Annotated in this window: 27 protein-coding genes and 1 pseudogene; 12 read left to right on the forward strand and 16 right to left on the reverse strand. The window is 62.0% G+C overall.

From position 1 onward, the window contains the following. Positions 1-69 precede the first annotated feature (69 nt). Both Q0C28_RS00140 and Q0C28_RS00145 read right to left on the reverse strand, forming a co-directional pair. On the reverse strand, positions 70-891 hold the full coding sequence (locus Q0C28_RS00140; RefSeq protein ID WP_293572622.1) for a hypothetical protein: 822 nt from the start codon (positions 889-891) through the stop codon (positions 70-72). Between the two features lie 378 nt (positions 892-1,269). Then, the gene (locus tag Q0C28_RS00145) at positions 1,270-2,382 is read right to left on the reverse strand and encodes a Xaa-Pro peptidase family protein (protein ID WP_293572623.1); all 1,113 of its coding nucleotides are present in this window, start codon (positions 2,380-2,382) and stop codon (positions 1,270-1,272) included. A 547-nt stretch (positions 2,383-2,929) separates the two neighbouring features. Here Q0C28_RS00145 and Q0C28_RS00150 point away from each other — a divergent pair. After that, positions 2,930-3,580, forward strand: coding sequence for a gamma-glutamyl-gamma-aminobutyrate hydrolase family protein (locus tag Q0C28_RS00150; RefSeq protein WP_293572624.1), 651 nt, complete (start codon positions 2,930-2,932; stop codon positions 3,578-3,580). Between the two features lie 101 nt (positions 3,581-3,681). Here Q0C28_RS00150 and Q0C28_RS00155 read toward each other — a convergent pair whose 3' ends face one another. After that, entirely contained in the window at positions 3,682-5,898 is a 2,217-nt protein-coding gene (locus Q0C28_RS00155) for an NADP-dependent isocitrate dehydrogenase (RefSeq protein ID WP_293572625.1), read from the reverse strand. A gap of 516 nt (positions 5,899-6,414) precedes the next feature. Here Q0C28_RS00155 and Q0C28_RS00160 point away from each other — a divergent pair. Both Q0C28_RS00160 and Q0C28_RS00165 read left to right on the forward strand, forming a co-directional pair. After that, positions 6,415-7,545: a metallophosphoesterase gene (locus tag Q0C28_RS00160; RefSeq protein ID WP_293572626.1), complete on the forward strand. Its 1,131-nt coding sequence runs from the start codon at positions 6,415-6,417 to the stop codon at positions 7,543-7,545. After that, positions 7,542-10,229 (forward strand): AAA family ATPase, encoded by a 2,688-nt coding sequence (locus tag Q0C28_RS00165; RefSeq protein ID WP_293572627.1) that lies wholly within the window; start codon positions 7,542-7,544, stop codon positions 10,227-10,229. Before Q0C28_RS00160 ends, Q0C28_RS00165 begins: the two co-directional genes overlap by 4 nt. A gap of 82 nt (positions 10,230-10,311) precedes the next feature. Here the strand turns inward: Q0C28_RS00165 and Q0C28_RS00170 are convergent, their stop codons facing one another. Further along, on the reverse strand, positions 10,312-10,794 hold the full coding sequence (locus Q0C28_RS00170) for an SH3 domain-containing protein (RefSeq protein ID WP_293572647.1): 483 nt from the start codon (positions 10,792-10,794) through the stop codon (positions 10,312-10,314). Positions 10,795-11,106: 312 nt separating this feature from the next. Between Q0C28_RS00170 and Q0C28_RS00175 the strand changes: the two genes are divergently transcribed. From Q0C28_RS00175 to Q0C28_RS00200, 6 genes are all read left to right on the forward strand, one after another. Next, entirely contained in the window at positions 11,107-12,093 is a 987-nt protein-coding gene (locus tag Q0C28_RS00175; RefSeq protein ID WP_293572628.1) for a D-glycerate dehydrogenase, read from the forward strand. Between the two features lie 167 nt (positions 12,094-12,260). After that, positions 12,261-14,051, forward strand: coding sequence for a gamma-glutamyltransferase (ggt, locus tag Q0C28_RS00180; protein WP_293572629.1), 1,791 nt, complete (start codon positions 12,261-12,263; stop codon positions 14,049-14,051). A 282-nt stretch (positions 14,052-14,333) separates the two neighbouring features. Continuing rightward, entirely contained in the window at positions 14,334-15,737 is a 1,404-nt protein-coding gene (locus Q0C28_RS00185) for an FAD-linked oxidase C-terminal domain-containing protein (protein WP_293572630.1), read from the forward strand. Positions 15,738-15,876: 139 nt separating this feature from the next. Further along, positions 15,877-16,482 carry a hypothetical protein gene (locus tag Q0C28_RS00190; protein ID WP_293572631.1) on the forward strand — a complete coding sequence of 202 codons (606 nt, stop codon included), beginning with the start codon at positions 15,877-15,879 and terminating at the stop codon, positions 16,480-16,482. Positions 16,483-16,670: 188 nt separating this feature from the next. Beyond that, positions 16,671-17,756 (forward strand): VOC family protein, encoded by a 1,086-nt coding sequence (locus Q0C28_RS00195; protein WP_293572632.1) that lies wholly within the window; start codon positions 16,671-16,673, stop codon positions 17,754-17,756. A gap of 755 nt (positions 17,757-18,511) precedes the next feature. Beyond that, positions 18,512-21,019 carry an FAD-dependent oxidoreductase gene (locus Q0C28_RS00200; RefSeq protein WP_293572633.1) on the forward strand — a complete coding sequence of 836 codons (2,508 nt, stop codon included), beginning with the start codon at positions 18,512-18,514 and terminating at the stop codon, positions 21,017-21,019. 112 nt (positions 21,020-21,131) lie between these two features. Here the strand turns inward: Q0C28_RS00200 and Q0C28_RS00205 are convergent, their stop codons facing one another. The 4 genes from Q0C28_RS00205 to Q0C28_RS00220 all read right to left on the reverse strand — a co-directional run bounded on the left by Q0C28_RS00205 (position 21,132) and on the right by Q0C28_RS00220 (position 25,459). Further along, complete coding sequence (locus Q0C28_RS00205; protein ID WP_293572634.1) at positions 21,132-22,424, reverse strand: 50S ribosomal protein L11 methyltransferase; 1,293 nt, start codon at positions 22,422-22,424, stop codon at positions 21,132-21,134. 175 nt (positions 22,425-22,599) lie between these two features. After that, a complete protein-coding gene (locus Q0C28_RS00210; protein ID WP_293572635.1) occupies positions 22,600-23,289 on the reverse strand; it encodes a DUF938 domain-containing protein in 690 nt (229 codons plus the stop codon). Beyond that, complete coding sequence (locus tag Q0C28_RS00215) at positions 23,289-24,473, reverse strand: FAD-binding oxidoreductase (protein WP_293572636.1); 1,185 nt, start codon at positions 24,471-24,473, stop codon at positions 23,289-23,291. The genes Q0C28_RS00210 and Q0C28_RS00215 overlap by 1 nt, the downstream gene beginning before the upstream one ends. After that, on the reverse strand, positions 24,470-25,459 hold the full coding sequence (locus Q0C28_RS00220) for an aldo/keto reductase (protein ID WP_293572648.1): 990 nt from the start codon (positions 25,457-25,459) through the stop codon (positions 24,470-24,472). The genes Q0C28_RS00215 and Q0C28_RS00220 overlap by 4 nt, the downstream gene beginning before the upstream one ends. A 141-nt stretch (positions 25,460-25,600) precedes the next feature. Here Q0C28_RS00220 and Q0C28_RS00225 point away from each other — a divergent pair, with 141 nt between their 5' ends. Next, complete coding sequence (locus tag Q0C28_RS00225; protein WP_293572637.1) at positions 25,601-26,212, forward strand: CDP-alcohol phosphatidyltransferase family protein; 612 nt, start codon at positions 25,601-25,603, stop codon at positions 26,210-26,212. A gap of 225 nt (positions 26,213-26,437) precedes the next feature. Here Q0C28_RS00225 and Q0C28_RS00230 read toward each other — a convergent pair whose 3' ends face one another. The 7 genes from Q0C28_RS00230 to xdhA all read right to left on the reverse strand — a co-directional run bounded on the left by Q0C28_RS00230 (position 26,438) and on the right by xdhA (position 36,155). Continuing rightward, positions 26,438-27,514: a BMP family ABC transporter substrate-binding protein gene (locus Q0C28_RS00230; RefSeq protein WP_293572638.1), complete on the reverse strand. Its 1,077-nt coding sequence runs from the start codon at positions 27,512-27,514 to the stop codon at positions 26,438-26,440. A 70-nt stretch (positions 27,515-27,584) separates the two neighbouring features. Then, entirely contained in the window at positions 27,585-28,505 is a 921-nt protein-coding gene (locus Q0C28_RS00235) for an ABC transporter permease (protein ID WP_293572639.1), read from the reverse strand. 1 nt (position 28,506) lies between these two features. Continuing rightward, entirely contained in the window at positions 28,507-29,589 is a 1,083-nt protein-coding gene (locus Q0C28_RS00240; RefSeq protein ID WP_293572640.1) for an ABC transporter permease, read from the reverse strand. A 120-nt stretch (positions 29,590-29,709) separates the two neighbouring features. Further along, positions 29,710-31,227 carry an ABC transporter ATP-binding protein gene (locus tag Q0C28_RS00245; RefSeq protein ID WP_293572641.1) on the reverse strand — a complete coding sequence of 506 codons (1,518 nt, stop codon included), beginning with the start codon at positions 31,225-31,227 and terminating at the stop codon, positions 29,710-29,712. Next, positions 31,224-32,219, reverse strand: a complete 996-nt coding sequence (xdhC, locus tag Q0C28_RS00250; protein WP_293572642.1) for a xanthine dehydrogenase accessory protein XdhC — start codon at positions 32,217-32,219, stop codon at positions 31,224-31,226. Before xdhC ends, Q0C28_RS00245 begins: the two co-directional genes overlap by 4 nt. After that, positions 32,209-34,617 (reverse strand): xanthine dehydrogenase molybdopterin binding subunit, encoded by a 2,409-nt coding sequence (gene xdhB / locus Q0C28_RS00255; RefSeq protein WP_293572643.1) that lies wholly within the window; start codon positions 34,615-34,617, stop codon positions 32,209-32,211. Before xdhB ends, xdhC begins: the two co-directional genes overlap by 11 nt. Continuing rightward, positions 34,617-36,155, reverse strand: a complete 1,539-nt coding sequence (gene xdhA / locus Q0C28_RS00260; protein WP_293572644.1) for a xanthine dehydrogenase small subunit — start codon at positions 36,153-36,155, stop codon at positions 34,617-34,619. Before xdhA ends, xdhB begins: the two co-directional genes overlap by 1 nt. Positions 36,156-36,585: 430 nt before the next feature. On the opposite strand from xdhA, the gene dnaE reads away from it, so the two are divergent. Both dnaE and Q0C28_RS00270 read left to right on the forward strand, forming a co-directional pair. After that, the gene (gene dnaE, locus Q0C28_RS00265; RefSeq protein ID WP_293572645.1) at positions 36,586-40,113 is read left to right on the forward strand and encodes a DNA polymerase III subunit alpha; all 3,528 of its coding nucleotides are present in this window, start codon (positions 36,586-36,588) and stop codon (positions 40,111-40,113) included. A gap of 98 nt (positions 40,114-40,211) precedes the next feature. Beyond that, a complete protein-coding gene (locus Q0C28_RS00270; RefSeq protein ID WP_293572646.1) occupies positions 40,212-40,709 on the forward strand; it encodes an N-acetyltransferase in 498 nt (165 codons plus the stop codon). Here Q0C28_RS00270 and Q0C28_RS00275 read toward each other — a convergent pair. Then, positions 40,689-40,828, reverse strand: a pseudogene (locus tag Q0C28_RS00275) (IS481 family transposase); the annotation flags it as partial. The gene Q0C28_RS00270 and the pseudogene Q0C28_RS00275 overlap by 21 nt on opposite strands.

A 40,828-nucleotide genomic window follows, 5' to 3' on the forward strand; every position in this document is an offset into this window, starting at 1 on the left:
GGAAACATTGTGGGAGTTTAGAAAGCCCCGCCCCAACGCGGGCGCTTTCCGATCAGATAGCGACCGAGATCATCGCTCATAAAACGGTAGCAGGCTTCCGTCCTCGTGAGCGGCATACAGCTGTCCGTCTTTTACTTCGGCTAACTTACCGTACCGAGAGGAAACGATTTCAAAATCTGCCAGGCTGACACCGCCATCTTCGTCCCATATCAAAACGTCTTCTTTTCCAATCCCGAAGCTACGTGCCAGGTCAGCAACAGCAACATTTACGTCCATTCTGGTGACAGCGATATCATGGGCTCTTTTTGTATGAGCCATCTGCTGCTCCTGTTCTGAAAGCTGCGACAATGCAACTTTCCCAGTTTCTTGAGTGTAGTTGTTCCAAGCATAGGCTGTTCCATATTGCGGGTTGCCTTCCCGCGGAACTGACACAAAATCCACAGTTAAGTTCCGTGCTCTCATGCTTGTGCGGATCGACGCCATACGGTTACTGAGTTGGCCCAGAGCGTCCTGGCGGGTGTCAAAAGCAGCCTCGCCAGGTTTCTGTCGAGAGGCCATTGAATCGGCTATCATAAGGCCTTTGTCCAGTCGGTGCTTGTACCCGTATTGAGCGTAAAATCTCAGGCCAGCGTCATGGCGCGCTTGTGACTCTGCCTGCAATTTGGCGCGACGTGCGGTGTCCGTGTAGCGCTCTGCTCTGTCCAGCATTTCGCGCTGTTCCGGAGACACGTCAGACTTGTTGTTGGGGGCCGTTTTTTCAACGGGCCTAGCCTCCGGAACCGTTATTTGGGCCATATCAGCGACCAGACGCATAGTTGTATTTGGCGCTGTCTGAGGTTTGTCCAAGAAAAGCGACAGCGTGTGTTGGCCTAAAGATTGATTTACAAGCATGCTTTCACCTTATCCCATTTCTTATAGGGTGCACTCTTGGGGTGAACTCAACCTTAACGATAGTCTGTTCTTGGCTACATTTTTAGACAATCGGGAAGGGGTCCACGGCCCTCAACGTCAGCTGCAACTGCAGGTCGATAAAGGCGATGCACGATCTGCGCTGGCGGGTTGAAGCAAGGCGATGGGGCTGCTCAACATACGTAATGCATGGAGCAGCCTGCAGCTAGAGACCAGATGTTTGAGCGCGCCGTTCGGACGTGGGCGCAGGGGTGAGACGAAAGGCGTCTATGCAAACACGTGGGTTGGAGAGGAGCGCAGGCCCTGGCCAAGACTGCAGCTCATACCAACGGATCGCTGGCAGGCCCCCCTGCCACAGGCTCAGCCTGAAACGATTGCGATATCGCGTGACAGCTCTGAGAGGATTTCAGCACCGTCTTGGCGCAGGATGACGATCTCCTCCAACCGCACGCCGAAATGACCGGGCAGGTAGATCCCGGGTTCGATGGAAAACACATTGCCCTCTTCCAGCACAACGTTGGAGGTTGCGGTGATATAAGGGGGTTCGTGGACGTCAACGCCAAGCCCATGGCCGGTGCGGTGCAGAAAGTGCTCGCCATAGCCCGCTGCGGTGATCACCTCGCGGGCTGCACGGTCGACATCGGCGGCGACTGCGCCGGGGCGTGCGGCGGCTAGGGCGGCTTGCACCGCTTGTTCCACCACCTGAGCGACATCAAGATAGGCCGGATCCGGCGCGCCGAACCAGCCGCAGCGTGTCATGTCGGAGGGATAGCCCTGCACCCGGCATCCGGTGTCGATCAGAACAGCCATTCCCGGCGACAGGGTGCTGTCTCCGGTGTGGTGGTGCGGGAAGGCCCCGTTGGCACCAAAGCCAACGATGGTGAATTCCGGCTTGGCCCCATTGGCTTTGTAGTGGCTGTGCAGGATCGCCTGTACGTCACGCTCGCTCATCCCGGTTTCGAGGCTGGCAAAAGCCTGTTTCACCGCCGCATCATTAAACAGATGTGCGGCTTTCAAGCTTTGATATTCGCTGTCTTCTTTCACGGCGCGCAGAGCGCCCACCGTGTCGTCGGTGAAGCGATGCTGTGGCGCGTCCAGAGCGCCGAGAAGGCGCAGCGCAAAATCGGCGCGCATGGTTTCATCCAAAACCACCTGCAGACCGGGGCGTTGGGCATCGCAGGCCGCCAGCAGATCTGACAGCGCCTGATCGGGGCCGACATCATCGGACCAGCAGTGGAAGGGCAGATTGGTAGCGCTGCGGGCAGAATCGGCATTCAATTTCGGCATCAGGAAGCCCGCATGGCTTTGGCTGATGATCAGCAATACCGGGCGTTCGTCGCCGTGTGGATTAACGCCGGTGAGCCACATCATATGGCTGGAGGGGCCAAGCACCACCAGATCGGTGTGGGACCGTGTCATCCTTTGGCGCAATCGGGTCAGGCGGGCGTCATAGGGGCTCGGGGATGCGGTCATCTGTTTGGTCCTCCTGATGCGGGTCTCTTGTCCCTTGGCCGAGCCTTGTGGGTCTGGCTGGAATCTATGGTACAGCCTGTGGATGTGCCGCCGACTGGTGCAGAGTTTGTGGCGGCTCCGCGGCGGGAGGTCAACCGTCTGGAAATGACTGCGGTTTTTCTGTCTGCCCCCGTTGGTGGGGCGCGCGTTGATCTGGCGTGCCACAGCTGGGTTTCGGGGGCATCTGCAGCCTGTGATTCATGAGTTGGAAACCATTTATTCACCCATGGGTTGTTTAAATGTGTTGGGTAGAGGAGGTTCTCTGCATGAAAACGGACCTGGGAATAGGCGATGTTTCTGGTCACGGGCGATTGCCTGCATCTGTGCCGGACCAAATGCGGCGCAGGTCACGGCGCGCGTGCGACCAACGGGCCCCGCGCGGTGAGAAGTCGGCAGGTGCAGTTACCTGCGCTGGGTGCCACTGCACTGACAGGCGCGGGTGTTGGTGCCTATGAGACCCTGCATCCAGATACTTGCCGCTGTCGGTGCCCCCCTTGGTCTGTTGCCCTTGTTCCTGCGTTTATGCGGTGCCCATGTCCGGGTGCAGCATGTGGGTTTTGCCGCCGGATCGATGCCTGCGGCACAGTCGGGCCCGTTGCTGCAGGATGTCGACGGGTTGATTGTTTGTGGCGACACCACGGCAGGGGCCTGCGAACCGGGCCGAGACCCCGACAGTTGGCTTGCGGCACTGCGAGAGGCTGCGAAGGGGCGGATGCCGGTTTTGGCGCTGGACGGCGGTGGCCAATGGTTGACGCTGGCGCGCGGTGGCACGCTTCATCCCGATGCGGCTGCCCACTATGGCGTTGATCCGCGCCAGCGCAGTCAGACGCGCGCAGCGGTGCAGAGATCGGGTCATGCGGTGAAAATCGCGGCGGATAGCGGGTTGCACCGGCTGACCGAGGTCGAGGAGCTGATGATCCGGGTGCGCAACAATCAGGCGATTGCCACACCCGGCGAGGGGTTACAGAGCGTTGCACAGGATTGGCGTGGCCGGATTTTTGCGGTTGAGGATCCGCATCATCCCTTTTGTTTGGGGGTGGACTGGGCGCCGCATCTGGCCCTGCATCAGCGATCGCAGCGCCGTCTCCTGCAGGCTTTTGTTCGGGCTGCATCAGCCGTGGATCCGGACGCCGATATAGCGATGCGCGAACGCGCCTGATCTGCGAGACAAATCCGGGGCTAAAACACACCAGCACAGGCGCAAAATGCAAAACGCCCGGGACTGCCCCGGGCGTTTTTTGTTGTCTGCTGGATCAAAGATCAGCCAATGATCGCGTTCAATGTGCTGCTGGGGCGCATGACAGCAGCGGTTTTGGCCGGATCCGTGTGGAAGTACCCTCCGAGATCCGCAGCCTGGCCTTGAACAGCGGCCAGTTCGGACAGGATCGCCTCTTCCTGCGCGGCCAGATCCGCTGCGATCGGGGCAAAATGTGCTGCCAATTCGGCATCATCACCCTGAGCAGCCAGCGCTTCGGCCCAGTAGCGCGCGAACCAGTAGTGGCTGGCACGGTTGTCGGGCTCACCCACTTTGCGCGAGGGGGAGCGGTTGTGGTCCAGAATGCCCTGTGTTGCGGCCTCTGCGGCGGCACCCAGAACGCCCGCTTTGGCGTTGCCCTTGCTGTCGGCGAGGAAGTTCAGCGATTCCCCCAGGGCGCAGAATTCACCCATGGAGTCCCAGCGCAGGTGGTTTTCTTCAACCAACTGCTGGACGTGCTTGGGCGCGGATCCACCGGCACCGGTTTCAAACAGACCACCGCCGTTCATCAGTTTCACAATCGACAACATCTTGGCCGAGGTGCCCAGTTCCAAGATAGGGAACAGGTCGGTCAGATAGTCGCGCAGCACGTTGCCGGTGATGGCGATGCTGTCCTTGCCTGCGGTGATGGTTTTCAGCGACTGGGCTGTTGCCTCACGCGGGGCCAGGATCTGGAACAGGTCGGCCTTGCGTGCCGCTTCCAGCGCTGGGGTTACATATTTGATCAGCTCGGCGTCATGGGCGCGGTTTGCATCCAGCCAGAAGATCGCCTCAGAGCCGGTCAGACGCTGACGGTCCATCGCCAGTTCGATCCAGTTTTCGATCGGGGCCTTCTTCACGGTGCAGGACCGCCAGATGTCACCTGCCTCGACCTCATGGGCGTGCAGCGTTTCGCCGTTGGCCAGCACGATGCGGATGGTGCCATCCGCAGGCGCCTCGAATGTGGTGGGGTGGGAGCCGTATTCCTCGGCCTTTTGTGCCATCAGGCCAACGTTTGCAACGGACCCTGCAGTGGTCACATCCAGCGCGCCGTTGGCTTTGAAGAAGTTGATGGTTTCGTCATAGACGGTGGAATAGCAGCGGTCGGGGATCACGCAGTTGGTGTCGCCCTTGGCGCCGGTTTCATCCCAGCCTTTGCCGCCCGCACGGATCACCGCAGGCATGGAGGCGTCGATGATCACATCGGATGGCACGTGCAGGTTGGTGATACCTTTGTCGCTGTCGACCATATACATGGACGGACGGTCCAGTGCAGCGATCTCTGCTTTGATGGCATCGGCGTTGTCCATGCCGTCAATGGTTGCCAGAACCGCACCCAGACCGGAGTTTGCCGAGCCGCCAGCCGCTTCGATGGCAGCGCCGTGCTGATCCCAGACTGGGCCCAGCCATGCCTTCACTGCGTGGCCAAAGATGATCGGGTCAGAGACCTTCATCATGGTGGCCTTCATGTGCAGCGAGAACATGGTGCCGTCTGCTTTGGTGTCTTCAATCGCAGCAGCAAGGAAGGCACCCAGCGCTTTGGCCGACATGAAGGTTGCATCGGCAACTGTGCCGTCTTCCAGCGGCCAGCTGTCTTTCAGAACGGTGACTGCGCCATCTTTGCCAACGAATTCGATCTTCGCGTTACCGGCCTGGGCTGCAGAAATGGTGGCAGAGACTTCATTGGCATAGAAATCATTGCCTGGCATCGACGACACTTTGGTTTTGCTGTCGGCAGACCATGCGCCCATCGAATGGGGATTGTTCTGGGCGAAGTTCTTCACCGCCTTGGCAGACCGACGGTCGGAGTTGCCTTCGCGCAGCACCGGGTTCACGGCGGACCCTTTGATGCCATCATACCGTGCGCGGATCTCTTTTTCCGCATCAGTTGCCGGATCTGCCGGATAGTCCGGAACCGCAAAACCCTGCGCCTGCAGCTCTGCAATCGCCGCGGTCAGCTGTGGCACAGAGGCGGAGATGTTTGGCAGTTTGATTACATTGGCTTCTGGGGTTTTCACCAGTTGCCCCAGCTCCGCCAGATCGTCGCTCTGCTGCTGCTCGGTGCTCAGCGCATCGGCAAAGGTCGCGAGGATGCGGCCCGCCAGCGAAATATCCTTGGTGCCGACAGACACACCAGCCGCCGATGCGAAGGAACGGATGATCGGCAGGAGCGAGGCGCTGGCCAGTTCTGGCGCTTCGTCTACAATGGTATACAAAATGTCTGGGGTCGAATTTTCTGCCATAGTTCACAACCTTTTTTCAGCGATATTGGAAACTGGGGTAAGCGGTCAAGCGCCGCACCGGATGGATGGGGGGCCGCATCCCGGCCCTGTCGGGCGACATGAACGAAACGCGCAGCAGATCCCGTGGGACAAACGCTGGCAGATCCGCAGGGAGCAGCCATGTGTATGGTCCCCCGTGTAAAACAGCTGACGCGCTGACGCAATTGGCTGCTGCGGCATATTGGGATGCATATTGCCGCGGTTTTGAGTTTTTTGGCGCATTTCCGTGCCGATTGGCTCCAATTGGCAGCTCTCACATGGTCATAACAGGCACATCGCAGCAGGAGACCACACGACTCAGTGCCCCGTTGCCAGTGTCCCGTTGCCAGTGTCTCGTGCCTGTGTGGCGCAGCCACCGCCGCAGGATACGTTGACGCCAATGGGCGGCTCTGTCACTTCTGCAACTCAATCCCTTGGTGTGGCCAGCCTGGCCGCACTCTGCGATCTTCCTGTGATGTTCAAAGGACGGCCTGTCATATGACTTTGCGTTTTCTTCATTGCTCTGATCTGCACCTTGGCAAAAGGTTCGGGCAGTTCGACGAAGACACCCGCGCCGCCCTGCAATTGGCGCGGCAGGCCAGCCTGGATCAGATTGCAAACATCGCACAGCGCGAAACGGTCAGCCATGTGCTGGTCGCAGGCGATACTTTTGACACTGAAACGCCGTCCTCTCGGGTGATCCGGCAGGCCCTGGCCAGCATGGCCAGTGTAGTGGACGTGCAGTGGTGGATCATTCCCGGCAATCACGACAGTGGCGCGGCAGAGCCGCTTTGGGCGGAAATGGCACGGCACAAATCAGCCAACGTACATCTGCTGTTATCGGCCGAGCCGGTGCATATGGCGGCAGGTGCCACGCTGCTGCCTGCGCCTTGCATGCGCCGCTTTGCTGGTCATGACAGGACCGCGTGGATGGATCAGGCGCCCAGCCCCGATGGGGATCTGCGCATTGGTCTGGCCCATGGAGCGGTGTTGGATTTTGATCGCGACCAGAGTGGTGCGGAAACCATTGCGTCGGACCGGGCCAAGACCGCGCGGCTCGACTATCTGGCGCTTGGCGACTGGCATGGGGAGTTCGAGCTTGATGCGCGCAGCCGCTATTGCGGCACGCCAGAACGCGACCGGTTCAAACACGCAGGTCGTGGGGGCTGTTTGCTGGTGGAACTGGACGCGCCAGGCCGGCCGCCACGGGTGCGTCGCATCGAAACGGGCCAGTTTGATTGGTGTGATCTGACGCTAGAGTTGACATCGCTTTCGGATGTCGCGGCAGAGGTGCAGCGGATCTTGCCTGCCGAGCGCGCCGAGTGGACCCGAACGCTGATCCGCCTGCAGGCCCGCGGTTGGGTCAGTGCGGCGCAGCATGCAGCCCTGATGGATCTGGCGGCAGAGGTTGCCCCGGCGTTTCACCATCTCAGCCTCGATACATCGGCCCTGCAGATCGAACACAGGGCCGAGGATCTGGACCAGATCGCCCGCAGCGGCGCCTTGCGGGTCGCGGCAGAGCAGCTGCTGGCCGACAGTCAGAACACTGTCGCCGCAGAGCCAGAACGGGCCGTGGCTGCAGCGGCTTTGAACCGGCTCTATGCCTTCGTGCGAAAGGACGCGGAATGAAGCTGACGTCGATCAGGCTGCAGAATGTCCGCCGGTTCAGCGACCCGGTTGAAATCGCGGGGATCAGCCCGGGGCTCAATCTGCTCAGTGCGCCGAACGAACAGGGCAAATCCACCATCTTTGATGCGCTGCATGCGCTGTTTTTCAAAGACGCCAAATCCTGGGACAAGGATATTCGCGCACTGGCGCCGCATGCCGGTGGTGACCCGGACATCTCGGTTACGCTCATGCATAATGAGGCAGAGTACCGGGTGGCGAAGACCTTTACCAAATCCGCAGGCAAAGGCAGCGCCAAGATCTGGCAGGATGGCACGTTGATCCATCAGGCCGACGCGGCAGAGGCCTGGCTGCGCGATCTCATCACCGCTCCCAAAGATGACGGTCCCGCCGCCATGCTGTGGGTGCGTCAGGGGTTGACCGATTTCGCCGATGCCAAAGACACGCTTGGCGCGCGGCGCGATTTGATGTCCTCGCTCAGCGGTGAAATCGGCACGATCACTGGCGGGCAGCAAATGGAACGGCTGCGGCGGCAGGTGAAAGCGGATCTGGATCGCCAGATCACCACCCGTGGCAGCGCGCGCAAAGGCGGCAGCCTGGCCGAGGCCGAGGCGCGTTTGGCGGACCTGGTCGATCAGGAAATGCAATTGGACCATCAGGTGCGGGATCTGCGCGATCTGCTGGATCAACGCAGCCGATTGCGCCGTGAACAGGCCGATTTGCAGGACCCTGACGAGATTGCGGCCCGCCGCCACCGCCTGCAGGAGGCCGAAGAGGCCCTCGCCACGGCCGAGCAGCATCGCGAGAGCTGCGATCGCGCCGCCCATGCGCTGGAGCTGGCACAATTGCGCGCCGATCAGCAAAAAGGCCAGATTGACACGCTGGCTGCGCAACTCACCGAACATCACCGCGCCCGCGCAGCGGTGGCCGAAACCGTGCAACTGCTCGCGACGGCTGACGCCAAGGCCAAGGACTGGGCTGACAAGCTGCAAACCGCAGAGCAGGCGGTGACGCAGACCCGGCAGGATGTGGCGATTGCCCGCCAAGCGGTGGCCGCCGCGATGCAATGGGAAACCGCCCGAATGGCTGCGGCGCGCCGGCGCGAACTAACCCAGCGACTGACAGAGTATGACCGGCAGCAGGCGGCGCTGACGACAGATCGCCAGCAGGCGGGGCAGGGGCCTGATGCGGCGACCATGGCACAGCTTGACGAACTGGCGTCCACCCTGCGCCTGGCGCGCCAGTCCCGCGATGCGGCGGCAGCGACCCTGTCGGTGCGCTATCATCCGGGTGCTGCGCTGCAATTGCAGCTGAACGGGGTGCCGCTGGCGGATGGGGCAGAGAGGGCGCTGGCAGATCGAGCCACGTTGGAAGTGCCGGGGATCGCCACCGTGACGCTGCAACCCGCGCGGTCCGCAGACGCTGATGCGGTGCCAGGTGCGGCGGCTGCACTGAATGCAGCCCTGTCCGACGCGGGATACGACAGTGTCGAGGCTGCGCGCGCCGCTCACCAGGACCGGCAGCAGGCTGCGCGACGATTGCAGGATGGCGAAACCACGCTTGCCCTCTTGGCCCCGAAGGGGCGTGAGGCGCTGCTGGCAGAGCGCGACGCGTTGCCCCTGCCACCCTCCGGGGGCGGTATGTCCGGGGCCGCTGCGCCCGATGTTGGTGACGCAGATAGCGTTGAGGCTGATAACGCCGAGGCTGATAGCGGTGGTGGACCTGGGCCCGACCGCTCCGCTCTGGAGGCGCAATTGGCGCAGACAGAACAGGCACAAAGCACGGCAGAGGCCACGCAACTCGCCACACGCAGCCAATATGACAGGGCCCGCGACGCGGGCCAAACCGCCCGCGCCAAAGCCGAAGCCGCCGCCGCCGACCTGACCCGTGCGGAGGCGGGCCTCCCTGATGTTGCAGCGGCAGAGCAGCAACTGGCCGATCTGCAGAACGAATTGCCCACGCGTCAGGCCGCTGTGGCTGCGGCAGATCAACAGCTGGCGGCATTGCGGGCTGCGGCACCGGACCTTGAGCAGGCGCAGGCCACCGCACAGCGGGCGCGCTCAATCCAGCAGTCGGCGCATCAGCGATTGCAGGCGCTGACCCAGGATCTGGCGGTTCTGGACACCAAAATCGAACATCACGCCAGCCATGCGGTGGAAGAACAACTGGCCGAAATCCGCGATCAGCGGGCGGCGCAGGAAACCGCTCTGGCCGCCATCCGGTTTGAGATTGCAACCCTGCAGCGTCTGGATCAGGCGTTGGATCAGGCGCAGGCCGGAGCCCAGGCGCAGTATCTTGGCCCGTTGATGCACGAGCTGAAACCCTTGGTGCGCAGGCTCTGGCCAGAGGCCGAGTTGCAGGTCAACGCCGACAGTGTTCTGCCGGAGCATCTGGGACGCGGTGTGGTGCAGGACAGCATCGACCAGCTGTCCGGTGGCACGCAGGAACAGCTGTCGCTGCTGGTGCGGCTGGCATTTGCGCGGCTGTTGGCAAAATCCGGGCAGGCCATTCCGGTGATCCTGGATGACGCTTTGGCCTATACCGATGACAGCCGGATCGAGGCGTTGTTTGATGCGCTCACCTTGCAGGCCGATGAGCTGCAGATCCTGGTGTTTTCTTGCCGGCAAAAGAGCTTTCGCAACCTTGGTGGCACCCATCTGGCCATTCGCGCGGCCGCATCAGAGTAGCGCTGCGAAAGACCGGCGGTTGCCGCGTTGCGCAGTGGTTCCCTGTGAAACGCGAACCTAAACACGGTCGCTGCTGCGGTCTTCAGTCGCGCAGCTCGTCCGGTTTGACGCCCCACAGTTTGCCTTTTGGCGCCCAACCGCGGTAGCCGCCTGCAGAAATCGAGCACCAGTCCCGCTCGCAGCTGCCAAGCCGGGCCACAACCCCCATTTCAAACGCCGCAGTGACCGGCGCGTTGGGGTTCGGGTGGGCATGCACTGTCAGCATGTCCTCTTCGACCAGCACAGTCCGGGCGCCGGACAACAGCGCATAGTGCACCCAGCCGCCTGCGCCATCACGGTCCCGCACGCGCCGCCAATGGCCGTATTCCGCGGTGATTTCCAGCGGCATGCCGCGCCGTTTGAACACCCAATCGATCTTGTGGGTCAAAGACGGCCCCCGACGCACATTGCCTTCGGCGGCTTTCATGGACACAAACCGTGGCAATGGCAGGTTGGTGACCTGTCCCCGCGCGCCTTTGGCGGCGACGGGCGCTGCCTGGCTCGCGGCGATCACAGCAATCACCATCGCACACACACCGGCCAGAATGGGCCGCCGGAAAAAGGGCGTTACAATTGTCACTGCCTGCTCGTTTCTTTCTGTCGCTCTTGTTTGCCTGTTTAAACCGGATCTCTGGCTGTTCGGGCCTGTCTTTGTAATGCGGCCCCTTGTCAGGCACCGACGGTGTGCCGATGCCCATGGTCTGTGCCCGGGTCAGCGGCAGCTGCAAAGAAAGCCCAATCCAGAGCGACCGGTGAGCGGGATGGTTCTTGTGCCCGCCCGCGTCCTGAGCCACGATGCCAAAAGGGACAAAAATTGCAATGGTGAGGGAGACCAGCAGTGGCAAGAGAACGTCTGAGTGTTGTTGTAACGCGACGGTTGCCGGAGCCAGTGGAAACCCGGTTGAGCGAATTGTTCGATGTGCGCCTGCGCGATGATGATCGCCCGATGACACGGGCAGAGCTGACGGCGGCGGTCAAAGAGGCTGATGTCCTGGTGCCCACGGTCACCGATACCATTGATGCAGGGCTTTTGGGGCAGGCAGGCGATCAGCTGCGATTGATTGCGAATTATGGCGCCGGGGTGGACCATATCGATGTGGCCACGGCCCGCCAGCGGGGCATTCTGGTGTCCAACACCCCTGGTGTGCTGACCGACGATACTGCGGATATGGCCATGGCGCTGATCATGGCGGTGGTGCGCCGCATCCCCGAGGGGCTTGCGATCATGCAAAAGGGCGAGTGGGACGGTTGGTCGCCGACGGCGTTGCTGGGCGGGCGTCTAGCTGGTCGGCGTCTTGGCATTCTGGGCATGGGGCGCATTGGTCAGGCCGTGGCCCGACGGGCCGCTGCGTTTGGAATGCAGGTGCATTATCACAACCGTCGCCGCCTGCGGCCAGAGATCGAAGACCGCTACGAGGCGACCTATTGGGAAAGCCTTGATCAGATGGTCGCGCGCATGGATGTGATGTCGATCAACTGCCCCTCGACGCCATCGACCTTTCATCTGATGAACGCGCGGCGGCTAAAGCTTATGAAACCAGACGCCGTGATCGTGAACACCTCCCGTGGTGAGGTGATCGACGAAAATGCGCTGACCCGGATGTTGCGCGCGGGTGAGATCGCGGGCGCTGGGCTGGATGTCTACGAACACGGCACCGACATCAATCCCCGCCTGCGGGAGTTGGACAATGTTGTGTTGCTGCCGCATATGGGGTCCGCCACCTGGGAAGGGCGTCTGGAAATGGGCGAAAAGGTCCTGCTGAACATCAAGACCTACGAGGACGGTCACCGTCCGCCCGATCAGGTCGTGCCCTCAATGCTCTGACAGGTTCAATACTCTGGCAGGGTGATGTTCCGGCGGGGTGATGCGTTCACAGGGTCGAAAATCCGCCGGTTTCACCCGTGTCTGCGGATTTTCCTGTTCACGCGCCTGCTTTCCCCTAAGTTGAGTGGCACCAATTTTGGTGCCATTTTACGATAAGGTAGAACAGGATGCGTTATTCAGCATTTCTATTAAGCGTTATTGCTGCCGGCGCGGTGCAGGCGCAGGAGGCCGCCGATGCCGTCGCGCCCGAAGGGGCTGCAGCCACAGTTGCTCAGAACTTTGCCGAGATCAGCCCGCAGGTCGCTGCCGCGCTTGAAGCCAAAGCCGCCGGTCGCCCGGTTTCTGCGGACAATTGGATGGTGGCAGCTGCCAATCCGCTTGCGGTGAATGCAGGCGCCAAGGTGCTGCGGGCCGGTGGTACCGCTGCGGATGCCATGGTTGCGGTGCAAAGCGTTCTGGGCCTGGTTGAACCACAATCCTCCGGTCTGGGCGGTGGCGCATTTCTGGTCTGGTATGATGCCGCAACCGGCGAAGTCACGACCCTGGATGGCCGCGAAACCGCGCCGTTGGCGGCCACGCCACGCCTGTTTCAGGATGAAAATGGCGAACCGATGAAATTCTTTGATGCGGTGGTTGGCGGCCGCTCTGTCGGCACGCCCGGCACGCCCGCCCTGCTGGAGGCGGCGCATCGCAAATGGGGACGCGCCAATTGGACCGGGCTCTTTGACGATGCCATCGCCTTGGCCGAGGGTGGCTTTGCGGTCTCGCCCCGCCTGGCCGGGCTGATCGCCCGCGACGCAGAGCGCCTGTCGCGCTGGCCTGACACAGCAGCCTATTTCCTGCCCGGTGGCGCGCCACTGGCAGAAGGCAGCACATTGACCAATCCCGCCTACGCCGAAACTCTGCGCCATCTCGCGACAAACGGTGCGCAAGGTTTCTACACCGGACCGGTGGCCGAAGCGATCACCCAGGCGGTGCGCGGTGCTGAAGGCAACCCAGGGCTGTTGTCGGCCATGGATTTGGCGCTTTACGAGGTGAAAGAACGCCCAGCGGTCTGTGTCACCTACCGCGCCTTCGAAGCCTGCGGCATGGGCCCACCTTCCTCGGGTGCGCTGACAGTGGGGCAAATCCTGGGCACGCTCGGTGGCTATGATCTTGCAGCGCTGGGCGCAGACAGCACCGAGGCCTGGCGCTTGATCGGCGACGCCTCGCGCCTCGCTTTTGCGGATCGGGGTCGCTACATGGCGGACAGCGATTTTGTGCCTGTGCCAACCAAGGGTCTAGTTGAGCCTACCTATCTGGCGGAACGCGCAACCCTGCTGTCCGGCAGCACCGCACTGGACGAGGTGGCCCCGGGCAATCCAACCTTTGATCACGCGCTGAACCTGGCCGATGACGAATCCATCGAGTTCCCGTCGACGTCGCATATCTCCATCGTGGATCAATACGGCAATGTGCTGTCGATGACGACCACCATTGAAAACGGCTTTGGCTCGCGGGTGATGGCGGCGGGGTTCCTGCTCAACAACGAATTGACCGATTTCTCCTTCCGCACCCATCGTGACGGCGTTCCGATTGCCAACCGGCTGGAGCCGGGCAAACGGCCGCGCTCGTCGATGGCACCGACAATCGTGCTGAAAGATGGCAAACCGGCGCTGGCCGTTGGCTCTCCCGGCGGCAGCCGTATTATCGGCTATGTGGCCAAAACCATTATCGCCTGGGCCGATTGGGGCATGGACGTGCAGCAGGCGGTGAACCTGCCACATCTGGTCAACCGGTTTGGTACCTATGATCTGGAAGCGGGCACCGAGGCGACCGCCTTTGAACAGCCGCTGGCCGCATTGGGGTTCGAGGTGAACACCCGCGATCTGACCTCGGGTCTGCATGTCATCGAAATCGGTGACGGTCTCAAAGGCGCAGCAGATCCGCGTCGCGAAGGCATCGCACTTGGTGAATAAGAACTGGGCGAACAAACACCGCGCATAAACGTGGCCAATAAAACAGATGACGCCTGCCTGAGAGGGTGGGCGTTTTCTTTCTGACGGACCTTGATCGCGGTTTGGTGTGAGTGCGGTTTGGTGTTTCCGGTGCTCGCTGCCGTGGCCTTGTATCACCATCGACCGGCCAGCCTGTCTCGCGCAGATACCATCAACTGGGTATTGCTGCCCTGTCCGACTGGGGCATAGGATGCGGGCCAATGGCTGGGTCTGCTGCCCGGTTCTGGCTGGGGAGACAACACCATGGTGCAAGCCACGACACTGCCGCGCAACGAGGCTGGAATCAAAACCGTGATTGCCGCGCTGCAGGCCCAATTCGGCGATCGGCTGCAAACCGGGCAGGCCATCCGCGACCAGCATGGCCACACCACCACTTGGATCCACAATCAGGCGCCGGATGCGGTGGTGTTCCCAACCTCCAGCGCCGAAGTTGCCGACATCATGCGCTGCTGCGCCCAACATGCTGTGCCGGTCATCGCCTTTGGCACCGGTACCTCGCTCGAGGGGCATGTGAACGCGCCCGCCGGTGGCATCTGCATCGACATGATGCGCATGGACAAAATCCTCGCGGTGCATCCCGAAGATCTCGATGTGGTGGTGCAGCCCGGGGTGACGCGCGAACAGCTGAACATCTATCTGCGCGACCAGGGGCTGTTTTTCCCGATTGATCCCGGTGCCAATGCCTCGCTCGGCGGCATGGCCGCGACCCGCGCCTCCGGCACCAATGCGGTGCGCTATGGCACGATGAAAGACAACGTGCTGGCGCTCGAAGCGGTGATGGCCGATGGCGGCATCATTCGCACCGCTCAGCGGGCCAAGAAATCCTCAGCCGGTTATGACATGACGCGGCTCTTGGTCGGCAGCGAAGGCACCCTGGGCCTGATCACCGAACTGACCCTGCGCCTGCAAGGCATTCCGGAGGCCATCCGCTCGGCGCGCTGTGCCTTCAACACCGTCGACGAAGCCTGCCAGGCGGTGATGACGACGATCCAATATGGCATCCCCGTCGCCCGGATCGAACTGTTGGATCAGCTCAGCGTGCGCGCAGCCAATGCTTATTCGGGTCTGGACCTGCCAGAAGTGCCACTGCTGCTTCTGGAGTTCCACGGCTCCGAAGCGGGTGTGGTCGAACAAAGCAACATGTTCGCAGCCATCGCAGAGGAGTTTGGTGGTTTTGACACGGTGGCCACCTCCACCGCAGAGGAACGCACCAAGCTATGGCAGGCCCGCCACGACATGTATTGGGCGTGCCTGCAGCTGCGCCCGGGTGCGAAGGGCATTTCCACGGATGTCTGCGTGCCGATCTCCCGCCTGGCGGAGTGCGTCAGTGCGGCCCGCGCCAAGGCGGAGGATCTGGGCTTGCTTGCGCCGATGGTGGGCCATGTGGGCGATGGGAATTTTCACGCGCTGCTGCTGATCGATATGGATAGTGCCGAGGAACGCGCCAAGGCGGACGAATATGTCGGCTGGCTCAATGAACTGGCGATCTCCATGGAGGGCACCTGCACCGGGGAACACGGGATCGGCCAGGGCAAACGACCCTATCTGACCCAGGAGCTGGGAGAGACCACCCGCTATATGGCCGTAATCAAGGCAGCGCTGGACCCCGACAATATCCTTAACCCCGGTAAGATACTGGAGCTGTAAGCGGCTGTTCCTTGGCGCATCTTTGTTCAAGGTCTTGTAGCCAAGCATCGTTGGAGTTGCGCGCGATGGTCATGCCTCAAAATTGCCCGAATGGCGGTTTATTCAATCTTTAATTGTTTTGCCTGTGTCGAGATTTCGTATGGGACTGAAGACACTTACAGGATTCGCGCTGGTCTGCGGGCTGGTGCTTGTCGGCGTGGATTACGACCGCCAACTCCGTCTGCGCGGAGCCGAATGGGGTGGGCTGTCGCTGCAGGGCTATGCCGCTTTGTTGCAGCAGCGCGTAACCGGTGGAGCGCAGGCCTCGGCGGCAGAGGATCCGACGGCGCCCCGATTGGTTTCAGCAAACCCAGACAGATCCGTCGCAGAAGACCGCATCGCCCGGCACCTGCCACAGATCGAAACAGCGTCGGGTGAAAACCGCGGCACCTTGCTGCAAAGCATGGTGAACGGTGTGGCCAGCGGCGTGTCGCGCAATCTGCCCGGAAGCGATTTGTTCGGAACCGTTGGTGCGCTTCTGGACGCCGAGGGACCGACCACATTGGGTGCAGAGATTGACCCAGAGACGGGCGCAGACCTTGGCCCCAATGCGCAACCAGGCCTGAGTGCGCAACCAGGCCTCAATGCGCAGCCTCGCCCAGCTGCGGTGACCGTGCGCCGTGGGGGCGAAGCCTTCGTGGGGCGCACCGTGACGGGTGCTGGCAAAATCTGTGTCCGCCGGGCCGGATCGCTGATGTGCGATTGAGGTCTGCTGCGTCATAGCGGCGGTTACACTGGCGCCGCGCGGCTGCGTGGGGCATGACCCAGCCCACACCAAACCCCGCATAGGTCACCAAACACCCCAGCGGTCCGAAGGATCGCAAGAATTGTCTCTTTCCTCGCGCAAGGGACGTGCTTAGCTCTGCCTCAACACCAAGACACGGAGGCACCACCATGGCAGTTGGACATTTTATCTGGACGGATCTGTCCACCTTTGATCTGCCCCAGGCCCGGCGGTTTTACAGCGCGCTGTTTGATTGGTCCTTCGGCGGGGCGGACGACTATGATTTTGCCGTCTCCGCTGATCAGCCGCGGGCGGCGATCTTCCCGATGCCAGCGGCTTTGGTGAAGATCAACATGCCGTCGTTTTGGATGTCCTATGTCGAAGTGGCAGACCTCGACGCCAGCGTTGCCATTGCCCGCGCCCATGATGGGGTCATCATCGAGATCGAGCCGCAAGCGTTTGACGCGCAAACACGGATCGCCCTGGTGCGTGATCCGGCAGGCGCGGGGTTCACCATGGTCGAAGGTCCGGGTCTACGCCCGCCAACAGGCATGATTCAGGGGGAGGCAGTTCAACTGGGTGATGTGTTGCGGCGCTATCATCATCTGCCGGATATTGCGCAAATATCTGGCTTTTATGGCGATCTCTTTGGCTGGCGGTTCGACAAGATCAGCAACAGCCCGTGGCCCGTCTATGACATCCGTCACCCTGACGGCAGTCTTGTGGCCCAGGCCGAAGAGGTGCCCGAAGACATCCGCGGCAAGTTCCGGTACTGGATGCCGTGTTTTGCCGTGCCCTCCCTGGGGCTGAGCCAGCAGATCGTGGCGGCGCAGCAGGGCGAGGTGACTGTGGATCTCGCCGATGGCCGCTTGATGGTCGCGGACGAGCAGGGGGCGACCTTCATGGTGCAGGCTGATGCGGGTGCGGCGGCGCGGCCCAATCGACCTGCGCAAACCGGCGGTGGCAGCGCAGGCGCAAACGCAACGGGGGCATCCGCAACGGGGTCTGTTCCATGGCGCGCTGCCCTTGGCTTGCTGTGCATCTGGCTGGCGGTGGTTTTTGACCTGCCGTTGTTCTGGGGGCTTTTGTTTTTGATGTGGAGCTGGTCCGCCCTGCGTGCGGGGCGTGCGGATTTCATCGACCCGGTGGACCGCCATCGCAATCCGATCCTGTTCTGGGGCTTATCTGCCACTTGGATCGGTCTGAGCCTCTGGATGATTGGCCAATCGCTGCTGCCTTTGCTGGCGGCGCATTAGCCGGGCGCGCAGGACGCACAGAGCGCAAAGGCCAGCCTAACCAGCGCTATATTTGCAGGGTGTTGCAGGGCAGCGTACGCACGCTTTGGGGATCGCTCAGATTTATCTGCCATAGTGGTGGCTGATCATGATCACGGGTCGGGGTTTGGCACCCCCGGCCACAGGAAACGGGCCCATTGGCACGGGCACGCATCAACCGACGTTCAGCGTACGGCCCGGATCGGGTCGGCCAAATCCGCTTCTGGCGGCCGCCATTTTGCTCTTTATCCCTGCCGCGCAGGGCTGATTGCCCAGACTACCCCAAACGACCAAAGTGGTCCTGGCGTATCGGATCCCACTGAACCGCATACCAGTTGACCAAACCCAGTTAACCAAACCCGGTGACCTGTCCTCCCAGAGGCCACAGGGCCCATGGCTCTGCCGTGGCGCTGGGCCACTGTTCGTGTCATGCCTGTGCCACTGTCTGTGCAACTGCCTGCGCCACGGCCTGTGCAACTGCCTGCCATGTTGGCCCGCGCGATCAGCCGAACCAACTGGTCCGCCAACCGGGGAATCCCCCAGCAGGCTCATCCCGCTTCAAACAAAGGCGAAATACGGCCCACGGATCAGAGAATCCGCCAAATGGGTCCAGAAACCGACAATCAGGCACGCCCTAGGTCGGTTTTGTCATGTTTTGGGTCGGATGGCTTTGGAGCAAAATCGCCAGCCAAGGCATAACACCGGGCAACGAGTCATCATTTCGGGAGAGTGGGCCCATGAAAACCCAAGTCAAAGCATTGGTCGTCGGCGGCGGTGCCGTCGGAACATCCATTGCCTATCACCTGGCCAAGGCGGGATGGGACGATGTGATGCTGATTGAACGGGACGAGCTGACATCCGGCTCCACCTGGCACGCGGCCGGCCTGCTGCCGCTGTTCAACATGTCCTATGCGACCACCCACATCCACCAATACTCCGTCGACTTCTACAAGACTTTGGAAGAAGAAACCGGCCTGAACGCTGGTTTTGCGGTGGTGGGCAACCTGCGCATGGCGCAGACCCAGGAGCGTATGGATGAATATATGCTCTACGCCTCCACAGCGGAAACCTGTGGCGTCAAATACGAATGGCTCACCCCAGATGAGATCAAGGCCCGCTGGCCGCTGATCAACACCGAGGATCTGAAGGGCGCGATCTATCACACCGAAGATGGCTACATCAATCCAGCCGACGTGACCCAGGCGATGGCCAAAGGTGCGCGTCAGCGCGGTGTCGAAATCGTGCGCAAACTGCAGGCCGACGAATACCACTGGACCGGCACCCATTGGGAAGTCACCTGCACGCAGATGGTCGAAAAAGGTGGCAACCTGGTGGAAAGCGACGAGAAAGTCGTGATCACTGCCGAGCACGTCGTCACCGCTTCGGGCAACCACGCACAGCGCACCGCGAAGAAACTGGGCATCAAGATCCCGGCCATTCCGGTGGAACACCAGTTCATCGTCACCGATGTGGACCCAAGCCTGCAGAAATGGCGCGAAGAGGGCAACCCCGAGCACCCCGTTATCCGTGACGCCGATGCGCAATCCTATGTGCGCGAAGAGCGCGGCGGCTGGATCCTGGGCGTCTATGAGAAAAACGCACCGGCCTGCTTTGAACATGGCGTGCCAGACAGCTTCCGTGCCGATCTCTTCCCGCTCGATCTGGAGCGGATCGAAGACCAGTACATGGCGATGATCCACCGGATGCCGTCCTGTGAGGAAAGCGGTCTGAAGGATGATTTCAACGGCCCGATCTGCTACACGCCTGATGGCAACCCGCTGGTTGGTCCTGCACCGGGCCTGCGCAACATGTGGCTGGCGGAAGGCTTCTCCTTCGGCATCACCGCTGCGGGTGGCACCGGCTACTATCTGGCACAGATGATGGTCGACGGCGAAGCCGAGATCGACATGGCCTCGCTGGACCCGAAACGGTATTCCTCCAACTGGATGACCACCGAGTTCGCGGCGCGCAAGAACGAAGAGTGCTACGACCACGTCTACATTCTGCACCACCCCGACGAAGAGCGCCCTGCCGCCCGTCCGCTGCGCACAGCGCCAGCGTTTGATCGCCAAAAAGCCCGCGGTGCCCAGTTCGGTTGGGTCAACGGCTGGGAGCGTCCCAACTACTACGGTCCGCTGGATGCGGCTGAAAACTTCGACGAAGAGAGCCGGTCGTTCCGTCGCGGCAAATGGTGGCAGTATGCCGTCGAAGAGGCCAAGTCGATCCGCGAAGGTGTTGGCCTCATCGACGCAACCGCCTTCACCAAACATGTCGTCAAAGGCCCCGGTGCCACCCAGTTCCTCGACTGGTTCACCTGCAACAAGCTGCCGAAGGTTGGTCGCATCAACCTGACCTACGCTCTGACCGCTTTTGGCACCACCCGCACCGAATACACCATCGTGCGCAACGGCGAGAACAACTACTATCTGGTCTCCGCCGGTGCCTGGTCCGAATATGACGCCGACTTCCTGCGCAAGGCGGCTGAGGACAAGATGGAAGAGTTCGGCTACATCGAAATCCAGGACGTCACCACCCAATGGGGCGTGTTCGCCATCGCAGGACCAAAATCCCGCGATGTGCTGAAAGAGGTGATCGTGGATGCCGATCCGGAAACCGCGCTGTCCAACAAGCGGTTCCCCTGGCTGTCGGCCCGTCAGATCGAACTGGGGATGTGCCCGGTCAATGCGATCCGCGTGGCCTACACCGGTGAGCTGGGCTGGGAGCTGCACCACCCGATCGAGATGCAGAACTACCTGTTCGATCTGCTCGAAAAAGCGGGCGAAAAGCACGGTATGAAGCTGGTCGGTGCGCGGGCTCAGAACTGGCTGCGTCAGGAAAAATCCTACCGTGCCTTCGGCAACGAACTGGGCCGTGACGCCACCCCGCTCGAGGCGGATCTGCCACGCTTTGTCGATCTGGAGAAAGACTTCAACGGCAAGGACAAAATGGTCGAAACCGGTGTGCGCTTCAAATGCTGCACCCTGCTGATCGACGGTCCAAGCGATGCAGACCCCTGGGGTCGCGAAGCGCTCTACACCGAAGATGGCACCCGCGTGGGCCGTCTGACCTCCGGTGGCTACTCCGTGGCCTTCGAGAAGTCGATCGGCATGGGCTATGTGCGTCCCGAGGATGCGGTTGAAGGCACCAAGCTGAAGGTGAAGATCCAGGACAAACTGTGGGATGCGGTCGTCACCTGCGACAGCCCCTATGATCCGAAGAACGAAACCATCCGCGTCAACGGATAATTACCCGGCTCAACTGGCAGTGCGGGGGCTGATGTTCCCGCAATGACCTGATGAAAAAGCCCCGGCCAGATTGGTCGGGGCTTTGTTTATTGGGGCTTTGGTTCCGGTGCGATCAATGTACCGCGGCCGGGGGCAGGCCGTGGGGCGGCGGTGCCGTGGGCGTCCAGAAATCGGCGGTATCCTGTGGCTCTGTCGTATCCTGTGACAGCGCTGCATCCTGCTCATGTGCAGGCACGCTCCACTGCGGCGCAAGCCAGACCGCGCCGGGTTCTGCCAGTCCGGGCTGTGCTGGCAGGGCTGCCTCTGCAGTGGTCTCTGCGGGGGCGGGTGCGATGGTCAGGCTCAGTTCTGCGGCATCATGCTGCGCCAGAACCGCAAGCTCTGCGCCCGGTGTGACCCTGCGGGGGCTGTCCAGCAAAAAGGCCGTCCGCCCCCAATGCCCATCCGAGGCGATGGAATTGTTGACCGAAATGCCCGGTGCCAGCTGCATGTCAAAGGTCACCAGAACCGCATGGGCCGTGCCCGGCATGTTGCAGGTCAATGTGGCGGCCTTGGCCGCAGGCTCAATGCTGGGGCGGGTGAAGTCGAAGGTGAACAAGGGCTGCCCCAGTCCCAGAGAGCGCGGCGGGCTGGCCTCGAACTCGCCGGGCGTCAGCTGCGCCACATTGGCAAAGCGGTGGAAGGCCCGCAGATCAAACCCTTCGGCCACGGGGGGCTGCCATTGTTGCGCCAGATGCGGGGCCTCAATCGGCTGGGCCAGCAGGCGCCCGGATTCGGGGATTGCGCGGGCCGCAGGTTTTGCCAGAGCGGCCATCGCATGGGTCAATGTGGCCAACGCCCCTTCGCCCAACAGCACGGTGTCAACGATTTCGGAAATCACCACATCGGCGGGTCCGGGCATATCCTGGCCCAGCACGATGTCATGCGACCACTTGTTGATCACTGTGATCCGGTCACTCAGCCCGTTGTCGGCGATCACCTGTCGCGCGGCCTGCGCAATCAGCGGCTGTTGCTCGCAGGTATAAACATGGCGCGCTCCGGCCCGCGCCGCCAGCATGGCGGTCAGCCCGGCACCACAGCCGATGTCCAGCACGATGTCACCGGGACGGACCTTGGCCGCGATGGCGGCGGCATAGGCCTCATTGCGGGCCTGATCGGCGAGCATCGGAAAATGCCAGCGCGGCACAAAGGTCTGATAGAGCCGTTCCCGCAGGATCTGCGCTTCGTGGTGGAGCGGATCCTGTGCCAGCGCCGCCTCCAACAGCTCGGAGGTCTGCAGCCCGCCATCAGCGAGAGAGGCGGATTTCGCGCGCGCCACCAGCTGATCGGCTGTTTCGCTCGGCGGTGTGGCCCCGGCGATCAGGGCGTTGGTGGCATCGGTGACAGGCGATTGGGTCTCAAGCAACTTTCAATTTTCCCTTCATTTGAGGCAAATGCGTTGAGGGAACTATCGAAGGGATGCTTCTAATTTTCGGTAAAAGGATGCGGTCTGCGCACAAAGATTTTTGCCGCAGCATGCAGCGGTCATTTCCCGGCGCTCATGGCCCGGTGCGCATGGCCCGCTGCTCATGGCCTGGCGCTCAGTCTCCCTGGCCAGCCGCGGGTGCGACGGCGACCAGCGCCAGATTGTTGGCAGGCAGTTCCAGCGTCTGTTCCAGCTGCAGACCGTGCTGCGTCAGCCAATCGGCGACAGTGCTGACATCCTTGTAGCCAACCTCCGGATCATGGGCGACCAGCGCATTGTGGAACGTCTGATCCCCCTCTGATGTCAGCTGCCCGTCGCGCATGAAAGGCCCATAGATCATGAACCGGCCCTGCGGTGCGAGATGGGCCGCGGCATTGCGGATCACCATCTCGGCCTCTGCTGCGCTGATCAAATGCAGAAGGTTGCACAGGGTGATCAGATCATAGCGGCCAAAATCAGCGGGCCAGGTGGGATCGGTCGCATCCAGATGCAGGGCAGGGGCGATGTCAAATGTGCTCTCTGCGGCGAAGGCATCAATGCTGGCCCGGCGCCGGGGGTCGATTTCGCTGGGCTGCCAGCGCAGATGTGGGCAGCGCGCGGCAAAGCCTACGATATGCTGCCCGGTGCCACTGGCAATTTCCAGCGCGATGGGGCGGGGGTCGCCTGCGGGCGGGGCAATGCTGGCGATCACATCGGCAATCGGCGCCAGATTGCGCGCGGCAGAAGGCGAAAACAGCTTGTCAGGCTCGTCCGCCGCAGCCGGGGCCGCAACGGATGCCGTGTCGGGAACAGAGCGCAAAACCATCAGGCAGAGGCCTCCAAATCAGGTCGATGCAGCCGGGCAGGGCTGAGCGCGGCAACAGTGGCAGCGTCGATCTCGGGGGGCTGACCCGTGATCAAGGCTGCGATCAACCGTCCCGCCGCTGGTGAGGATTGCACGCCATAGCCGCCCTGGCCTGCGCACCAGACAAACGATGGGTCCACGGGATCGGGGCCCAGCACGGGCACCCCATCGGCAACGAAGCTGCGCAGCCCCGCCCAATTGTGTTCCACCCGCGTCACCGGCGTGCGCATCACCGCCTCATAGCGCGCCAGCCCCTCGGCCAGGACCATGTCATCGGCATAGGCGTCTTGTGGCGGCATCGGATCTGCATCTGCGGGGGACACCAACAGCTTGCCCGCGTCGGGTTTGGCATACCAGCGCTCGCTCACGCCCATGATCATCGGCCAGTCCCTGACGTCATGGCCTGCCGGGGCAGGCAACCGCGCCATCGAACGTCGTTTGGGTTGCAGCCCAATGGGGGCGATCCCTGCCAGTCGGGCGATGTCATCGGCCCAGGCACCTGCGGCGTTCACCACATAGGTCGCGCGCAGCTGTTCCTGTCCGGATCGGGTCGCAATCGTGACCTCCCATCCCACATGAGCCCCAGCCTGGCCAGATTGCAAATCGTCGGATTTTAACTCGCCAGATTGCAACTCATCTGGCCCAAGTCGGCGCATCGCGGTCACCTGTGCGCCGGTGCGCAGGGTGCCGCCCTTGCGGCGCAGCTCCTTGGCAAAATCCTGCAGCAGGCGATCCGCATCCAGATCCTCTGCGGTGTCGTGATAGGCGGCAAACCCGATCTTCTCTGGGTCGAGATCCGGCACCATCTGCACCGCCTGTTCCACGGGAATCACGGTCATCGACAGGGTGGCGCAATCCGCAGCAAACTCGTCTGCCTGCGCGGGGCTGCCCACCAGCATCATGCCACGCGGGCTGAGATAGCCATTGTTTCGGTGATGGGCTTCGCTCGCGCGCGACAGCACCCGCACCGGGGCAGGGCCATACTCCGCCTCAAACATCGCAGCAGAGCGTCCCGAGGCGTGATAGCCGGGGGCGGTTTCCATCTCGATCACCTGCACTGACATGGTATCAGGCAGGGCCGCCGCGGCGCTGAGCCCAGCCAGCCCCCCGCCAATCACCAGCACATCTATGTGCTGTTGCGTCATGTCTGCTCTTCCAGACGGTCGGTTGCCGGGGCCGGGCGCGGCGACAGGGCCGACATCCGGGCATAAAGCTCTGGCGTCAGATCAATCTGCAACGCCGCCAGCGATGGGCGCAGCTGCTCCAGCGAACGGGCAGAGATGATCGGCGTAACATGCGCCCCGCCATCCCCGGCCCCCTCTTGGGTCCCGTATGCCCCATAGCCTGCGGCCCAGGCCACGGCGAGGCTGGCCGGCGCGACGCCCAGTTCGGCCGCCAGTTCCGCCAGGGCTGTGGCGCTCTCCATCATCCAGCCCTGGCCATAGCGCTCGCGGTAACGCGGGTCCTCGTCCAGACGGCCGCGGTTGCCGCCTTCCAGCGGGCGGCTGGCATATTTCCCGGTGAGCAACCCGCCACCCAGCGGCGAATAGGGCGCAACCGTCAGGCCTTGGTCGGCACACATCGGCAGGATTTCCACCTCGACCTGACGTTTCAGCAGGGAATACATCGGCTGCAGGATCGTCGGGCGCAGATCAAATTCCTGTCCGATCAGGATCGTTTTCATCACCTGCCAGGCGGCGAAATTCGACAGGCCGAGATAGCGAAACTGCCCAGCGGCGCGCAGTTCGGCCAGACAGGCCAGTGTCTCGCGCAGATCTGTTTCGGGATCATGGCGGTGGAGATAGAGGATATCGACCATATCTTGCCCCAGCCGCGCCCGCGATTGATCCAACTGGCTGCGGATATTGGCCGCGCCCGCACCGCCGGTGTAGGCGACTTTGGTGGCGATCAGCAGGCTGTCGCGTTCCTCCCGGATCAGCTGGCCCAGGATCTCTTCGCTGTGGCCATCGGTATAGATCCAGGCCGTGTCAAAATGGGTGAGGCCCGCAGCGCGGCAAGCGGCAAACATCTGCGCGGATTGCTGGGCATCGGCGCGGCCGCCAAATTGCATAGTGCCAAAGGCCAAAGCGCTGGCGGGGGTGCCGTCGAGGCTGATCAAATCGCTGTTCATACCCGGCAGCGTGGCACGGGACCGGCGGGAGAAAAAGCCCCAAAATGCACCCAAGGTTGCAGGCAGGCAAAGACCCGTGCCGCGCTGCGCCGTGGCGCAAATGTGAGTGGTCAAGACGCCGGTCAGGGGGTAGGCACAGGTATGTTTGACAAAAAGATACGCCCGCTCATCGATCCGGTTCTAAACGCCCAGGGCCGGATGCTCGCCCGCTCCGGGATCACCGCCAATCAGGTGACCCTTCTGGGTCTTGGTCTGGGGTTGCTGGCGGCGGTATTGATTGCGTTTGGCCAATTTGGTCTGGCGCTGCTGCCCCTGTTGCTGTCGCGTCTGGCGGATGGTCTGGATGGGGCTGTGGCGCGCGCCAGTGAGCCCAGTGATTTTGGCGGCTACCTCGATATTACCTGTGATTTCCTGTTCTACGGCGCTGTGCCCTTTGGCTTTGTGCTGGCGGATCCGGCGCAAAACGGGCTGGCGGGGGCCTTTCTGCTTTTGACCTTCTATGTGAATGGCACCAGTTTTCTGGGCTACGCGGTGCTGGCGGAAAAACACCAGATGCAAAGCGCGGAACGCGGTGTGAAAACGCTCTATTTCACTGGCGGTCTGTTGGAGGGCGCAGAGACCATCGGCTTTTTTGTGCTGCTGTGCCTGCTTCCTGGCTGGTTTGCCCCGCTGGCCTGGGTGTTTGGGGCGCTCTGCCTCGTCACAGCCACCTCGCGCGTGTTGCTGGCGCTACAGGTGTTTCACCGCAGCTGAAGTGCAGCGGGGCGAGCGCCGTGTTTTGAGTATTTTTGGAAAGATGACGGGCAGGGCACCGCGCGCTTTGAGATCCGGCCCATGAGGGGACATGGGAGTGCCCCCGATATCAGCGGCAGCCGTCTGCGGCGGGGGTGAAACGACCCAGAACAATCGCCCGATAGAAAAAGGCCCACCAATGTGGCGGGCCTTTTTGCTGATGTTCAGGATGTCAATCCGCGCGGTTTACTGCGGGATGTCGCCGTCCAGGCCTTCGACATAGAAATTCATGCCAGCCAGAGTGCCGTCATCCGCGGTTTCACCCGCTGCCAGCCAGTCGGAGCCGTCCTGCTTTTTGATCGGGCCGGTGAAAGCATGGTAGGAGCCATCGGCCAGCGAGGCCTTCAGCGCCAGGGCAGAGGCTTTGATCTCTGCGGGAACGGCGTCGGAAATCTCGCCGATTTTCACCATGCCAGCGCCGATGCCATTCCAGGTGTCGCTGGTGGACCAGGTGCCATCCATCACCGCCTGAGTACGGGCGATATAGTAAGGCGCCCAGTCATCGATGATGGAGGAAACCCGCGGTTTGGGGCCGTATTCCGCCATATCCGATGCCTGACCAAAGGTGATCACGTCGCCTGCAGCCTGCGCGGCGGCCTGTGGCGCGGTGGAATCGGTGTGCTGCAGGATCACGTCAGCGCCCTGTTCGATCAGCACTTTGGCCGCATCGGCCTCTTTGGCGGGATCAAACCAGGTGAAGGCCCAGACGATTTTGAACTCGACGTCAGGGTTCACTTCTTTGGCGTGCAGATAAGCGGAGTTGATGCCGCGGATCACTTCGGGGATCGGGTAGGAGCCGATGTAGCCGATGATGTTGCTCTCGGTCATCTGGCCTGCGATGTGGCCCTGCACCGCGCGGCCTTCGTAGAAGCGGGCGGAGTAGGTGGAGACGTTGTCAGCGCGTTTATAGCCCGTGGCGTGTTCGAATTTCACGTTGGGGAATTTCTTGGCAACATTGATGGTGGGATCCATGTAACCAAAAGAGGTGGTGAAGATGAGATCCGCGCCTTCCAGCGCCATCTGGGTCATGACGCGTTCGGCGTCTGGGCCTTCTGCCACGTTTTCGACGTAGACGGTTTCGACCTTATCGCCGAACTCCGCAACCACGGCCTTGCGGCCCTGATCGTGTTCATATGTCCAGCCACCGTCGCCGACCGGACCCACATAGACAAAGCCCACTTTGGTCTTGTCTTCTGCGGCCAGTGCACCGGTTGCCAGGCCAAGCGCGACAGCGGCGCTTGTCAGCAGTGTGTTCAATTTCATCTTTACGGACTCCCCGTTTTGGTAGTGACGCCCAGGAGAGGGCCCTGGACGATGAGCGCCCCCCGCCCTATCAGCGGGAGGCGTGGAAATTGCGGCCAAGCGCGGCAGGTGCGCTGCTCTTGTCCGCAGAAAGGATAACAAGCACGACGATTGTGATGACGTAGGGCGACATTGCCAGATACTCTACCGGGATGGCAACGCCTGCGGCCTGCAGGTTCAGCTGAACCACCGTCACCCCGCCAAAGAGATAGGCCCCGAGCAGCGCGCGCCAGGGTTTCCAGCTGGCAAAGACCACCAGCGCCAGCGCGATCCAGCCCACGCCTGCAGTCATGCCTTCGGTCCATTGCGGCACCCGGATCAGGCTGATGTAGGCACCGCCAATGCCCGCACAGGCGCCGCCAAACAGGATCGCCATCAGGCGGATGCGGACCACTTTGTAACCCAGCGCATGGGCGGCATCGTGGTTTTCCCCGACCGCGCGCAACACCAGCCCCGCGCGGGAGAATTTCAGCAGGGCCCAGACCGCAGCGGTCAGCGCCAGGCCGAAATAGAGAATGATGTCATGGCCAAAGAGGATCGGGCCAATCACCGGCAAATCGCTCAGGACGGGGATGTGGATATCGCTCATCTGCGGCGGTTTCACCCCCACATAGGATTGCCCCATCAAGGCCGACAGCCCCAGCCCAAACAGCGTCAGCGCCAGACCGGAGGCGACCTGATTGGCCTGGGCCACTTGGGTCAGAAAGCCAAACAGCACTGACAGTGCCGCTCCGGCAAAGGCGGCCGCAAAAAAGCCCAAGAGCGGCGAGCCGGTTTCCACCGCGGTGGCAAAACCCGCGATGGCGCCGACGATCATCATGCCTTCGACGCCCAGGTTCAGAACGCCGGATTTCTCCACGACCAACTCACCGATCGCGGCGATCAGGATCGGGGTTGCGGCCACCATCAGCGAGGCAATGAGCAGGACGGGGTTGATTGCAGACAGATCCATGTCACGCCACCTCCGGTTGGCCAATGCGGATGCGGAAGTTGGTCAGCAGGTCCAGCGCCAGCAGGAAGAACAGCAGCATCCCCTGGAACACCTGGATCGCTGCCGAAGGCAGGCCCATGTTGGACTGGGCGATATCCCCGCCAATATAAGTCAGCGCCATCAACCCGCCTGCCAGCAGGATGCCAAAGGCATGCAGCCGGCCGAGGAAGGCCACGATAATGGCGGTAAAGCCATAGCCCACGTTGAAATCGATCGAGATCTGACCCGAGGGGCCAGAGACCTCGAACATGCCTGCCAGCCCGGCCAGCGCGCCCGACAGGCCCAAGCAGAACAACACCAGACGGTTGGGGTTTACCCCGGCAAACCGCGCAGCGCGCGGTGCTTCACCGCTGAGCCGGATGTGATAGCCCAGCATATGCCGGTTCAGCAGCACATAGGCAAAGATCACCGCAATCAGCGCAGCCACAACGCCCCAGTGGAGGCCGCTGCCCGCGATCAGCTCCGCGTTATGGGCGCTGTCCCAGGATTGCAGGTTGCGCGATCCCGGAAAGCCGAAGCCTTCGGGGTTTTTCAACAGACCCAGAGAGACGGAGGCCAGAAACTGCTCCGCCACATAGACCAGCATCAGTGAGACCAGGATTTCATTGGTGCCAAAGCGGGTTTTCAACACCGCCGGGATCATTGCCCAGGCCCAGCCGCCCAGGCCGCCCGCCAGCACCATCAAAGGAAAGATCAACACAGATTCGGTGGGATAGAACGCAAGCCCTGCACCGGCGCCACAGATCGCCCCCATGATGTACTGACCCTCGGCGCCAATGTTCCAGACACCAGCACGAAAGCCCAGCGACAGGCCAATCGCGATCAGCACCAGCGGCGCGCCCTTCACCAAGAGCTGTGGCCGGTAGTAAAAGGCAAACTCCCCAAACAACGGATCCCAGAAAATGGTGCGGATCGCCTCGACCGGGTTCTTGCCCAGAGCCGCAAACAACAGCCCACCTGCAATCATCGTGGCCAGCACCGCCACCAAAGGCGTCGCCATCGACCAGATCGGTGAGGGCTGTGGTCTTCTTTCTAACCGGATCATCCCTGGTATTCCCCCTGGGCGCAGATCTGCGTCTGCCTGCCTGTCATCTTTCCAAAAATACTCATTGCCCCGACCGGACGGCACGCGCTGCCACTTGCGAGGATCCGGAGGGCTGCAGCGCTAGACATGCGCGACCTCCATCCCATGGGCACCGCCCATCATCAGGCCGATTTCATCCACGCTCAGACCCGCAGTCGGGCGTGGCGCGGTCAGTCGGCCCTCGTTCAGGGCCGCAAATCGGTCGGCAATTTCCATCAACTCGTCCAAATCCTGGCTGATGCAAACAATTGCCGCCCCGGCTGCGGCGAGATCCAGCAGCGACTGGCGGATTGCGGCAGCGGCAGCAGCATCCACGCCCCAGGTCGGCTGGTTCACCACCAAGACATCAGGCTGCTGCAGCACTTCCCGGCCGATCACGAATTTCTGCAGGTTGCCGCCAGACAACGAGCGCGCGGCATTCTGGGGCCCGGGCGTGCGCACATCAAAGCTGGCGATCACCTTTTCTGCAAACTCTGTCGCCAGCCCCCATTTCAGAAAGCCCTTCTGCACCAGCCCTTTGCGGGCGGCGGCGGTCAGCATGGCGTTTTCCGTCAGGCTCATATCGGGGGCTGCGGCATGGCCCAGCCGTTCCTCCGGTGCCGCCAGCAGACCCAGGTGCCGCCGTGCTACCGGGCCCAGATGGCCGATGGCCTCGCCATGCATCTGCACGGCGGCAGCCGCTGTGGGTGTCTCGCCCGACAGAACCGACAGCAGCTCGTCCTGCCCGTTGCCTGCAACGCCGCCAATGCCGAGGATCTCGCCTTTGCGCACCGACAGGTTCACCGCCTTCAACGCGGTGCCAAAGGCCGATGGGGCGGGGACGGACAAATCGGAAATTTCAAGCGCGACGGGCCCCAGATCGCGATCCGCGCGCGCCGGGGTCTGCAAAGCGGTCCCGACCATCATTTCCGCCATGTCCCGCGCCGAGGTCTCGGCTGGGATACATTCGCCTACATTGCGGCCCAGCCGCAGGATGGTGGCGTGATCACAGAGCGTGCGGATCTCTTCCAGCTTGTGCGAAATATAAAGGATCGAGGTGCCCTCGGCCCGCAGCTTCTGCAGGGTCTGAAACAGGATATCCACCTCTTGCGGGGTCAGAACGGATGTCGGCTCGTCCATGATCAGCAGTTTGGGATCCTGCAGCAGGCAGCGGATGATCTCCACTCGCTGGCGTTCCCCCGCAGACAGATCGCCAACCGTGCGAAATGGATCCAGCGGCAACCCGTAGGTTTCCGACACCGCGCGAATACGCTCTGCCAGATCGCGCATCGGCGGCGGGTTTTCCATGCCAAGGGCGATGTTTTCCGACACATTCAGCGCATCAAACAGCGAAAAATGCTGGAACACCATGGCGATGCCATCTGCGCGCGCCTGGCGGGGTTCGCTGGGGGCATAGGCCTGTCCGCGCAACACCATGCGGCCGCTGTCAGGTTTGACCAGCCCATAGATCATCTTGACCAATGTGGATTTGCCGGCGCCGTTTTCGCCCAGCAATGCGTGAACCTCTCCTGCGCCGATATCAAAGGAAACCGCGTCATTGGCGACCACCCCGGGGTAGGCCTTGGTCAGGCCCTGGAGGCTCAGGAGAGGCTGTGTCACGCGCGTCTGTCCTTCTTTAACTCATCGGTGGCCGTTTGGCGCAAGAGAGCGCTCGCCACCCCAACCGCAATCATCTGGGGGTGTTTGCCAAGGCCTGGGTCGCCAATCGGGCAGGTGATCCTTGCGATTTGATCGGGCCGGTGGCCCAAATTGGCCAACCGCGACCTGAACCGCGCCCATTTGGTGGCTGACCCGATCAACCCGGCAAAGGCAAAGCCCCGCTGCAATATCGCGTGGCATAGCGCCAGATCCAGCTCATGGGAATAGGTAAGCACCAAATGATGTGCATTTTCAGGGCAATGGCCTACTAAACGGGCAGGGTCGGCTGCTGGCAGTTGCGTCACCCGGTCGGGGATATGGTCCGGGAAGCGTGCGGCAGCGGTGTCCACCCAGGTGATATCCAGGTCCGGCAAAGGCGCCATCACATCGACCAGCGCCTGCCCAACATGGCCCGCGCCCCAGATCCACAGCGGGGTTTCGGCCCGATGCACCGGCTCCAGAAACCACCCGGAACAAAGCTGCGGTTCGGGGCGTTGGCCCTGGCTGCGGGCCAACCCCATCTGACGGCGCAGGCTTAGGGGCGGGCCGTCCAGTGTTGGGGTCAGTGGCCGCAGAAACACAGTTTTGTTGATGTCTGGCTCGATGGTGTTTGGCTCGGTGGTGTTTGGCGCGTCAATGTCCGCGAGGCGTTGCTCATCGAAAAGCTCGCTCCACAATGTCACGGAACCGCCACAGCATTGGCCCAGATCCGGTCCCAACGCGTGGGTGGTCTGCAGACGCTCTGCGCCCGATCGCAGCTGCATCCGGGCCGCCTCTGCCGCCGCAAATTCCAAGGCTCCGCCACCGATGGTGCCGGATTGGCCGCCCTCCCAGACCAGCATGGCCGCGCCCACTTCGCGCGGGGAGGAGCCGCGCAGGGCGGCGATCACAACCCGCACCACTGGCCCGTGGCGGGCAATGGCAGCGCGCAGATCGGTGACATCAATCCCCATCGCTTGTGGCTCCGGTTTGATCTGTTTTATGATCTGCGGTCACGCGACGGCAGGCGCGCCAGATTTCTTCGGCCGTGGCGGGTGCGTTCAGCGCCGGATAAGCGGGGCCAACCGCGCGCAACGCATCGCTGAGCGCAAGCCAGGCAGAGATCCCCAGCATGAACGGCGGCTCACCCACCGCTTTGGAACGATAAATGCTGTCTTCGCGGTTTTCACCCTTCCAAAGTGCCACGTTGAACACATCGGGCCGGTCGGAACAGGCCGGGATCTTATAGGTCGCGGGCGCATGGGTGCGCAGCGTGCCCTGTTGGTCCCAGACCAGTTCTTCGGTGGTCAGCCAGCCCGCCCCTTGCACATAGGCGCCTTCGACCTGGCCGATGTCCAGCGCCGGGTTTAGCGAGGCCCCGGCATCATGCAGCATATCAGCCCGCAGGATGCGATTTTCCCCGGTCAGCCGATCAATCACCACTTCGGTGATGGCCGCACCATAGGCAAAGTAGAAAAACGGCCGGCCCTTGCCCTGGATCCGGTCCCATTCCAGTTTCGGGGTTTTGTAGAACCCGGTAGACGACAGGCTGATGCGGCCCGTGTAGCAGGCCATCGCTGCCTCCTCGAAGCTGAGCGTTTCGGCCCCGATCTGCACCTGATCATCGACAAAGCGCACAGCCGATAGGGGCTGCTGGTACTGCTCTGCCAGATGCTGCGCCATGCGGTCGCGAATGGTGTCACAGGCGGCTTTCACCGCCATCCCGTTCAGGTCCGACCCGGAGGAGGCGGCAGTGGCGGAGGTGTTGGGCACTTTGGCAGTGTCTGTGGCGGTGATCTTCACCTTGTCGAGCGAGATGCCAAAGCGGCTGGCCGCCACCTGCGCCACCTTCTGGAACAGGCCCTGTCCCATTTCGGTGCCGCCGTGGTTCAGGTGGACGGACCCATCCTGATAGACATGGACCAGCGCGCCTGCCTGGTTGAGATGGGTGAGCGTGAAGGAGATGCCGAATTTGACCGGTGAAAAGGCAATGCCGCGTTTCAGCCGGTCATGGCGGGCGTTCCAATCGGCGATATCGGCCTTGCGGGCTGCGTAATCCGCGCTTTGCAGCAATTGCTCGGTCAGCCCGTGCAGCTCGAAATCCTCTACCAGCTGGCCATAGGGGGTGGTGTTGTCTGTGTGGCTGTTTGGCTGCCTGTTTGCCTGCGCCTCTGTCTGGGCGCGGGGTGGCGTATCAATGTGCTCATCGGTGCCGCCAGCAATCTCCGCAGCCGAAGCATAGTAATTGCGCTGCCGTAGCACCACCGGATCCAGCCCGAGGTGATGGGCGGCGTGGTCCATCATCCGCTCGATGCCCAACATGCCCTGCGGGCCGCCAAAACCGCGATAGGCAGTGGCGCTCTGACGGTTGGTTTTCAGCCGGTGGCTTTCGATGCGGATCGCCGGGATCAGATAGGCGTTGTCACTGTGCAGCATGGCGCGGTCGGCCACCGGCAGCGACAGATCCTGCGCCCAGCCGCAATCCACCAGATGAGTGAATTCAACACCCAGCAGATGCCCGTCATCATCAAACCCCGCGCGATAGGAAATCCGGAAGGCATGGCGCTTGCCCGTGATGGTCATATCATCATCGCGGTCATAGCGCATTTTGCAGGTTTGGCCGGTGGCGCGGGCCGCGATGGCGCAGGCAACGGCCAAGGCATTGCCTTGGCTTTCCTTGCCACCAAAACCACCGCCCATACGGCGTGTCTCTACCCGCACTGCATGCATCGGCAGGCCAATCGCCTCGGCCACTTTGTGCTGGATTTCGGTCGGGTGCTGGGTGGAGGAATTGACCAGCATGCCGCCGTCTTCCTGCGGCTGGGCGAGAGCGGCCTGACCTTCGAGGTAGAAATGCTCCTGCCCGCCGATCTCGAAGCTGTCTTCGACCACATGGGCGGCTGCAGCCAAAGCGGCTGCAGCATCGCCTTTCTGGTAGATGCGCGGGCCGTCTTCAAAGCGGCTGTCTGCGGCCAGTGCGGCCTCCAGCGTCAATAAGGCAGGCCGCGGGGCATAGGTGATCTGGGCCCTGCGAGCCGCAACCCGTGCCGCGCGATGGGAATGTGCAACCACCAGAAACACGGGCTGGCCCACATAATGGACCGTTCCGGTCGCCAGCAGCGGCTCGTCATGGGCCGCGGGCGAGACATCATTGTCAAACGGCAGATCCTGCGCCGTCAGCACCGCGACCACATCTGGACTGGCGCGCACCGCGCTCAGATCCATAGCGGTGATTTCGCCGTGGGCCTCGCTGGAAAGACCAAAGGCCAGATGCAGGGTGCCGCGCGGGGTGGGGATGTCATCGACATAACGGGCCTGGCCGGTCACATGCAGATGCGCCGCATCATGCGGCAGCGGTTTTGCAACGGCCATCACCGGACCTCCAGCACATGGGTGGGCGTCTGCGTCTGGCCCAGATCGTCATAGTAGCGTGCGAGCATATTTGCCGCCGCCGCCAGCCGGTAGTCGGCAGAGGCGCGCATGTCGCTCATCGGGGTGAAGTCGCGTGCAAATGCGCCCTGTGCGGCGCTTATTGTGGCCTGCGACCAGGGCTGACCGATCAGCGCGGCCTCTACATGGGGCGCCCGTTTGGGTACGCCCGCCATGCCGCCAAAGGCGATGCGGGCCGTGGCAATCCGCCCATCATCGAGGGTGATGTTGAATGCCCCAAGCACGGCCGAGATGTCCTGATCAAACCGTTTGGACAGCTTGTAGATACGCAGCTGGTCTGGTTGCGTATCTGGCGGTGCGTCTGGTTGCATTTGGGGCTGCGGGGGCAGGGTGATGGCCTCAACAAATTCACCGGGGTTGCGATCCTGTTTGCCGTAGTCGAGGAATAACTCCTCCAGTGGCAGGCTGCGGCGGCTGTCGCCCTGGCGCAGGTGAACGCGGGCGTCGAGCGCGATCAGCGCAGGCGGGTTGTCCCCGATGGGGGAGCCATTGGCGATATTGCCGCCGATGGTGGCCGCGGCGCGCACCTGCTGGCTGGCAAAGCGGCGCAGCATCTCGCCATAAGACGGGTGGCGCGTGGCGAGCGCGTCGCGCAGGCGGTTCATATCCACCATCGCGCCAAAGCGCAGAGAGCCGTCGGGCAGGGTGTCGATGGTTTTGAGATCATCGCAGCCATCGAGGAAGATCACGTCGTCCAGGTCGCGCAGCTGTTTGGTCACCCAGAGCCCCACATCCGTGGCGCCAGCGATCAGCGTCGCATCGGGGCGGGCGGCATAGGCGGCGGCCAGCTGGTCGCTGGATTGCGGGCGCAGAGAGGGATTGTCGCTTGCGAGTGTTTCTGCCCGCATGTTGATCTTTGGGGGCTCTGCCCGATTGTCCATAATTGGGGGCTCTGCCCGCATGTCTGTATTTGGGGGCTCCGCCCCCGGGCCCTCGGCCCTCCCCCGGGATATTTCCGGCAAGAGGAAGTTGCGCGGCTCGTTGAGCCAGTCGGGCACAGGCGCGGCCTCGGCGGCCTCCGCGGCGCGGATGATGGGCGCATACCCGGTACAGCGGCACAGATTGCCCGCCAGCTGGTCGTCATAATCCTGCGCGCCATTGGTATGGGCCGTCACCATCGACATGACAAAACCCGGGGTGCAAAAGCCACATTGGCTGCCGTGATGGGTGATCATCGCGCTCTGGACCGGATGCAGCTGACCATCAGGGCCTGCCACACCTTCGACCGTGCGAATGGATTTGCCATGCAGCTGGGGCAGAAACAGAATGCAGGCGTTCAGCGGTTTGGCCCCCTGCGCATCGGTCACCATCACGGTGCAGGCACCGCAATCGCCCTCGTTGCAGCCTTCTTTGGTGCCAGTGAGCCCGCGCTCTTCGCGCAGCCAGTCGAGGAGCGTGGCCGTCGGAGCATAATCCGCCAGCGAAATCGTTTCACCGTTCAGCCGAAAGGTGATTGTCATTTTTGTAGCCCGTCGCCTTACCTTGGTTTTCCCTGGGTGCCATGCCTTCGATGCGACGTAGAAGAGATGGCGGGTGTCTTTGGTTGGATATCCCGGTTCTTGCCCTAGCCTAAGAAGCGCAGCGCCGGTCTGGCAAGCAAAACTGTCGCAGGTATCAGCGCTGCCTTTGGGCGCAACAAAATGTCTGAAATGCGCGGTTTCGTGTTATTTTTAACCGTTTTGTGGCGTTTTGGCGGGTGGTGTCTGCGCGCTGGGCCGGGTTTTGGAAAGAGCTTCAAACAAAGCGAGACAATCTCAGGCCCGCCGATACTGACCTGACCGGCTATGGCGGTTTCGGTCCGTGGTGTCATTGGGTCGCTATGGGCATTAGCGCGCTGTCGCTGCGGTTCCAGCCTTTCTTCCCGGTCGTTGCGGCGGTAGCTTGCGGACCATGACTGATACGCCCCGATTCATCCACCTGCGCACCCATACCGAATACTCGCTTCTGGAGGGGGCGGTGCGGCTGAAAAAGCTGCCAACCCTCTGCGTCCAGCACCAGATGCCCGCGATTGCGGTCACCGACAGCAACAACCTGTTTGCAGCGCTGGAATTTTCCGTTGCGGCCAGCGGCGCCGGGGTGCAGCCGATCATGGGCTGTCAGGTCGATCTGCGCTACAGCGATCCGGCCCCCGGCGAGCGGCCGAAACCGCCCGCACCGCTGGTGCTGCTGGCGCAGAGCGAACGGGGTTATGAACATCTGATGAAGCTGAACTCCTGCCTCTATCTGCGGCAGGGCAGTGAATTGCCCCATGTCACCCTGCAGGAGCTGGCCGAACACACAGAGGATGTGATCTGTCTGAGTGGTGGGCCGGATGGGCCGGTGGGTCGACTGCTGCAGCTGGGTCAGCGCCCGGCGGCCGAGGCGTTGATGCAGCGGCTGAAGGCGATGTTTCCGGACCGGCTGTATGTCGAATTGCAGCGCCATCCGGGCGAAATGGGCCAGCCAGAAGCCGAACAGCTGAGCGAGCGGGGCCATATCGAGATGGCCTATGCGATGGATCTGCCGCTGGTGGCCACCAATGACGTCTATTTCCCCAACACGGAAATGTATGAGGCCCATGATGCGATGATCTGTATCGCCGAAGGGGCCTATGTTGATCAGGTGGAGCCGCGCCGGCGCCTGACTGCGCAGCATTACTTCAAGAGCCAGGAAGAGATGGTCGCGCTCTTTGCTGATCTGCCTGAAGCCATTGAAAATACAGTGGAGATCGCCAAGCGCTGCGCCTTCATGGCCTATCGTCGCGATCCGATCCTGCCGAAATTCGCCGATGACGAGGTGGCCGAGCTGCGCCGCATCGCCAATGAAGGCCTGCAAAAACGGCTCGCCGTGATCCCCCATGCGGTCAGCGTCGAGGAGTATCAGGAACGGCTCGATTTCGAGCTGGGTATCATCGAAGGGATGGGGTTTCCCGGCTACTTCCTGATCGTCGCGGACTTCATCCAATGGGCCAAGGACCACGACATTCCGGTGGGGCCGGGGCGGGGGTCTGGTGCGGGCTCGCTGGTGGCCTATGCGCTGACCATCACCGACCTTGATCCGCTGCGCTATTCGCTGCTGTTTGAACGCTTTCTGAACCCGGAACGGGTGTCGATGCCGGACTTCGACATCGATTTCTGCATGGACCGCCGCGAAGAGGTGATCCGCTATGTGCAGGAGAAATATGGCCGGGACAAAGTGGGGCAGATCATCACCTTTGGTGCGCTGTTGTCCAAGGCGGCGGTGCGCGACATGGGGCGGGTTTTGCAGATGCCCTATGGGCAGGTGGACCGCCTGTCCAAACTGATCCCGGTGGAGGGCGTGAAGCCCATGTCCATCGTCGACAGTCTGAAAGAAGAGCCACGGCTGCGCGAAGAGGCGGAGAACGAAGAGGTTGTTGACCGGCTGTTGAAATACGGCATGCAGGTCGAGGGTCTGCTGCGTTCGGCGGGCACCCACGCGGCGGGCGTGGTGATCGGCGACAGGCCACTGGATGCGCTGGTGCCGCTCTACCGCGATCCGCGCTCGGATATGCCTGCCACCCAGTTCAACATGAAATGGGTGGAGCAGGCGGGGCTGGTGAAATTCGACTTCCTCGGCCTGAAGACGCTGACCGTTATTCAGAACGCAATGGATCTGATTTTCCAGTCGGGCCGCGATCTGCATATCGCCGCTGATGGCACCGAGCTCTATGATCCGCCCGAGGGGGCAGCGAACCAGATCAACGCCATCCCACTGGATGATGCGGTCACATATGACCTGTATTCGCGGGCCAAGACCGTGGCGGTGTTCCAGGTGGAATCCACCGGCATGATGGATGCGCTGAAGCGGATGAAACCGACCTGCATCGAGGACATCGTGGCGCTTGTGGCGCTTTATCGTCCGGGTCCGATGGAGAATATCCCGACCTATTGTGAGGTGAAGAACGGCCAGCGTGAGATCACATCCGTGCATCCGCTAATCGACCACATCCTGGAGGAAACCCAGGGCATCATCGTCTATCAGGAACAGGTGATGCAGATCGCGCAGGTCATGGCGAATTACACGCTGGGCGGTGCGGACCTGTTGCGCCGGGCCATGGGTAAGAAGATCAAGGAGGCGATGGACGCCGAACGCCCGAAGTTTGAAAAGGGCGCGGCGGAAAATGGTGTGCCTGCCAAAAAGGCATCAGAGGTTTTCGACCTTCTGGAGAAATTCGCCAACTACGGTTTCAACAAATCCCACGCGGCCGCCTATGCGGTGGTCAGCTACCAGACAGGGTGGCTGAAGGCGAACCATCCGGTGGAGTTCATGGCCGGTGTCATGAACTGCGATATCCATCTGACGGATAAGCTGGCGATTTACTTCGAAGAGGTCCGCAAGGGGCTGAGCCTGCCCTATGTGCCGCCATGCATCAACCGCTCTGAGGCGACGTTCAATGTAGTGAAGGGAGAGCTGGTCTATGCGCTGGGCGCGCTGAAAAACGTGGGCGTGGAGGCGATGCGGCTCGTCACCACCGCACGTCGCAGCGCCCCGGACGGCAGTGCCGCGCCTGACAAGCCCTTTGTGACCCTGTTTGATTTCGCGCGCCGGGTGGATCTGAAAAAAGTGGGCAAACGCCCGTTGGAAATGCTGGCTCGGGCCGGGGCCTTTGACCAGCTGGATCGCAACCGACGCCGGGTGTTCGACAGTCTCGGGGCCTTGGTGGATTATTCCTCTGCGGTGCATGATCAGCGCAATTCCAGCCAGGTGTCGCTGTTTGGCGAAGCAGGCGATGACCTGCCTGAACCACGGCTGCCCAATGTGCCCGATTGGCTGCCTGCGGAGCGTTTGAGCGAGGAGTTCAAGGCCATCGGTTTCTACCTGTCTGGCCATCCGCTGGACGACTATATGCCCGCATTGAAACGCAAGGATGTGCTGACCCTTGATGAGGTCACCGCCAAGGCCGAGCGCGGGCCATTCATGGCGAAGATGGCGGGTGTCGTGGCCGGGCGGCAGGAGCGCAAATCCGCCCGCGGCAACCGGTTTGCCTTTGCCCAGCTGTCGGATACCTCGGGCGCCTATGAGGTCACGCTGTTTTCCGAGGTGCTGGAAAAATCGCGCGAGTTTTTGGACACCGGCGCCAAAGTGGTGATCACCGCGGAGGCGACAATGGAAAGCGACCAGCTGAAGCTGTTGGTGCGCTCTGTCGGGCCTGTGGATGCGGCGATTGCCGATGCAGGCCGGTCCTCCCTGCGGGTCTATGTCTCGGACGCCAAGGCGGTGGCGACGGTTGCACAAGTGCTTGAAGATGCGAAGAAAGCCGCCCGCAATGCCTCGCGGGGGGAGGTCTATATGTATCTTCAGGACCCCGGCTTGCCCGGCGATGTTGAGATGGACCTGGGCCAGCCCTTCCCGATCAACCCCCAGATCAAAGGCGCGCTGAAATCGCTCGACGGGGTGGCGGATGTGGAGGAGATTTGACCGCACAGCACGCAGGGTGGCCCGGCTGAGAGGCCACGCTGTCAGCGGCTGTTGTTCAACAGCGCGCCCTGGTGGTTGCAGACGAAGGATCCAATCACATGGGTGACCATCCAGATCTTCGCTTGCGCGCGGCCTGCGGCGCGGATGCCGCAGCTTTGGCGGCGCTGTCTGTCGAGGTTTGGGTGGCGACTTATCTGCGCGAGGGCGTTGGCACGCCGTTTGCGGACTATGTGCTGGAAGAATACACACCTGCGCGGATGCGCGCGGTGATCGCCGCGCCAACCAGTCATATTATCGTATCGCAAAACCGGATGGGAATTGACGGCTATATTCGGGTTGAGACAGGTGTGCCTGCGCCCCTGTCGGAGGGCCCGGATATTGAAATTCGCACGCTTTACGTGCAGCCCCGTCACCACGGGCGTGGCATCGGTGCGGCCTTGCTGCGGGCGGGTTTGGCCCATTGTGCGAGCCAAGGTGCCTCGGCCGTGTGGCTGGCGTCCAACGCCGAAAACCTGCCTGCCAAGGCGTTCTATGAGCGTCAGGGGTTCGAACGCGCAGGCGACACCGCCTTCGAACTAGATGTGGAGCCTCAATAGGTTGTTCCGATTTAATCGTAACCGGCTGATTGGTGGTTTTGATTTTAGGGCCGCGTGTGGTCTGTGCCAATTGTAGAGATGTGTCCAGACGGGCAGATCGGCGGCGCGGTCGTCTGAGG

Origin of the sequence: Phaeobacter sp. (genome assembly GCF_022825805.1) — a bacterium.
Lineage (GTDB): Bacteria > Pseudomonadota > Alphaproteobacteria > Rhodobacterales > Rhodobacteraceae > Phaeobacter.

Bases quoted from the DNA above. Each gene is read 5' to 3' on its own strand.
- Q0C28_RS00140 (WP_293572622.1), bottom strand. From the start codon at position 891: ATGCTTGTAAATCAATCTTTAGGCCAACACACGCTGTCGCTTTTCTTG.
- Q0C28_RS00145 (WP_293572623.1), bottom strand. From the start codon at position 2,382: ATGACCGCATCCCCGAGCCCCTATGACGCCCGCCTGACCCGATTGCGC.
- Q0C28_RS00155 (WP_293572625.1), bottom strand. From the start codon at position 5,898: ATGGCAGAAAATTCGACCCCAGACATTTTGTATACCATTGTAGACGAA.
- Q0C28_RS00160 (WP_293572626.1), top strand. From the start codon at position 6,415: ATGACTTTGCGTTTTCTTCATTGCTCTGATCTGCACCTTGGCAAAAGG.
- Q0C28_RS00165 (WP_293572627.1), top strand. From the start codon at position 7,542: ATGAAGCTGACGTCGATCAGGCTGCAGAATGTCCGCCGGTTCAGCGAC.
- Q0C28_RS00170 (WP_293572647.1), bottom strand. From the start codon at position 10,794: ATGGTGATTGCTGTGATCGCCGCGAGCCAGGCAGCGCCCGTCGCCGCC.
- ggt (WP_293572629.1), top strand. From the start codon at position 12,261: ATGCGTTATTCAGCATTTCTATTAAGCGTTATTGCTGCCGGCGCGGTG.
- Q0C28_RS00185 (WP_293572630.1), top strand. From the start codon at position 14,334: ATGGTGCAAGCCACGACACTGCCGCGCAACGAGGCTGGAATCAAAACC.
- Q0C28_RS00190 (WP_293572631.1), top strand. From the start codon at position 15,877: ATGGGACTGAAGACACTTACAGGATTCGCGCTGGTCTGCGGGCTGGTG.
- Q0C28_RS00195 (WP_293572632.1), top strand. From the start codon at position 16,671: ATGGCAGTTGGACATTTTATCTGGACGGATCTGTCCACCTTTGATCTG.
- Q0C28_RS00200 (WP_293572633.1), top strand. From the start codon at position 18,512: ATGAAAACCCAAGTCAAAGCATTGGTCGTCGGCGGCGGTGCCGTCGGA.
- Q0C28_RS00210 (WP_293572635.1), bottom strand. From the start codon at position 23,289: ATGGTTTTGCGCTCTGTTCCCGACACGGCATCCGTTGCGGCCCCGGCT.
- Q0C28_RS00215 (WP_293572636.1), bottom strand. From the start codon at position 24,473: ATGACGCAACAGCACATAGATGTGCTGGTGATTGGCGGGGGGCTGGCT.
- Q0C28_RS00220 (WP_293572648.1), bottom strand. From the start codon at position 25,459: ATGAACAGCGATTTGATCAGCCTCGACGGCACCCCCGCCAGCGCTTTG.
- Q0C28_RS00225 (WP_293572637.1), top strand. From the start codon at position 25,601: ATGTTTGACAAAAAGATACGCCCGCTCATCGATCCGGTTCTAAACGCC.
- Q0C28_RS00230 (WP_293572638.1), bottom strand. From the start codon at position 27,514: ATGAAATTGAACACACTGCTGACAAGCGCCGCTGTCGCGCTTGGCCTG.
- Q0C28_RS00235 (WP_293572639.1), bottom strand. From the start codon at position 28,505: ATGGATCTGTCTGCAATCAACCCCGTCCTGCTCATTGCCTCGCTGATG.
- Q0C28_RS00240 (WP_293572640.1), bottom strand. From the start codon at position 29,589: ATGATCCGGTTAGAAAGAAGACCACAGCCCTCACCGATCTGGTCGATG.
- xdhC (WP_293572642.1), bottom strand. From the start codon at position 32,219: ATGGGGATTGATGTCACCGATCTGCGCGCTGCCATTGCCCGCCACGGG.
- xdhB (WP_293572643.1), bottom strand. From the start codon at position 34,617: ATGGCCGTTGCAAAACCGCTGCCGCATGATGCGGCGCATCTGCATGTG.
- xdhA (WP_293572644.1), bottom strand. From the start codon at position 36,155: ATGACAATCACCTTTCGGCTGAACGGTGAAACGATTTCGCTGGCGGAT.
- dnaE (WP_293572645.1), top strand. From the start codon at position 36,586: ATGACTGATACGCCCCGATTCATCCACCTGCGCACCCATACCGAATAC.
- Q0C28_RS00270 (WP_293572646.1), top strand. From the start codon at position 40,212: ATGGGTGACCATCCAGATCTTCGCTTGCGCGCGGCCTGCGGCGCGGAT.